Origin of the sequence: Micromonospora sp. NRRL B-16802 (assembly GCF_001279555.1) — a bacterium.
Lineage (GTDB): Bacteria > Actinomycetota > Actinomycetes > Mycobacteriales > Micromonosporaceae > Micromonospora > Micromonospora profundi.
Genome location: NZ_LGEB01000068.1, coordinates 1 through 57,671, shown reverse-complemented (window position 1 = coordinate 57,671; position 57,671 = coordinate 1). Strand labels below are relative to the sequence as shown.

At 70.1% G+C, this 57,671-nt stretch carries 51 protein-coding genes, 1 tRNA gene and 1 other RNA gene (1 of these 53 running past the window's edge); 42 read left to right on the top strand and 11 right to left on the bottom strand.

Annotation, left to right across the window (positions count from 1 at the left end; translation table 11 throughout):
• The 10 genes from ADK66_RS19425 to ahcY form a co-directional block, all read left to right on the top strand.
• Positions 1–3,127, top strand: the 3' portion of a protein-coding gene (locus ADK66_RS19425; RefSeq protein ID WP_053657320.1) for a toxin glutamine deamidase domain-containing protein. The gene continues 1,205 nt to the left of window position 1, outside the view; the window shows 3,127 of its 4,332 coding nt (coding positions 1,206–4,332); its start codon lies off the left edge, out of view; it ends in the stop codon at positions 3,125–3,127.
• Entirely contained in the window at positions 3,124–3,564 is a 441-nt protein-coding gene (locus ADK66_RS19420; RefSeq protein WP_053657318.1) for a hypothetical protein, read from the top strand. Before ADK66_RS19425 ends, ADK66_RS19420 begins: the two co-directional genes overlap by 4 nt.
• 84 nt (positions 3,565–3,648) lie before the next feature.
• Positions 3,649–4,035 (top strand): hypothetical protein, encoded by a 387-nt coding sequence (locus tag ADK66_RS19415; RefSeq protein ID WP_053657316.1) that lies wholly within the window; start codon positions 3,649–3,651, stop codon positions 4,033–4,035.
• 261 nt (positions 4,036–4,296) lie between these two features.
• Positions 4,297–5,427, top strand: a complete 1,131-nt coding sequence (locus ADK66_RS19410) for a hypothetical protein (RefSeq protein ID WP_231640101.1) — start codon at positions 4,297–4,299, stop codon at positions 5,425–5,427.
• 69 nt (positions 5,428–5,496) lie between these two features.
• Complete coding sequence (locus ADK66_RS19405; protein WP_053657313.1) at positions 5,497–6,882, top strand: phosphomannomutase/phosphoglucomutase; 1,386 nt, start codon at positions 5,497–5,499, stop codon at positions 6,880–6,882.
• A gap of 60 nt (positions 6,883–6,942) precedes the next feature.
• Positions 6,943–7,128 (top strand): Trm112 family protein, encoded by a 186-nt coding sequence (locus ADK66_RS19400; RefSeq protein WP_053657311.1) that lies wholly within the window; start codon positions 6,943–6,945, stop codon positions 7,126–7,128.
• Positions 7,125–8,324, top strand: coding sequence for an SIS domain-containing protein (locus ADK66_RS19395; RefSeq protein ID WP_053657309.1), 1,200 nt, complete (start codon positions 7,125–7,127; stop codon positions 8,322–8,324). The genes ADK66_RS19400 and ADK66_RS19395 overlap by 4 nt, the downstream gene beginning before the upstream one ends.
• Positions 8,325–8,373: 49 nt before the next feature.
• On the top strand, positions 8,374–9,381 hold the full coding sequence (locus tag ADK66_RS19390) for a cation diffusion facilitator family transporter (RefSeq protein WP_053657307.1): 1,008 nt from the start codon (positions 8,374–8,376) through the stop codon (positions 9,379–9,381).
• A gap of 3 nt (positions 9,382–9,384) precedes the next feature.
• Positions 9,385–10,548 (top strand): mannose-6-phosphate isomerase, class I, encoded by a 1,164-nt coding sequence (gene manA, locus ADK66_RS19385; protein ID WP_053657305.1) that lies wholly within the window; start codon positions 9,385–9,387, stop codon positions 10,546–10,548.
• 308 nt (positions 10,549–10,856) lie between these two features.
• Positions 10,857–12,356: an adenosylhomocysteinase gene (gene ahcY / locus ADK66_RS19380; RefSeq protein ID WP_053657303.1), complete on the top strand. Its 1,500-nt coding sequence runs from the start codon at positions 10,857–10,859 to the stop codon at positions 12,354–12,356.
• A 62-nt stretch (positions 12,357–12,418) separates the two neighbouring features.
• Here ahcY and ADK66_RS31920 read toward each other — a convergent pair whose 3' ends face one another.
• The gene (locus ADK66_RS31920; protein WP_167945819.1) at positions 12,419–12,577 is read right to left on the bottom strand and encodes a hypothetical protein; all 159 of its coding nucleotides are present in this window, start codon (positions 12,575–12,577) and stop codon (positions 12,419–12,421) included.
• A gap of 284 nt (positions 12,578–12,861) precedes the next feature.
• On the opposite strand from ADK66_RS31920, the gene mtrA reads away from it, so the two are divergent.
• The 5 genes from mtrA to hpf all read left to right on the top strand — a co-directional run bounded on the left by mtrA (position 12,862) and on the right by hpf (position 18,733).
• Positions 12,862–13,551 carry an MtrAB system response regulator MtrA gene (mtrA, locus tag ADK66_RS19375; RefSeq protein ID WP_007455837.1) on the top strand — a complete coding sequence of 230 codons (690 nt, stop codon included), beginning with the start codon at positions 12,862–12,864 and terminating at the stop codon, positions 13,549–13,551.
• A gap of 12 nt (positions 13,552–13,563) precedes the next feature.
• On the top strand, positions 13,564–15,315 hold the full coding sequence (mtrB, locus tag ADK66_RS19370; protein WP_053657301.1) for an MtrAB system histidine kinase MtrB: 1,752 nt from the start codon (positions 13,564–13,566) through the stop codon (positions 15,313–15,315).
• A gap of 38 nt (positions 15,316–15,353) precedes the next feature.
• The gene (locus ADK66_RS19365; RefSeq protein WP_053657367.1) at positions 15,354–17,132 is read left to right on the top strand and encodes an LpqB family beta-propeller domain-containing protein; all 1,779 of its coding nucleotides are present in this window, start codon (positions 15,354–15,356) and stop codon (positions 17,130–17,132) included.
• 4 nt (positions 17,133–17,136) lie between these two features.
• Positions 17,137–17,841, top strand: a complete 705-nt coding sequence (locus ADK66_RS19360; RefSeq protein WP_053657299.1) for a ComF family protein — start codon at positions 17,137–17,139, stop codon at positions 17,839–17,841.
• A 247-nt stretch (positions 17,842–18,088) separates the two neighbouring features.
• Entirely contained in the window at positions 18,089–18,733 is a 645-nt protein-coding gene (hpf, locus tag ADK66_RS19355) for a ribosome hibernation-promoting factor, HPF/YfiA family (RefSeq protein WP_053657297.1), read from the top strand.
• Positions 18,734–18,791: 58 nt separating this feature from the next.
• Here hpf and ADK66_RS19350 read toward each other — a convergent pair whose 3' ends face one another.
• A complete protein-coding gene (locus tag ADK66_RS19350; RefSeq protein WP_053657295.1) occupies positions 18,792–19,904 on the bottom strand; it encodes a GNAT family N-acetyltransferase in 1,113 nt (370 codons plus the stop codon).
• Complete coding sequence (locus ADK66_RS19345) at positions 19,901–21,055, bottom strand: GNAT family N-acetyltransferase (RefSeq protein WP_053657293.1); 1,155 nt, start codon at positions 21,053–21,055, stop codon at positions 19,901–19,903. The genes ADK66_RS19350 and ADK66_RS19345 overlap by 4 nt, the downstream gene beginning before the upstream one ends.
• A 168-nt stretch (positions 21,056–21,223) precedes the next feature.
• On the opposite strand from ADK66_RS19345, the gene secA reads away from it, so the two are divergent.
• Complete coding sequence (gene secA / locus ADK66_RS19340) at positions 21,224–24,151, top strand: preprotein translocase subunit SecA (protein ID WP_053657291.1); 2,928 nt, start codon at positions 21,224–21,226, stop codon at positions 24,149–24,151.
• A 328-nt stretch (positions 24,152–24,479) separates the two neighbouring features.
• Here secA and ADK66_RS19335 read toward each other — a convergent pair whose 3' ends face one another.
• Positions 24,480–25,055, bottom strand: coding sequence for an Rv3235 family protein (locus ADK66_RS19335; protein WP_053657289.1), 576 nt, complete (start codon positions 25,053–25,055; stop codon positions 24,480–24,482).
• A gap of 100 nt (positions 25,056–25,155) precedes the next feature.
• The gene (locus ADK66_RS19330; RefSeq protein WP_053657286.1) at positions 25,156–25,383 is read right to left on the bottom strand and encodes an AlpA family transcriptional regulator; all 228 of its coding nucleotides are present in this window, start codon (positions 25,381–25,383) and stop codon (positions 25,156–25,158) included.
• 217 nt (positions 25,384–25,600) lie between these two features.
• On the opposite strand from ADK66_RS19330, the gene ADK66_RS19325 reads away from it, so the two are divergent.
• The gene (locus ADK66_RS19325; RefSeq protein WP_053657284.1) at positions 25,601–26,110 is read left to right on the top strand and encodes a hypothetical protein; all 510 of its coding nucleotides are present in this window, start codon (positions 25,601–25,603) and stop codon (positions 26,108–26,110) included.
• 103 nt (positions 26,111–26,213) lie between these two features.
• Here the strand turns inward: ADK66_RS19325 and ADK66_RS19320 are convergent, their stop codons facing one another.
• Entirely contained in the window at positions 26,214–27,320 is a 1,107-nt protein-coding gene (locus ADK66_RS19320; RefSeq protein WP_053657365.1) for a hypothetical protein, read from the bottom strand.
• A gap of 355 nt (positions 27,321–27,675) precedes the next feature.
• Between ADK66_RS19320 and pruA the strand changes: the two genes are divergently transcribed.
• From pruA to ADK66_RS19265, 12 genes are all read left to right on the top strand, one after another.
• The gene (gene pruA, locus ADK66_RS19315) at positions 27,676–29,304 is read left to right on the top strand and encodes an L-glutamate gamma-semialdehyde dehydrogenase (RefSeq protein ID WP_053657282.1); all 1,629 of its coding nucleotides are present in this window, start codon (positions 27,676–27,678) and stop codon (positions 29,302–29,304) included.
• Positions 29,305–29,479: 175 nt separating this feature from the next.
• Positions 29,480–29,995, top strand: a complete 516-nt coding sequence (locus ADK66_RS19310; protein WP_053657280.1) for a PadR family transcriptional regulator — start codon at positions 29,480–29,482, stop codon at positions 29,993–29,995.
• Between the two features lie 64 nt (positions 29,996–30,059).
• On the top strand, positions 30,060–31,181 hold the full coding sequence (gene prfB / locus ADK66_RS19305; protein ID WP_053657278.1) for a peptide chain release factor 2: 1,122 nt from the start codon (positions 30,060–30,062) through the stop codon (positions 31,179–31,181).
• A 118-nt stretch (positions 31,182–31,299) separates the two neighbouring features.
• Positions 31,300–31,980, top strand: a complete 681-nt coding sequence (gene ftsE, locus ADK66_RS19300) for a cell division ATP-binding protein FtsE (protein ID WP_007455859.1) — start codon at positions 31,300–31,302, stop codon at positions 31,978–31,980.
• A gap of 67 nt (positions 31,981–32,047) precedes the next feature.
• Positions 32,048–32,923, top strand: a complete 876-nt coding sequence (gene ftsX / locus ADK66_RS19295) for a permease-like cell division protein FtsX (RefSeq protein WP_053657276.1) — start codon at positions 32,048–32,050, stop codon at positions 32,921–32,923.
• A gap of 148 nt (positions 32,924–33,071) precedes the next feature.
• Complete coding sequence (gene smpB, locus ADK66_RS19290) at positions 33,072–33,551, top strand: SsrA-binding protein SmpB (protein ID WP_053657362.1); 480 nt, start codon at positions 33,072–33,074, stop codon at positions 33,549–33,551.
• 104 nt (positions 33,552–33,655) lie between these two features.
• Positions 33,656–34,030: a transfer-messenger RNA gene (gene ssrA, locus ADK66_RS30825) on the top strand.
• A 125-nt stretch (positions 34,031–34,155) separates the two neighbouring features.
• Positions 34,156–35,655, top strand: coding sequence for a hypothetical protein (locus ADK66_RS19285; protein ID WP_197281579.1), 1,500 nt, complete (start codon positions 34,156–34,158; stop codon positions 35,653–35,655).
• A 44-nt stretch (positions 35,656–35,699) separates the two neighbouring features.
• A complete protein-coding gene (locus tag ADK66_RS19280) occupies positions 35,700–37,373 on the top strand; it encodes a hypothetical protein (protein ID WP_157552689.1) in 1,674 nt (557 codons plus the stop codon).
• Positions 37,354–39,405, top strand: coding sequence for a hypothetical protein (locus ADK66_RS19275; protein ID WP_053657272.1), 2,052 nt, complete (start codon positions 37,354–37,356; stop codon positions 39,403–39,405). The genes ADK66_RS19280 and ADK66_RS19275 overlap by 20 nt, the downstream gene beginning before the upstream one ends.
• Complete coding sequence (locus tag ADK66_RS19270; protein ID WP_053657270.1) at positions 39,405–39,830, top strand: hypothetical protein; 426 nt, start codon at positions 39,405–39,407, stop codon at positions 39,828–39,830. Before ADK66_RS19275 ends, ADK66_RS19270 begins: the two co-directional genes overlap by 1 nt.
• 89 nt (positions 39,831–39,919) lie before the next feature.
• The gene (locus ADK66_RS19265; RefSeq protein WP_157552686.1) at positions 39,920–40,615 is read left to right on the top strand and encodes a uridine kinase; all 696 of its coding nucleotides are present in this window, start codon (positions 39,920–39,922) and stop codon (positions 40,613–40,615) included.
• Between the two features lie 127 nt (positions 40,616–40,742).
• Here the strand turns inward: ADK66_RS19265 and ADK66_RS19260 are convergent, their stop codons facing one another.
• Positions 40,743–41,312, bottom strand: coding sequence for a GrpB family protein (locus ADK66_RS19260; RefSeq protein WP_197281578.1), 570 nt, complete (start codon positions 41,310–41,312; stop codon positions 40,743–40,745).
• Between the two features lie 642 nt (positions 41,313–41,954).
• On the opposite strand from ADK66_RS19260, the gene ADK66_RS19255 reads away from it, so the two are divergent.
• From ADK66_RS19255 to ADK66_RS19245, 3 genes are all read left to right on the top strand, one after another.
• Positions 41,955–42,647, top strand: a complete 693-nt coding sequence (locus ADK66_RS19255) for a hypothetical protein (RefSeq protein WP_053657266.1) — start codon at positions 41,955–41,957, stop codon at positions 42,645–42,647.
• 152 nt (positions 42,648–42,799) lie between these two features.
• Complete coding sequence (locus tag ADK66_RS19250) at positions 42,800–43,333, top strand: hypothetical protein (protein WP_231640100.1); 534 nt, start codon at positions 42,800–42,802, stop codon at positions 43,331–43,333.
• A 36-nt stretch (positions 43,334–43,369) separates the two neighbouring features.
• Positions 43,370–44,317: a hypothetical protein gene (locus ADK66_RS19245; protein WP_053657264.1), complete on the top strand. Its 948-nt coding sequence runs from the start codon at positions 43,370–43,372 to the stop codon at positions 44,315–44,317.
• A 12-nt stretch (positions 44,318–44,329) separates the two neighbouring features.
• Here the strand turns inward: ADK66_RS19245 and mdlC are convergent, their stop codons facing one another.
• Positions 44,330–45,925 (bottom strand): benzoylformate decarboxylase, encoded by a 1,596-nt coding sequence (gene mdlC, locus ADK66_RS19240; protein ID WP_053657354.1) that lies wholly within the window; start codon positions 45,923–45,925, stop codon positions 44,330–44,332.
• 270 nt (positions 45,926–46,195) lie between these two features.
• On the opposite strand from mdlC, the gene ADK66_RS19235 reads away from it, so the two are divergent.
• Both ADK66_RS19235 and ADK66_RS19230 read left to right on the top strand, forming a co-directional pair.
• Positions 46,196–46,786 (top strand): YqgE/AlgH family protein, encoded by a 591-nt coding sequence (locus tag ADK66_RS19235; RefSeq protein ID WP_053657262.1) that lies wholly within the window; start codon positions 46,196–46,198, stop codon positions 46,784–46,786.
• A gap of 87 nt (positions 46,787–46,873) precedes the next feature.
• Positions 46,874–46,946, top strand: a tRNA-Ala gene (locus ADK66_RS19230).
• Between the two features lie 106 nt (positions 46,947–47,052).
• On the opposite strand, the gene ADK66_RS19225 is transcribed toward ADK66_RS19230, so the two are convergent.
• Positions 47,053–47,412: a helix-turn-helix domain-containing protein gene (locus ADK66_RS19225; RefSeq protein WP_053657260.1), complete on the bottom strand. Its 360-nt coding sequence runs from the start codon at positions 47,410–47,412 to the stop codon at positions 47,053–47,055.
• 92 nt (positions 47,413–47,504) lie between these two features.
• Here ADK66_RS19225 and ADK66_RS19220 point away from each other — a divergent pair, with 92 nt between their 5' ends.
• From ADK66_RS19220 to ADK66_RS19210, 3 genes are all read left to right on the top strand, one after another.
• Entirely contained in the window at positions 47,505–48,404 is a 900-nt protein-coding gene (locus ADK66_RS19220) for an LLM class flavin-dependent oxidoreductase (protein WP_053657258.1), read from the top strand.
• Entirely contained in the window at positions 48,401–49,711 is a 1,311-nt protein-coding gene (locus ADK66_RS19215; protein WP_053657256.1) for an FAD-binding oxidoreductase, read from the top strand. The genes ADK66_RS19220 and ADK66_RS19215 overlap by 4 nt, the downstream gene beginning before the upstream one ends.
• An 87-nt stretch (positions 49,712–49,798) precedes the next feature.
• Complete coding sequence (locus ADK66_RS19210; RefSeq protein WP_053657254.1) at positions 49,799–50,314, top strand: quercetin 2,3-dioxygenase; 516 nt, start codon at positions 49,799–49,801, stop codon at positions 50,312–50,314.
• An 88-nt stretch (positions 50,315–50,402) separates the two neighbouring features.
• Here the strand turns inward: ADK66_RS19210 and ADK66_RS19205 are convergent, their stop codons facing one another.
• A complete protein-coding gene (locus tag ADK66_RS19205; RefSeq protein ID WP_053657252.1) occupies positions 50,403–50,525 on the bottom strand; it encodes a ribosomal protein bL36 in 123 nt (40 codons plus the stop codon).
• Positions 50,526–50,662: 137 nt separating this feature from the next.
• Between ADK66_RS19205 and ADK66_RS19200 the strand changes: the two genes are divergently transcribed.
• Positions 50,663–51,562 carry a lytic polysaccharide monooxygenase gene (locus tag ADK66_RS19200; protein WP_053657250.1) on the top strand — a complete coding sequence of 300 codons (900 nt, stop codon included), beginning with the start codon at positions 50,663–50,665 and terminating at the stop codon, positions 51,560–51,562.
• 28 nt (positions 51,563–51,590) lie between these two features.
• On the opposite strand, the gene mgrA is transcribed toward ADK66_RS19200, so the two are convergent.
• Positions 51,591–52,586, bottom strand: coding sequence for an L-glyceraldehyde 3-phosphate reductase (mgrA, locus tag ADK66_RS19195; protein ID WP_304438231.1), 996 nt, complete (start codon positions 52,584–52,586; stop codon positions 51,591–51,593).
• A gap of 70 nt (positions 52,587–52,656) precedes the next feature.
• Here mgrA and ADK66_RS19190 point away from each other — a divergent pair, with 70 nt between their 5' ends.
• The 4 genes from ADK66_RS19190 to ADK66_RS19175 form a co-directional block, all read left to right on the top strand.
• A complete protein-coding gene (locus ADK66_RS19190; protein WP_053657248.1) occupies positions 52,657–53,637 on the top strand; it encodes an aldo/keto reductase in 981 nt (326 codons plus the stop codon).
• Positions 53,634–54,140, top strand: a complete 507-nt coding sequence (locus ADK66_RS19185; RefSeq protein WP_157552683.1) for a hemerythrin domain-containing protein — start codon at positions 53,634–53,636, stop codon at positions 54,138–54,140. Before ADK66_RS19190 ends, ADK66_RS19185 begins: the two co-directional genes overlap by 4 nt.
• Positions 54,141–54,224: 84 nt before the next feature.
• Positions 54,225–55,730 carry a sigma 54-interacting transcriptional regulator gene (locus tag ADK66_RS19180; protein WP_053657246.1) on the top strand — a complete coding sequence of 502 codons (1,506 nt, stop codon included), beginning with the start codon at positions 54,225–54,227 and terminating at the stop codon, positions 55,728–55,730.
• A gap of 2 nt (positions 55,731–55,732) precedes the next feature.
• On the top strand, positions 55,733–57,671 hold a 1,939-nt coding region (locus ADK66_RS19175; RefSeq protein WP_053657244.1), incomplete at its 3' end, for a VWA domain-containing protein.

The following is a 57,671-nucleotide window of genomic DNA, read 5'->3' as shown; positions in this document are numbered from 1 at the left end:
GGCCATCTCGTCGGACCCCAGCCGATCGGCAGCGCCCACAATGGGCGTTCCGTCCGTGGTGGAGGACGGGTCAGCCCGAGCGGTGCTGCCGACCGAGGCCGACGTGCCCGCCCAGGGCGGGCCGGTCGCTTCCGAACGGTCGGTCGCGGCCGACAACACGCTCTCCTCGACCGGCTCGGCTGGTCTGGTTGGCTCGGTTGGCTTGGATCCACAGCTTTCGTCGGTGGCCGTGGATGCGACGCTTCAGGGCAGCCCGACCGGCCAGTCGCAGGCGGCTACCCCGGGGGCGCTCGCCCCGGCCGGCAACGCTCCGACAGCATGGTCCTCGTCGGCCGGCCCGCCCGCCGCGACGGGCACCATGGTGCCGCCGTTCACACACGCTGCCGTCACCTCTCAGGCCCCTGCCGCGCCGGTAGTCCCCCCGTCGGTTGCCGCCCCGCAGCCCCTCGGCCCGGTGGCGTCGCCGTCCCCGGTCACCGGCCCGGCGGTTGGGGCGCCGAACGGTGCCTTCGCCCACGGCGCGGTTGCGGCGGGAGGCAACACGGTCATTGGCCCGGCGATCGGCCGCCAGCCTGCGCCAGCGGGTGTCCCGATCCGTAGGGCCCTCCCACCGGCCGTCCATCCGGCCCGTGGCCGGGCGTCGGTCCCCGCCGACGTGGCGGCGTTCGGCGATCCGCCGGTGCCCGCGCGGGAAAGCCACGACTGGTACGCCGCCCGGTGGACAGCCGAGGCGGAAGCCGCCGAACGACGGCGCTACCAGAGTCACTACGAGTCACAGCGGGCCGCGTTCGAGAACACCCGCCGACAGGCCGAGGCCGGCCGGCTGCGCCTCCGGGCCGCCGAACACGACCGCAGGGCCATCGAGTACGCCACCTACGCCCGACAGTTGCACCGGACCGGTCATCGGCAGTGGTCCGACGGCTGGCAGCGGGCCGCCAACGACGAGTCCCGCGCGTACGCCGAATGTCGTGACCTGGCCCAGGCGGTGCTGGCCGGCGCCCGGGCGCCCGAGGTCGTGGACCTCACCGACGGCGCGTTCCACCAGGCCAACAAGGATGTCGGCTCGCTCACCCTCGGCGCGGTGGGGACCACCGGCAGATCCGCGCTCACCGGCGATGACGTGCCCCCGCCGATCGACGACTCCCGGCCGTACGGGCAGCCCGGAGGGCTACGTCCTCCACTGGCCCTGCACCAGGTGGACGTCGAACGGCAGATGCCCCGTGAGCGGGATGGCACCGTCATCCGTACCGCCGACCCCCGCCGGGGCGACTGGTTCCGCCTGCTGAACGACGGCGGACCCCGCGCCGACGCCACACGGGGCATCAACTGCCTGGACTGCACCCTTTCGCTGTTCGAGACGTGGGTGCACGGGCGGCCCCGGGTGTCGGCGCCACGGACCTTCGACGGCTACCTCGACGGCGACATCCAACGCCCGATCCGCGGGGAGGCCGGCGGTCCGGGCCGGGTCGAAGACGTGACCGGTGGACGCTTCCAGCAGGTTCTCGCCCCGCCGCCCGGCGGGCGGTTGAACCCCGTGCAGGCGCGACAGGCCGCCGATCGGGGGTACGTCAATCTGCGTGACCAACTGCTGTTGGGCGGCCACGGCAGCTATGCGTTCCTGGTGACCGAATGGGCCACCGGTGGCTCGCACGCCTGGGTGGCGCTCAACCAGAACGGGACAATCCTCTACCTCGACCCGCAGACAGGTGCCATCCGGGACCGGCCGCTCTATCCCGACGTGATCGGCATCGACGCGCTCGTGCTGAGCGGGGACGGCCAGCCGATGCCGCTCGGCGGCCTGCCCCGGGGCCGGTTCAGCGAACGTCCCGACCTGCCGAACCACCCACCGGCGTACGACAACGGCAGCCACGGCGACCCCTACGTAAACCGCATGTACCTGCTCCTGGACGGTCCCGGCTCAGGCCCGTTCCCGGAGGCCGCCGATGCCAGTTTTGGAAGTGCCGGGGACGGTCCTTCGACCGGCGGCCCGGCCCGGGCCATCGCCACGGCGGGCAGTCTCGAAGACATCTTCGCGGCTGGAGTGAGTCCGCTCGAGTTCGCCACGGAGATCGACCCACCTACGCTCCGTCGGCTGGTACCGGATCTCGACGAGGCGTCGGCCCGGGATGTGGTGCGGCTGTTCGCCGACGCCCGGGTCCGCGACATGCTCGACCGCACCCGGAGACAGCCGCCCGCGAACGAGCCGGATCTGGCCGAACACCTGACCCGACAGTTGGCACGGCATCCGGATCTGGCGCGCATCATCCTGTCCACACCCGAACTCGCGAACTCGTTGACCGCCCGCCCACTGACGCTCTATCACCTGGCCGGTCATCAGCAGGCCATCGACGTGCTCGCCGACGTGCTCGACGACGTCTCCCGGCAGGAGGCGGCAGGTCAGACCGCGTCCCGCCGCGAAGTGCCACAACCAGCGCCAACACCTCTCACAGACGAGCAGCTAAGGATCAGCGCTAGCATCCGAGCATGTCCGGGACCGGCTGCGCAGCCAGGGTTCGACAGACACCGTAGCGGTGACGCCTCCTATCGAAAGCGCTACCTCGATGATCTCTATGTGGCGGCAGCCGGGGCGCAGACCGATTTGAACCAGCTTGCGGTGTCTCTGTCCCTTGTAGACGGTCATCGCGTCGGAGAACCTGGTTGGCGGGCTGAACCAAAGGATCGACGTCGAGCCGAAGACAAGGTGGAAAAGCGGCAGGGCGACGCGTCGAAGCTGTTCGACCTGGCGGCTGCGAAGATTGAATTCGACTCCCTTGATGATCTCTACGCTGCGCTTGAGCGGATTCAGGGGCACCGAGACGTCTTGATAGTGAGCTGCGAAGACCGGTTCGTCTCGCCAATGAGTAGTGGCTACCGGGACGTGCAGCTCGTACTGCGGATGCGTAACGGTCACCTCGCTGAATTCCGGCTGCACCTGGCTGCCATCGACGCTGTGGCCGATTGGGAGCATGTGCTCTACGAGGTGCGGCGCGATATCGAAGCCCTCGCTATAGCCGAGGGTCGCGCCTTGACGTCACGTGAGCGAGCAATTGTGGAAGGTGTCCGGCTCCGCGAGCAGCAGGAGTTCTGGCAGGCGTTGCTGTCAACCTATGAGGAGAAGCCCAGATGACCGAGACGCCTGGCCTCGTGCTTCCCGCCTACTATCTCTACCATCAGTCGCCTGTAAAGATCGTCGAGACTCCCGATGGTGGCGCTCGTGTCTGGCGGGTGTCCATCGACTCCGGAGGGTGGCACGAGAAGAACGACATCTTCGTCGAAATAATGCTGAGCATCGGAGGGGACATCTTCCGCCGTAACGCGGAGGATTTCGTGCAGGAGGTCGAGGCTTTTCGAGCCCACTACCTCAAGGGGGAAGGCCCCATCTTCGCGCTCTACGAGACGGTGCGTTCGATCGAGAGCCTGGCGGACGCCGAGTCGCGTCGAGAGACGCCACGCGAGCAGGCGTTGATCCGGGGAATCCGGCAGCGGACGTTCGTGATGTTCGAGGAGCAGCTCCGCGCGGCCGGTGACCTCGGTGCGGACCCCTCCATAGCAGCCGCGACCTAGCCCTCACACCGTGTGCTGATCGAGGGCGGGGCGGGCGTTGCGCGCGCTCCGGCGAGGTTTTCTCGCGCCCGTTAACATCGGTACATGGCGAAGTTTGACGCGAAGGGCGGCAGGACCGACGCCTGGGCGTGGCCTGCCGGCATCATGATCGGCCTGGCGATCGGCATCCCCCTGTTCTCGTCGACCGGCGGCGTCGCCATCGGTGTCGCCTTCGGCATCGCCATCGGTACTGCCTTCGCGATCGCCTTTGGCGCCACCACGAAGAAGGCCGACAGCCGTAGCGCCACGAAGAAGGCCGACAGCCGTAGCGCCACGAAGAAGGCCGACGGCCGGACCGTCGAGGGCGAGCCGCAGAAATCCGCTGGCCCGGCTGGCTTCGCCACCGATGACGGCCCAGCCGCACCTTCCGACCGGGACAAACTGGACGGCGAAGCTGCCGGCGGCACTGCTGCCGGGCCCCGCCTGCCTTGATCGACTCGGTTTCCTTGAAACCGGGGTATCCGGAACCGCCGGACACCCCGGTTGCGCGCCGCGCACTCTGCGCGAGCCGCGAGGCGGGAGCCGTGCGCGCGCCCGCGCCGCGCCCTGCGCCGGGCGCGTCGGTCAGCTTTGCGCCCGGGCCCACTCGGCGGCGTCGATGTCCGCAGGGCCGGAGTCGGGCCAAACCGGCAGCGTGGCACGTCGTTGCTGCTGGTCGGTAAACCGTAACGCCGCACACATCTGGACCGCTCTATGACCAGGGGTCAGGAGGGCGCGGTAGTAGCCTGGCCGCGAACCCCACCCGGGGAGAACGGTGAGGTGATCATGTCGGTGCGTCGTCGCGCGGCACGGTTCGCGACGGTCTGTGGTCTGGTGGGCGCCCTGGTGATGCTCGGCGCGTCGCCGGCGCTGGCCGCCGACGACTCGGTCCGCGTGGGCTCGGCCAGCAGCTTCGCCGCCGGGGGGTCGGCGCAGGGGGTGAACGTCGCGGTGCGCAAGCGCTCCGAGGGGTGCGTCCTGCTGCGTACCGCCCTGGGTCTGCGCCTTGAGGGTCTTGAACCGGGTCAGGTGACCGTCCAGGTCAACGCGGGCGGGCGTTGGTTCCCGGTGTCTGTCTCCGGCGGTGGCGGCAGTGTGTCGACCGCGCAGACGTCGCCGGCGAAGCCGACCCTGTGCAAGGGCAAGGGCATCACCGTGCGGTACCGGGTGGCGTTCGCCGCCGGTGCTCCGGGCGGCCGGCTCGCTGTGACCGGTGTGGGTGTCAGCGCGGCCGGCCAGGAGTTGGGTCGGGGTTCCGACACGGCGAAGGTGGCCGGCGCGAAGGTTTCCGCGTCGCCCACGCCGTCGAAGAAGCCGTCGCCCATCCCGAGCCCCACCGAGACGACGCCCGCCGATCCGGTGACTCCGGCGGCGCTGGCCGCCGAGTCCGGTACGCCGAGCACTGTGGCGGCCGCTGCGGAGTCATCAGGTGGCGGTTCGCTTGTGATGTTCTTCGGTATCGCGATGGTGGCGGTCGGTTTGCTGCTCATCGGGCTGCTGTTCCGTCGCTCGCGGCAGGACCGGGCGCCTGCCGACGAGCCAGTTCAGCTGCCGGGCAACCCCGGCGGTACCACCTACCGGTCCGGGGGCGGCTCGCCGCCCGCGCCGGGTCGGCCGGGCGCGGTGTACGGGCAGCAGCAGTCCGGCGGCTACGGCGTGGTGCCGTCGCCCCGGCCCGCCACCGGCGGGGTGTACGGCGCCCCGCCTGCCGCTCCGACGCCGGATGCGACGCAGCCGATGCCGGGTGCCGGGGGCACTCCGGGTGTTGGGCCGCGCCCCGGCCACACGCCTCCACCTGACGACGGGGGCGATCACACCATGTTCATGCCTCGGCTCCCCGGCTGAGCGGGGCTGAACCGACCCGCTCCGATACGCTCAGCTTTGTTGGAAACCTGCGGCCAAGGAGCGGAACTCGTGTCGGACCTGTCCCAGATCGTGAAGGCGTACGACGTCCGAGGGACGGTGCCGGACCAGTGGGACGAACGGGTCGCCGAGGCGCTCGGGGCCGCTTTCACCCAGCTGCTCAACACCACCGACGAGCCCGGTGACGCCGTGGTCGTCGGGTACGACATGCGGGCCAGTTCGCCGGGCCTGGCCGCCGCCTTCGCCGCGGGGGTCCGTGCTGAGGGTCGCTCGGTGATCGAGATCGGGTTGGCGTCCACTGATCTTCTCTACTTCGCCTCCGGTTCGCTGGATCTGCCTGGTGCGATGTTCACGGCCAGTCACAACCCGGCGCAGTACAACGGCATCAAGATGTGCCGGTCCGGTGCCCGGCCGATCGGCCAGGACAGCGGATTGGCGCAGATCCGGGAGCGGGCGCAGGCACTGCTGGATTCAGGCTCGTCCCGTCCCGTGGGCGAGTCGACCCGGCCGGCCGAGCGGCGTGATCTGCTCCCGGACTACGCGGCGTACCTGCGTAAGTTGGTCGATCTTTCCGGCATTCGGCCGTTGAAGGTGGTGGTGGACGCCGGCAACGGGATGGGCGGCTTCACAGTTCCCACTGTGTTGGGCGACGCCGCCCTGTCGGCCCTGCCGTTGGAGATCGTGCCGCTCTACTTCGAGTTGGACGGCACCTTCCCCAACCACGAGGCGAACCCGCTGGATCCGGCGAACCTGGTCGATCTCCAGCGGGCTGTGGTCGAGCACCGGGCGGACATCGGGTTGGCCTTCGACGGCGACGCCGACAGGTGTTTCGTGGTGGACGAGCGGGGTGAGCCCGTGTCGCCGTCGGCGATCACCGCCCTGGTCGCCGCCCGCGAGTTGGCCAAGCACCCGGGGTCCACGGTGATCCACGGTCTGATCACGTCCAGCGCCGTCGCGGAGATCATCCGCGAGCACGGCGGTGAGCCGGTGGTCGCCCGGGTGGGGCACTCCTTCATCAAGGCGGAGATGGCTCGGACCAACGCCGTCTTCGGTGGCGAGCACTCGGCGCACTACTACTTCCGGGACTTCTGGTTCGCCGACACCGGGATGCTCGCCGCGATGCACACCCTGGCCGCGCTCGGTGAGCAGCCGTTGCCGCTGTCCGTGCTGGCCGGGGAGTACGAGCGCTACATCGCCTCCGGCGAGATCAACTCGACGGTGGCCGACCAGGCCGCGGCGGTGGCCGAGGTCCGTGCCGCGTACCCGGAGGCGACGTCCGACGAGATGGACGGTCTGACGCTGCGTTTTCCCGACGGCGCCTGGTTCAACCTGCGCGCCTCCAACACCGAGCCGTTGCTGCGGCTCAATGTCGAGGCGCCCACCCGCGAGCGGATGGTCTCGCTCCGGGACGACGTGCTCGACCGCGTTCGCCGATAAGATCGCCTGCGCCGGTCGGCACCGCCGCCGGTGACCCCGCACTCGTGGAAGGAGCCAGCCATGGCCCTGGATCCGCAGTTGCTTGAGATCCTCGCCTGCCCGGATACGCACCACGCCCCGCTCACCTACGACGCCGAGGCGCAGACGTTGACCTGCACGGAGTGCGGCCGGATCTTCGACGTCCGCGACGACGTGCCGGTGCTGCTGCTCGACGAGGCACGTGGCGGTCCGGGGCAGCCCTCATGATCGACGGTACGGCCGGGGTCAGTGGGCGTCGTGACGCCGACGAGGCCCTGCTCGACAACCCGGACGCGCTTGCCGAACACGACCCGGGCGGCATGCTGCGGCACACCGCGTCGGCGGGTGCCCAGGTTCGGGAGAGCGCGGCGTTGGCGGCCGAGGCGAACCTCGCGGTGCTTGCCGACGACGGGCGGCCACGGGCCGTTGTCGTCGCCGGTATCGGCACCGCCGGGCGGACCGGTGACGTGCTGGCGACTGTGGCCGGGCCGCGTTGCCCGGTCCCGATCATCGGGCACCGCAGCGCTGGCGTACCCGGTTGGGTGGGCGCCGCCGACGTGGTGATCGCGGTGAGCGCGTCGGGTCGCAGCCCGGAGGCGCTGGGTGCGGCCGAGGCCGCGCACCGGCGGGGCGCGCGGCTGGTCGCGGTGGGTGCCCCGGATTCGCAGTTGCAGTCGGTGGCCGAGCGGGCCCGTGCGCCGTTCATTCCGGTGCCCCGGCGTGCTCCGGCGCGGGCGAGTCTGTGGGCGCTGACAGTGCCGGTGCTGCTCGCCGCCCGTTCACTCGGGCTGGTGAAGGTCAACGAGGCGGACCTGGCGGAGACCGCGGCCCGGCTCGACGCGGACGCCGACCGCTGCCGCTCGGCCGCGGAGTCGTTCGTCAACCCGGCGAAGTCGCTGGCGTTGGGCCTGGCGGGTTCGATCCCGATCGTCTGGGGTTCGTCTCCGCTGGCCACCGTGGCGGCCCGCCGCTTCGGTGACACCCTGTCGGCGAACGCCCGCTACCCGGTGGTCACCGGGGCGCTCGGCGAGGCCGGTCGGGGACGGGTCGGCCTGCTCGACGGTGTGTTCGGCGGTCTGGCCGAGGGCGAACGGGACATCTTCGCCGACCCGGCGGAGGACGACGACGGCGAGGGCACCCGGCTGCGGCTGGTGCTGCTGCGCGACGGCGGGCTCAACGCCGAGGACGACACCGACGAGCCCCTCGCAGTCGAGGAGCGACGCGCCGACGCGGTGCAGACCCTCGCGGAGCGCCGCGGTGTGCGCTGCGACGTGGTGACGGCCGAGGGCGGATCGGCGCTGGAGCGACTAGCGTCGCTGATCGCCGTACCGGATTTCGCATCGATATATCTTGCTCTGGCACACGGGCTTGACCCGATGGCGGTTCCGGCCATCACCGAGATGAAGGAGCTGTCGAACCAGTGAACGCACGTAGGGCGTCTCAGGTCGCCGCGACGCGAAGCGGAGTGGTGGCGTGAGCGCGACCGGTGGGACGAAGGCAATCGTCGCCGCTCTGCTGGCAAACGTCGGCATCGCTGTCACGAAGTTCATTGCGTTCCTGCTCTCCGGCTCGTCGTCGATGCTCGCCGAGTCGGTTCACTCGGTAGCGGACTCCGGTAACCAGGCCCTGCTGCTGCTCGGCGGTAAGCGTGCGAAGCGGGCAGCCACCCCGGAGCACCCCTTCGGGTACGGCCGGGAGCGCTACATCTACGCGTTCATCGTGTCCATCGTGCTGTTCAGCATCGGTGGCCTGTTCGCCCTCTACGAGGCGTACCACAAGTGGAGCCACGAGGGCGGAATCGAATCCTGGCACTGGCTGCCGGTGGTCGTGCTGGTGGCGGCGATCCTCATGGAGTCGTACTCCTTCCGGACCGCCATCAAGGAGTCCAACCTCGTCCGGGGCAAGCAGTCCTGGGTGAACTTCGTCCGCCGGGCCAAGGCGCCGGAGCTGCCGGTGGTGCTGCTGGAGGACCTCGGCGCGCTTGTCGGTCTGGTGTTCGCGCTCTTCGGCGTGTCGATGACGCTGATCACCGGCAACGGTCGGTGGGATGCGGCAGGCACCGCGATGATCGGCATCCTGCTTGTGGTCATCGCCATCGTGCTCGCCATCGAGACCAAGAGTCTGCTGCTGGGTGAGGGTGCCGAACAGCAGGATCTGGTCGCCATCGAACGGGCTATCACCGCAGGCCCCGAGGTGGAGCGGATCATCCACATGAAGACGCTCTACCTCGGCCCGGAGGAGCTGATGGTGGCCGCGAAGATCGGCGTACCGTCCTGGGAGAGCGCTCCCGAGCTGGCCCGTGGCATCAACGCCGTGGAGGCGCGGATCCGCGTCGCGGTGCCGATCGCCCGGGTGATCTACCTGGAGCCGGACATCTACAGCGTGGCCGCCGCCGAGGCGGGCACCGGCGCCGCCGCGGACACCGCCGTACCGCAGTCGCAGGATGCGTCGGGCGAGGCGGCCGGGCGACCCGGGGTCTGACAGGTGGAACCGCTGTACGGACCGATCCGCGACTACGCCTGGGGTTCCCGCACGGCCATCGCGACGCTTCAGGGGCGGCCGGTGCCGAGCACCGGCCCGGAGGCGGAGCTGTGGCTGGGTGCCCACCCGGGTGCTCCGGCCAGTGTGGAGCGGGCCGGCCTGCGGGCGAGTCTGTGCGACCTGGTACGTGACGAGCCGGACAGGTGGTTGGGCCAGCGGGTGTCGGCCCGGTTCGGCACCCGGCTTCCGTTCCTGCTCAAGGTGCTCGCCGCCGATGCGCCGTTGAGCCTGCAGGCCCACCCGGACGCCGAGCAGGCCCGGGTGGGCTTCGCGGCGGACGCAGGTCGTCCCGAGGGGGAGCGCAACTACTCCGACCCGCACCACAAGCCGGAGTTGCTGGTGGCGCTCACCCCCTTCGAGGCGCTGTGCGGCTTCCGGCCGCCGGAGGAGTCCGCCGAGGCGCTCGCGGCGTTCGGCGTACCGGTGTTGGCGCCTGTGGTCGAGGCGTTGCGTGCCGGGCCGGAGGGCCTGCGCACGGCGGTGCGGACGCTGCTCGGTTGGCCGCTCGCGGAGCGTGACGGGCTGCTGCGTTCGGTGCTGGCGGCTTCGGTCGACGGCCCGGACGCGGACCTGGCCCGCCGGCTGGCGGCGGCCTATCCGGGTGACCCGGGCGTGCTCGTGGCGCTGCTGCTGCACCACGTGCGCCTGGCGCCGGGGGAGGCGATCTGGATGCCCGCCGGCAACCTGCACGCCTACCTGAGCGGCTGCGGGGTGGAGATCATGGCGGCCAGCGACAACGTGCTGCGCGGTGGCCTGACCCCGAAGCGGGTGGACGTCGATGAGCTGCTGCGCGTGCTGCGGTTCGAGGTGCTCCACGACCCGGTGCGCGGTCCCGAGCCGGTCGGCCCCGGGGTGGACTGGTGGCCGGTGCCGGTGGACGACTTCGCGCTGCACCGGGTACGGGTCGGCGCCACGGTGCCGGAGGTGACGCTGCCGCTGCCCGGTCCCCGTGTGGTGCTGTGTGGTGCGGGCTCGGTCACGGTGGACGACGGGGCAGGTGCGTTGACGCTCGTGTCCGGCCAGGCGGCGATCGGCACTGCGGCCGGCGAGGCGCTGCGGGTCAGTGGCGAGGGTGAGGCGTACGTGGCGACGTCGGGGCTGCGCTGAGCGCCACCGTTCGCCACAAGTCCGACTTTTCCGGAATGGCTTGACGCTGCCCACCCGGAGTGTGACTCTATGGGTACGCAGCGTTATCGCGACGACGGTCCGACAACGTGCGGGGAACCAAACCGGGGGGATGCACGGGGCGGGCGGAAGTGGGCGGCAGGTCTGTCCATCACCGACCGCCCCGTGCGCTGTCCGCAGACTGTCCCCGGCGACCGCTCCCGTGCGCTGTCCGCAGACTGTCCCCGGCGACCGCTCCCGGCGCGCGTAAGGTGGGGGGTCGGCGTAGACATCGTTCGACAGGAGCATTCATGACCAGCACCCTCCCGGCGTCCGCCAGCGGCGCGCCGACCGAGGCCCGGCCGAGCACGCTCGCCGAGGGCGACTTCAAGGTGGCGGATCTGTCGCTCGCCGAGTTCGGGCGTAAGGAGATCCAGCTCGCCGAGCACGAGATGCCCGGCCTGATGGCGATCCGTCGGGAGTTCGCCGAGGCGCAGCCGCTCGCCGGCGCACGGATCACCGGCTCGCTGCACATGACCATCCAGACCGCCGTCCTGATCGAGACGCTTGTGGCGCTTGGCGCGCAGGTCCGCTGGGCGTCCTGCAACATCTTCTCCACCCAGGACCACGCCGCCGCGGCGATCGTCGTCGGCCCCGACGGCACCCCCGAGGCCCCGGCCGGCGTTCCGGTGTACGCCTGGAAGGGCGAGACGCTGCCGGAGTACTGGTGGTGCACCGAGCAGGTGCTCGCCTGGCCCGACGGGCAGGGCCCGAACATGATCCTCGACGACGGCGGCGACGCCACACTGCTCGTGCACAAGGGCGCCGAGTTCGAGAAGGCCGGTGCCGTTCCGCCGGTCGAATCCGCCGACTCCGAGGAGTACGCGGTCATCCTCGAACTGCTGCACCGTTCGCTGGGCGAGGACAACCAGCGCTGGACCCGGATCGCGTCCGGCATCAAGGGTGTCACCGAGGAGACCACCACCGGCGTGCACCGGCTCTACGAGATGCACCGCGCCGGCACCCTGCTCTTCCCGGCCATCAACGTCAACGACTCGGTCACCAAGAGCAAGTTCGACAACAAGTACGGCTGCCGGCACTCGCTCATCGACGGCATCAACCGGGCCACCGACGTACTGATCGGCGGCAAGATGGCAGTCGTCATGGGCTATGGCGACGTGGGCAAGGGCTGCGCCGAGTCGCTGCGTGGCCAGGGCGCCCGGGTCGTGGTGACCGAGGTCGACCCGATCTGCGCGCTGCAGGCCGCTATGGACGGCTACCAGGTCGCGACCCTGGACGACGTTGTCGAGCAGGCCGACATCTTCATCACCGCCACCGGCTGCTTCGACGTGATCACCAACGAGCACATGGCCCGGATGAAGCACCAGGCCATCGTCGGCAACATCGGCCACTTCGACAACGAGATCGACATGGCCGGCCTGGCCAAGCGCTCCGACGTCGAGCGGATCAACATCAAGCCGCAGGTCGACCTGTGGCGCTTCGCCGACGGGCACGCCATCATCGTGCTCTCCGAGGGACGCCTGCTCAACCTGGGCAACGCCACCGGCCACCCGAGCTTCGTCATGTCGAACTCGTTCGCCAACCAGACGATCGCCCAGATCGAGCTGTTCACCAAGACCGACGACTACCCGATCGGCGTCTACGTGCTGCCCAAGCACCTGGACGAGAAGGTGGCCCGTCTGCACCTGGGCGCGCTCGGCGCCAAGCTGAGCACGCTGACCAAGGAGCAGGCCGCGTACCTGGGTGTCTCCCAGGAGGGCCCGTTCAAGCCGGACCACTACCGCTACTGATCGACACCTGGACCGGGTCGGCTGCCACAGCAGCCGGCCCGGTTCGTCGTTTCGTACCCGGGTCAGCCGGGCCGGGAGTTGCGGCGGGTGGGGCGGAACCAGGTCCACACGCACCAGGCCAGCCAGCCGAGCGACACGACGGTGGCGAGCGCCCGCTGGCGTAGCGCGCTGAGCAGCAGCACCACGGCGAGAACCGCCAGCCAGGGCAGGAAAGCCTTCACGGCGGGATCCTCCCACAGTCGGCCGGAGGTGACCGTCGTGCGGCTGCCCGACGAGGGGAAGCACCGTCCGGATCGCGACAGCGTCGACCGGGCCGACGACAGCGGTGGCGCTGGACGGTGTCGACGGGGGATCATGGTGGCGGCCGGGCCGGATTCATCCGCGTGCCGGCCCCGAATCCCGTGGCGCCGCCGCCGCGAGGTTGCGGTGTGTACGCGTCGGCGGCACCATCCGTACCGGGTGACGCCGGTCCCACCGATCTGAACGGGGATGCAATATTAATCCCATGAGAGCCCGGGTACTGGTGGTCGACGACGACCCCGCGCTCGCTGAGATGCTCGGCATCGTGCTGCGCAGCGAGGGTTTCCTGCCCTCGTTCGTGGCCGACGGAGAGCGGGCATTGGCGGCGTTTCGCGACAGTCGACCCGACATCGTCCTTCTCGACCTGATGTTGCCCGGAATGAGTGGTATCGACGTGGCACGGTCGATCCGGGCCGAGTCGGGCGTGCCGATCGTCATGCTGACTGCCAAGAGCGACACCGTGGATGTGGTCCTCGGCTTGGAGTCCGGCGCCGACGACTACGTGGTGAAGCCGTTCAAGCCCAAGGAGCTGGTGGCCCGGATGCGGGCCCGGCTGCGCCGGGGCGAGGACGTGGCACCGGAGATGCTGACGATCGGGCCGCCCGGCAACCAGATCACCATCGACGTGCCCGCCCACACGGTCAGCCGCAACGACGAGGAGGTGAAGCTGACTCCGCTGGAGTTCGACCTGCTTGTCGCGCTCGCCCGCAAGCCGCGTCAGGTCTTCACCCGCGAGGTGCTGTTGGAGCAGGTGTGGGGCTACCGGCACGCGGCCGACACCCGGCTGGTCAACGTGCACGTCCAGCGGCTGCGGGCCAAGATCGAGCCGGACCCGGAGCGACCGGAAATCATCCTCACCGTGCGGGGCGTGGGCTACAAGGCGGGGACCGGATAGCCTGGTCACACTGTGTCGACCTCCCCGCCCCCGCAGACCACGGATTCTCCCCGGCCCCACGCTGGCCGGGTCCTGTGGCATGCGTTGAGCGGCCGGATCGGCCGGTTGGCGGGCCGGGTGCACCAGACCTGGCGCCGCTCACTCCAGGTGCGGGTGGTGACGATCACGCTCGTCGCGTCCAGCCTGCTGGTCGGCGGGTTCGCCTACCTGATCGCTGACAAGATCACCACGATCCTGCTCGACAACGCCCGCACCGACGTGCGGCAGCGGGTGAACAGTGGCGCCAGCTATGCCGCCAGGCAGGTCTCCCTCTATGGCCAGCCCCAGGAGGCGCAGCTCCAGGAGACGATCGACAACACCGTCAACTACCTGGCCGGCGGCGACCCCCAGCAGACCAGCGGGGTGGTGGTGGCGATCACCGCCGCCGACTACCCGACCATGATCCAGACCCGTACCGCGCCCGCGGCGAACGTCCAGCCGCTGATCAGCAAGGAGCTGCGGGAAGCTGTCGCCAGCGGCCAGGTGGCCAGCCAGATCCGCACCGGCCGGCTCACCGGCGAACCGACCAAATACCTGGTGTACGGCTCTCCGGTGCCCACCCGCTTCGGCCAGATCGAGCTCTACTACCTCGTACCGCTGACCCGGCAGGACACCACGGCGGCCGATGCCCGGGCCACCGTCGTCGGCACCGGCATCGCCCTCGTGGTGCTGCTCGGGCTGCTCGCCGCGCTCGTCACCCGGCTGGTGGTCAATCCGGTACGGGTCGCCGCGCGTACCGCCCAGCGGCTCTCCGCAGGCCTGCTCGACCAGCGGATGGTGGTCAACGGCGAGGACGACCTCGCCCTGCTCGCCGCCTCGTTCAACCAGATGGCGACAAACCTGCAACGGCAGATCCTGCGCCTTGAGGAGATGTCCCGGTTGCAGCGTCGGTTCACCTCGGACGTGTCGCACGAGCTGCGTACCCCGTTGACCACGGTCCGAATGGCCGCCGACCTGATCTTCGCCGAGCGCGACGAGTTCGACCCGGCGGTGGCCCGCAGCGCCGAGCTGCTCCAGGCCGAGCTGGACCGCTTCGAGGAACTGCTCACCGACCTGTTGGAGATCAGCCGGTTCGACGCGGGTTTCGCCATGCTGGACGCCGAACCCACCGATCTGGTGCCTGTGGTGCATCGGGTGGTCGATCGGCTGGCCGGGCTGGCCGAGCGGGTGGGCGTCCCCATCGAGCTTGACCTGCCGGGCACTCCGGTGATCGCCGAGGTCGACCCGCGCCGCGTCGAGCGGGTGTTGCGCAACCTGGTCGGCAATGCCGTCGAGCACGGTGAGGCCCGGCCGGTGCTGATCACCCTGGGCATCGACGACACCGCAGTGGCGATCACCGTCCGTGATCATGGGGTTGGGCTGAAGCTGGGCGAGGAGAAGTTGGTGTTCAACCGGTTCTGGCGGGCGGACCCGTCCCGGGCCCGGCAGACCGGCGGCACCGGGCTGGGCCTGTCGATCAGCCTGGAGGACGCCCGACTGCACGGTGGTTGGCTGGAGGCGTGGGGCGCACCCGGGCAGGGCGCCCAGTTCCGGCTCACGCTGCCGGCCCGTGCCGGTGACCGGCTGACGACCTCTCCGCTGCGCCTGGTGCCCGCCGACGCGGCATTGCCGTTCGGTGGTCCTCGCGACGGCGGCCCGCTGGCCATCGAGGCCGGTACGGGCGGAGTGCTGACTGTCGGCCCGGTGCCGGCAGGGGACGAGCGGCCGGCGGAGGTGCGGTCGTGAGGGTCCGGCCGCTGCTCGGCGCGTTCAGCGCGGCGCTGATGCTCAGCGCCGGGTGCGGCATCCCGACGGAGTCCGACGTGCGGGTGGACGGCAAGGCCGGCACCGCGACCGAGGCCGGGTCGGTAAACGGTCGGCGCAGCGAGCCGCCCTCGCGTACGGCAAGCGGCAGCGACAACGATGCGTTCGTGCGGAACTTCCTGGCCGCCGCCGCGGGCGAGCCGGACCGCGCCTACGAACGTGTCACGCAGTTCCTCGCCCCCGAGCACAAGTCCCGCCTCCAGGTGAAGAAGGGCAGCGAGGTCGCGCTGACGGTGGTCCGGCTGGGGGAGTCGGTCTTCACCCTCAACAGCGACTCGACGACCACCGTCAAGATCGCCGTGCAGCAGATCGGCGTACTCCGGACCAACGGCACCCTGGCGCCGCCGGTGGCGACCGAGACGGAGTACGAGTTCCGGCTGCGCAGCGCGGCGCTCGGCGGCACCGGCAGCGACGAGCGCGCCGGCCTGTACGTCCTGGATCCGCCGAACGTCCTGCTGCTCAGCGACGTGGCGCTCCAGCAGTACTACCAGGACGAGTCGATCTACTTCTGGAGTTCCGACCGCACCCGACTGGTGCCCGACCAGCGCTACCTGCCGCTGGCGGTGCCCGACGAGCGTCGGGTCAACGAGGTGGTGAAGTGGCTGGTCGGCGGCCCGTCGGAATGGCTGCGCCAGGGCGTCGTGGGGCTGCCCGACGGCACCGAGTTGATCAACAATGCCACTGGCGCGAACGACCGGTGGGAGGTCAACCTGGACATGTCCGGTGACGACCAGAACCGGGTCGACCAACTGATCACCCAGCTCGCCTGGTCGCTTGGCGACCTGCCCGGCGAGTTGGAGTTGAAGATCCGTAACAACTCGCAGCCCGTGCAGAACCTGAACGACCGCCGGATCGCCGAGCCGCTCTACCCGGTGACGGAGGGTCCGCAGCGGTTCGGCGTCTACGAGGGCGCCATCCGTCCGCTCGACTTCGTCGGCGAACTCAGCGGCCAGGTCCCGTTGGCGGGCGGGGTCAATCGCAACGTCGTCTCCGCCGGCCTCGCCCGGGCCGCCAACAACCGGATCCTCGCCGCGATGGTGGTGACCGGCGGCAAGGACCGGTACCGGCTCGCGGTGGGCGCCGGCGCCGTGCCGGTTGAGGTCGTCAACCGCAGCACCACGGAGTACGCCTCGATCAGCCGCCCGGTCTGGCTGCGCACTGTCGACTCCCGATCCGCGCAGGGCCTGGTGGTGGCCGACGGTCGCCTCTACCGCTTCGACGAGGCCGCCCGGATGTTCGAGGTGCCGCTCAACCTGCCCTCGGCCGGGGTGACCGCCGTGGCCGCCGCACTGGACGGGCAGCGGATCGCGTTGATCGCCGACGGTCGGCTCTACGTCGCTGTGGTCAACCTCGAGGGTGCCGGCAGTGGGCTGTCCATCGGCCCGCCCCGGGCGTTGACCACGTCGCTGACCGGCCTGACCGCTGTCGACTGGATCAGGGAGGACCGGCTGGTGGTGGCCGGCTCCGCGGGCCAGCCGGCGATCTACGAGATCAGCGCGGACGGCGCCGTGGAGACACCGCTGCGTACCGACGTCGGCGCCAAGGTCACCCATTTGGCGGCGTACCCCACGAACCGCAATGTGCGCGTGCCCAGCGGGGCGTACATGTACGAGGCGAACAGGGTGGCCTACCGCAGCAGCCCGTTCGAGCGGATCGAGCCCGATCGTGTGCGGGACATCGTCGCGCCGCCGGCCGGCGTCCGCCCGAGCAACCCGTCCGCCCCGTTCTTCCTCTACTGACGCCGTGCGCGGGCTCTGGGCGGACCTCGCCGACCTGGTCCTGCCCGCCGACTGCGCGGGTTGCCGGGAGCGCCACCCGGGAATGCGGCACGGGGTCTGCCCTGCATGCGTGACGGCACTGGCCGCCCTGCGCCCCCGGTCGGTGCGGCCGACTCCCGCCCCGCCCGGCCTGCCGCCCTGCGCAGCCCTCGGCCCGTACGCCGGTCCGCTGCGCGAGGCACTGCTGGCGTACAAGGAACACGGCCGGCACGGGCTGGCCCGTCCGCTCGGCGCGCTGCTCGCCGAGGTGGTCGCGGCGGCGGTCGGTGGGGTCCGACCGATCGCGCTGGTGCCGGTGCCGGACACCGCGGCGGCGGCCCGGGCCCGCTACGGCGACCACCTGGACCGGTTGGCCCGGCACTGCGCGGCGCGGCTGAGCCAGGGTGGTTGGCCGGTACGGGTGCACCGGCCGCTGCGCGCGATGCCCCGGCCCGACTCGGTGACCCTGGACAGCGCGGGCCGGGCGGCGGTGGCCGAGGCGGCGTTCCGTCCCCGGCCCGGGGCAGTGCGCGGCGTTGTGCCGGGCGACGTACCCGTCGTCGTGGTGCTCGACGACATCGTCACCACAGGTGTCACCCTCGCCGCGGCGGCCCGGGTGCTGGCGACGGCCGGGTGGGCGCCCAGCGTCGCCGCGGTGCTCGCCGCGACCGAGAAGAGACACCATTTGTAACCGACAGTGTTTCCGTTTCACCTGTTGGTGTATGAGCTGCGGAAATTCCTTGGCGGTGTTGGCAACATGGGGTGACTGCCGGGCAAACAAGAGTTAGCGTTTCGTTGTCGGGGGTAGGAAGGTCGTTCCATCCCGCTCCCGGCGGTGAGAGGAGGCGTAGCCGTATTGACCGGTCGACGCCAGCGGGTCTCCCCACGGCGTGCGACCGGGAAACCGGATCGAAGACGGCCGAAACAAGGGAGGTCGCATGGACATCGTGGTCAAGGGCCGCAACGTCGAAGTGCCGGACCATTACCGGGTGCACGTAGCCGAGAAACTCGCAAAGGTCGAACGCTACGACCATAAACTTATTCGCATCGATGTCGAGTTGTTCCACGAGCGCAATCCGCGCCAGGCCGACCACTGCCAGCGGGTGGAGATCACCTGCGTGTCGCGAGGCCCGGTGATCCGGGCCGAGGCCTGCACGAACGACTTCTACAGCGCGCTCGACGCCGCCATCGCGAAGCTCGACACCCGCCTGCGCCGGGCGGCCGACCGCCGCCGCGTCCACCGGGGTCGACACGCGCCGATCTCTGTCGCCGCCGCCACCGCAGGCCTGCCGGTCGCGGACCTGGTGACCGCTCCGCTGAGCGCGCCGGGTGACGGTGCCCGTGCCGGCACTGCCGTCGCCGAGCGGGTCGAGGAGGAACACGACGACCAGCAGCCGTGGCACATCGCCCGCGAGAAGGTCCACCCGGCTGAGCCGATGACTATCGACGACGCGCTGTTCGAGATGGAACTGGTCGGCCACGACTTCTACCTGTTCCAGGACAAGGAGTCCGGTCGCCCCAGCGTCGTCTACCGACGGCACGCCTACGACTACGGCATCATCTCCCTCGCCACCGACCAGTAACCAGCATTGATCATGGAGTTGTGGTGGGCGCGTTTCCCCACCACAACTCCATGATCAGTCAGCGCAGATCGTCCGGCAGGAGCGCGAAGGTCAGATCGTCCAGTCGGGTGCCGGCCAGTCCGGGCAGACGACCCCGTTGCAGTGCCTCGCGCTGGAACCCGACCCGCTCCAACACCCGGTGCGAGGCGGTGTTCTCCGGCACCGTTCCGGCGGTCAGCCGGGCCATGCCGGCCGGCCCGAACGCCCAACCGGCGAGCAGTCGCACCGCCCGCGTGGCGTACCCCCGGCCCCGCCAGTCCGGCAGCAGCGCGTAGCCGATCGACCCCTCACCGCTGCCCACGTCCGAAAACGACAGCCCGCAACTGCCCGCCGGCTCCCCGGTGGCCGCGTCGGTGATCAGCAGCCGGGCGATGTCGCCGGTCAACCAGGCGCTCTCCGCCGTCGCGCAGCGCCGCTCGGTCGACTCCCGCGCCGGGGGCACCGGCGGCGCCTGGTTCGCCACCACCTCCGGCCGGCTGTGCAGCCGGTACATCAGCTCCGCGTCCTCCGGCCCGAGCCGGCGCAGCGCCACCACCTGGTCGGTCAGCACGCCGCCGGGCAGGTCGGGCAGCAGGCGGGCGGTCGGGCCGGGCGGGTCCTCGGCGAGGCGTACCCATGCCAGCAGATCGTGCCGACCGCCGTCCCGGAACCGGCCGGCGGACCGACGCAGGCCCTCGTACCGGTAGCCGGCGGCCAGCGCGACCCGCTGGCTGGCCGCGTTCTCCGGATCGGTCAGCAGTTCCAGCCGGCTCGTGCCGGCGGCGAACGCGTGCTCGCTCAACGCGCGCGTGGCGGCAGTGGCCACCCCGCGTCCGCGCGCCGACGGCCGTACCCAGTAGCCGATCTCGACCTGGCCCCGGTCAGGCACCGGACAGTTCAGGCCGACCCCGCCGAGCAGCCGGTCGGTGGCCGGGTCCGCGATGGCGTACGCGGCGCCGCCGCCGGTCCAGGCCGCGGGCGCGCCCGCCTCGATCCACCAACGGGCATCGACCTCGGTGTACGGCGCCGGCAGGCTCGTGACGAACCGCTGGCTGATCGGGTCCGCGCAGCCGTCGACCACGTCCGCGACGTCGCCGGCCCGGAACTGGCGCAGCCGCACCCCGTACGCCTCGACGACCTTCTCTCCTGTCACGCCAGGTCCTCGGCGAGCAGCGCGCCCACCCAGGCGTCGACCCGTTCACCCCGGTGCGACACCCCGCCACGGGCGATCCCCTCGAACCCGAAGCCCGCCTTCTCGGCGGCCCGGCGGGAGGCGTTGTTGCCCACGTTCGCCTTCCACTCGATCCGCGCCAGACCCAGCGTGGTGAACCCCCAGGCGCTGAGCGCGAGCAGCGCCGCCGGCAGGTAACCCCGGCCACGGGCCGCCGGGGCGGTCATGAAGCCCACGTCGGCGAGCAGCGGATCAGCGGGGGAGAGGCGAAGGTCGAGCGAGCCGACGTACCTGTCGTCGGGGTCCGCGATGACGAAGCAGGCGGCGTCCCCCCGAGCCCAGGCGGCCTGGCCGAAGCCCTGATAGCCCTGTGCGTCGACGCGCTCGTACGGGTCCGGGACCGTTGTCCAGCGGATGGTCTCCGGGTCCCGGCAGGTGAGCACCACGGCGTCCAGATCCTGCTCCTCCATCGCCCGCAGCCGCAGCTCACCGGCCCCGGCCGTGGCGAAGAGGGTCGGCTGCGGTCGGCCGAACACGGCGGCCCGGCGGGCGACAAGGGTGCCGGGGCCGGCCGGGCCGGTGGATCCGGGCTCGGGCACCTCGCCGGGCAGCAGCGTGCCGATCCAGCCCTCCGGGCCGCCGCCGGCCGATGCCGGCCCGGCCAGCCGCAGCCGGCCGTCGATCCGGAACCCGGCGCGGAGCGCGACAAGCCGGGAGGCGTGGTTGCCCACCTCGGCCTGCCAGATCAGTCGGCGCAGGCCGAGCGTCCCGAACGACCAGCGGGCCACCGCCCGGGTGGCACGGACCATCACGTTCCGCCCGCGCGCCCAGGGGGCCGTCCAGTAGCCGACCTCGCCGGTGCCGTTGCCGTCGATGGAGATCAGCCCGCAGGAGCCGAGCAGTTCCCCGCTGGTCGGGTCGCAGACCGCGAACGGTGCCCCGGTGCCCTCCGCCCAGTCTCGTCCGCTGAGTTCCGTGACGAAGCTGCGCGCGTGCTCCCGTCGGTACGGCCGAGGCACAGTGGTCCAGCGCTGGATGTCGCGGTCCTGGCATGCGCGGTGCACCGCGTCGGCGTCCGCCTCCTGCCAGGGCCGCAGCAGCAACCCGTCCTCGATGATCTCCCGATGGTCCACCCGTGCATCGTGCCGGAACGTTCGCCGACGGCGTAACCGGATATCGTCCTGGCCGCACCCCGTGCGCGACTTATGTCGGGTTCGGCGGGATGGACCGCCGCCACCAGTGACCATTGCGCCCGGGGAGCGCCTACGATGGTTCGAGACCGTCTAGGGGAGCGTTGATCCGTGTCGATTCTGGAAAAGGTCCTTCGCGCAGGCGAGGGCCGTATGGTGCGCCGGCTCAAGGCCATCGCCGCCGCCGTCAACTCGATCGAGGACGACTACGTCAACCTCACCGACGAGGAACTGGCCGGCATGACCGAACAGTTCCGGGAACGGCTGGCCGACGGCGAGACCCTCGACGACCTCCTGCCGGAGGCGTTCGCGGTGGCCCGCGAGGCGTCTGCCCGCGTGCTCGGCCAGCGACCGTACGACGTCCAGGTCATGGGCGGCGCGGCGCTGCACTTCGGCAACATCGCCGAGATGAAGACCGGTGAGGGCAAGACGCTGACCTCGGTCATGGCCGTCTACCTCAACGCGCTCTCCGGCGACGGCGTTCACGTGGTCACGGTCAACGACTACCTCGCCCAGCGCGACGCCGCCTGGATGGGGCGTGTGCACGAGTTCCTGGGTCTGACCGTCGGCGTGGTGCTTCCCAACCGTCCGGCCAGCGAGCACCGGGCCGCGTACGAGTGCGACATCACGTACGGCACCAACAACGAGTTCGGCTTCGACTACCTGCGCGACAACATGGCCTGGTCGCACGACGAGCTGGTCCAGCGCGGGCACAACTTCGCGGTGGTCGACGAGGTCGACTCGATCCTCATCGACGAGGCGCGTACCCCGCTGATCATCTCCGGCCCGGCCGAGCACTCGGCCCGCTGGTACGGCGAGTTCGCCGGAGTGGTGGCCCGGCTCCAGCCCGGCACCGACGGTGAGGGCGACTACGAGGTCGACCACTCCAAGCGCACGATCGCGGTGACCGAGCGCGGTGTCGCCAAGGTGGAGGACCGCCTCGGCATCGACAACCTGTACGAGTCGGTGAACACCCCCCTGGTCGGCTACCTCAACAACGCCATCAAGGCCAAGGAGCTCTACAAGCGCGACAAGGACTACATCGTCAACGACGGTGAGGTCCTGATCGTCGACGAGTTCACCGGTCGCATCCTGCACGGCCGTCGCTACAACGAGGGCATGCACCAGGCGATCGAGGCCAAGGAGGGGGTGGAGATCAAGCAGGAGAACCAGACCCTCGCCACCATCACCCTCCAGAACTACTTCCGCCTCTACAACAAGCTGTCCGGGATGACCGGTACGGCCCAGACCGAGGCCGGCGAGTTCAACAAGGTCTACAAGGTCGGCGTGGTGAGCATCCCGACCCACCGTCCGATGGTTCGGGAGGACCGGCCGGACGTCATCTACAAGACGGAAAAGGCCAAGTTCAACGCCGTCATCGAGGACATTGCCGAGCGGCACCAGATGGGCCAGCCGGTGCTCGTCGGCACCGTCTCGGTGGAAAACTCCGAGATCCTCTCCCAGCTGCTGCGTCGCCGGGGCATCCCGCACAACGTGTTGAACGCCAAGTTCCACGCCCGGGAGGCCGAGATCGTCGCCCAGGCCGGGCGTAAGGGCGCTGTCACAGTGGCCACCAACATGGCCGGTCGTGGCACCGACATTCTGCTCGGCGGCAACCCTGAGTTCCTCGCGGCCAACGAGCTGCGCCAGCGTGGCCTCGACCCGCTGGAGAACGAGGAGGAGTACGCCAAGGCGCTGGAGGAGGTCCTTCCCACGTGGAAGCAGGCCTGCGACGCCGAGGCGGAGGAGGTCGCCGCCGCCGGTGGCCTCTACGTGCTGGGCACCGAGCGGCACGAGTCGCGACGGATCGACAACCAGCTGCGTGGTCGCGCCGGCCGGCAGGGTGACCCGGGCGAGTCCCGCTTCTACCTGTCCCTCCAGGACGAGCTGATGCGACGCTTCCGGGCCGGCGCCGTCGAGGCGGTGATGGAGCGCTTCAACATCCCCGAGGACGTGCCCATCGAGTCCAAGATGGTCACCCGCCAGATCAAGAGCGCCCAGGCCCAGATCGAGGGTCAGAACGCCGAGATCCGCAAGAACGTTCTCAAGTACGACGAGGTGCTCAACAAGCAGCGCCAGGTCGTCTACGCCGAGCGCCTGCGGGTGCTCAACGGCGAAGACCTGTCCGAGCAGGTCCGCAACATGATCGACGAGACGATCGAGGCGTACGTTCGGGGCGCCACCTCCGAGGGCTACGGCGAGGACTGGGACCTCGAGCAGCTCTGGTCCAGCCTCAAGCAGCTCTACCCGGTCGGTGTGACGATCGATGAGCTGGAGGAGGAGGCCGGCGGCTCCCGAGCCGGCATGGACGCCGACTTCCTGATCGCCCGCCTCAAGGATGACGCGCACGCCGCGTACGACCGCCGTGAGGAGCAGCTCGGTGCCGAGGGGGTGCGCCAGCTCGAGCGGATGGTGCTGCTCCAGGTGATCGACCGGAAGTGGCGTGAGCACCTCTACGAGATGGACTACCTCCAGGAGGGCATCAACCTCCGGGCGTACGCCCAGCGCGACCCGGTGGTCGAATACCAGCGCGAGGGCTTCGACATGTTCGCCACCATGATGGACGGCATCAAGGAGGAGACTGTCGGTTTCCTCTACAACATGGATGTCCAGGTCGCCGAGCCGGAGACCACCGAGGAGTCCGACGAGGTCAAGCTGCTCGACAAGCCGGTGGAGATTCGGGCCAAGGGCCTCAACCGGGCGCCGCAGCGACAGGGGCTGCAATACTCCGCCCCGACCATCGACGGCGACGCCAGCCCCGGTGCGGTCGCCGTCGAGCAGGAAAGCCAGCAGGCACCTGCCCTCGGCGTGGGCCGCCCGGCGCAGGGTGCCCCGGCGGCACCGGGCCGGACAGCCCCGTCCGCCCCGCAGCGGCCGGGCTCCGGGCTGCGTGGCCCTGCGGTCCCGTCTTCCGCCGCCCGTCGGTCCGCCGCGAGCCAGGCCGAGGGAAGCAACGGTCCGTCCCGCAACGCGCCGTGCCCCTGCGGCTCGGGTCGCAAGTACAAGCGCTGCCACGGCGCCCCCAACGGCGGCAACTGACCGAGAGCAAGCCCGACGGGCCCCAGCCACCAAGGCCGGGGCCCGTCGGCGTGCATGGCCTGGCCGCCGCCCCGCGCCCGTCCCCTGCGCTGGGCCGCCGCATCCAAGACCATCAGGGTTTTCATGAAATCGGGGTGTCCTCCCTTGCTGGACAGCCCGATTTCAAGGAAGCCGAGTGGATCACGCAGCGTCCGCACAGCGCGGTGCATACCGACGCGCGTCGATCAACCCCCGGCAACTCGGGCCGGCGAGCTTCGCACACCGGGGGCCCCGCTATGCCGTTCCACCGCCTCGGAGGCCTATCCGGCCGCGCACGTACGAGTCGCTGTCAGAGGACGTGGAGGGCAGTGCAGAGCCAGCGGCCCCGGCGGTGTTCCAGCCGCAGGGCGATAGCCCAGCTCTGACCGCCCGCGCCGATGAGGACGGCGGCCCCCTCCACGGCGCCTTCCCGAGGCTCACAGACCCGCACGCGGAGCAGTCGCACTGCCGGCCGTGCTGCCCGGCGACGGCTCGACCCGGCCCGGTTGGTGGCGCGGGCCAGTTCGGTGAGCAGGTCGCTTGCCTGACTGGGGTCGAGCAGTGGGCGTAGCTGCGCCGGCGACCGGTAGCCGTTGACCACCTCCAGGCAGGTGCCGACGAAGCGGTGCGCGGCCCGGGTCGCCTCGGGGGCGGTTGCCGGTGGCAGTGGGGCACCCGGATGGCTGTCGGGTCGGGTGGGTACCCGGCGCAGGGCAGTGCGGCGCTCCGCCGGCCGGACCGGATCCGGTCGGGCCGCGGCGAACAGATCGAGGGCGAGTTGGCCGTGGGTGGGCCAGTAGGCCTCGTCCGGATAGGGCGGGTCGATGGGCGGGACGGGACGCAGCCGCACCGGTGGTCGGGAGGAACCGGGTCGCCGCTCGCTCATGGCCACTCCCTTGATCTTGCGTTTGCTTACGTTTGCCTCCGACAAGCTCGATTCTGAGCGATGAAACGGCCCCGGTCAATGGCACGTTGAAGCAAGATGACTACTCCGGGTCGCGGTCGACGAGGGGGTTACCGCGTACCCAGTCGGCGGTTTCGGCGTACTTCTGGGCGATGTACTCCTCCAGCCGGGCGCGCTCGACCCGCCACTGGCCGCGTCCGCCGATCTTGATTGCCGGCAGTTCCCCGCTGCGAACCATGTGGTAGACCTGCGAGTCCGACACGTTCAGCTCGGCGGCCACATCGGACAGCAGCAGGAACCTCGGCTCCACAAAATACTCCCGGTCTTGGTGTCGTTTGCCTCAGTTTGCCATCGACAGGCTCTGCCGCCCAGCGCTGACCGGCCAATGAGGTGTGCCATCCTCCGGCGGACACACCGCCGGGAAACTTCCACCGGCCGTGGGCGGGGTGTATGACGATCACGGCGTGCGGCATGATCTGCGCCCGTGCCGGCAGCCGCCGGTGGAGGACTGAGCAGGGAGACGACCGGTGACCGACGACCTTGTCCGGGTGTACGTGCCGGCGACCGTACCGATGTTGACCCGCCTGCGCGAGCAGGGGCTGACCGCCGACCGGGCGCACGCCGTGACGCCGGCGCTGCGCGAGTGGTACGCGGAGGGCGACGAGGAGGAACTGGAGTACGTCGCGTTCACCCGGGCCGCCCAGGACGCGCTGCAGCTGCTCCGGGCCGACCCGGCCGCGCCCCGTCGCCGGGTGGTCGTCTCGGTCGACCTGCCCCCGAGCGCGATCGGCCGGGGCGACGGTGAGCTGGGTTCCAGCACGGTGGCGCTGGCCGACGTCGTGCCGGTGGGCGCTGTCGCGGCGCTCCACGTGGACGGCGCCGACGCCGTCGCGGATGTCGCTGCGGCGGCCGACGTGGTGGCCGAGGCCGCCGCTGGCGACCCGGACGCGCAGTTCACCGTCGACGGGGCCGAGGACCACGAGCTGGAGTGGTACGACGTGACGGAGTTGGATCTGCTGCTCCGCGCCACGGACTGAACCAGGCATCCGACGCCTGAGGCGGGCTGGGCGGGCTGTGTCCGACGGGCCAAGCGAGCTGGCCGGAGGCAGTCAGGGACCGCTTGCGCCGCACCCGTACCGGTCAGCGGGCCGGATCGACCCTTGCCGGGTCGGCGTCGACACTGTCCGCGCCGACCTCGTCCGGATCGGTCGGCTCAGCCCGGTCGGTCGGGTCCGTTCCGGCGCCAGGAGTGGCAGCGGGACCGGCGGGGGCGTCCGGCTCGTCGTCGTCGGGGGTCGGGCCGAGCGTGCGGCCGAACGCGATGAGCGCGGTAAGCGCCCCCACGAACAGCACCCAGATGCCGTTGTCCACCCGCGAGGTGCCCAGCGAGGTCTGCGCCACGGCGTCCGCCTCGCTGAGCGCGCTTGCCAGGTCCAGGAGTGACCGGCCGCCGATCCGGATGATCGCCTCGGCGAGCAGCAGGAGCAGCCCCGGCCCGGCGCCGGCGAGCAGGTACGCGGGCCAGCGCAGCGCCGCCGTGTCCGGGTCGCGGCGCAGGGCTCGCCGTCGCGCCCAGGTGAGGTAGCCGAAGGCGAGCAGCCCGGCGAGCAGCCCGGCCAGTAGCGATTCGGTGCGTGACACCCACTTGGCGGCGTCCACCAGTGACTGCTGGGTGTCGCCCGCGCCGAAGAGGTTGAACAGTGGGTCCCGGGCGCGGCTGAACGCGACCACGAAGATCAGCGTGCCCAGGGCGGCGGTCACCACAGCACCGACAGCCGGGGCCGTACGCGCGCCGGCGACCGCGCCACCGATGATCGCGGCGGCAGCGGTGGTGCCGGCGATCACGTTCGTGGTCGAGGTGTCGAAGTAGGTGAGGTTGATGGCCAGCGCGGCGGCCAGCCCGACCACCATTCCGGCGCCGATCGCGCCGACGAACCGCAGGGTGATCGAGTCGCCGTACCGGCGGGACAGCAGGTTGCCGAAGGCCAGGGCAGTGGCGGCCCCGGCCACCAGCGCGGCGGAGATCACGCCGGGCAGGGCGAACGCGGAGAGGCTGATCGCGGTGATGCCCGCCGCGGACGAGGTGATGGCCTCCCGCGTCGACCAGAGCATCGCGGCGAGCCAGCCGAGCGCCACCAGCGCGAGTACCGCCGCGCCGGGCGCGGGCGCCAGACGGCCGTCGGGGGTGGCGTCGACCGCCGGCTGGTCCGACTCCGCGGTTGGGGCGCGGCCGGGCTGCTTGGTCATCGTCTCCCCTTCGAGGCGGCAGGTCACCGCCATTCAGGGTACGCGGGCCCAGCGCAGTGCCCGTCGACCCCGGGACGGCCCCAGCGGGTCGGACCCTCCGCAGCGCCGTCCGTCGGGCCCGGCGAAACGGGTGTACGGGTCATCGGAGCGAGCCAGGACGGTAAGGAGGGAAGGGGTGCACCGGTCCTTGACACCTGGCGGTGGTGACGGTGAGGTGACCAGGCCCGCATGGAAGAATCGGCGGGAGGTCCCGCCGCTGCCCGGCCACCCCGTGCGGCGTCCGGTGTCCGGCCGTCCGGTCGTCGCCCGTGGGTCCGTTTTCGCCACGCTGTCGAGTTCGCCAACAGGAGCCTTGATGGACGCCGTGTTCTCCGTACCCGAGCCACGCAACGAGCCGGTTCGCAACTACGAGCCGGGCAGCGGAGACCGGGAGCGGCTCCAGCGGAGGCTTACCGAGCTGGCCGCCGAGAAGATCGACCTGCCGATGACCATCGGCGGCGAGCAGCGGATGGCCGGCGGCGACCCGATCAACGTGGTGCAGCCGCACAAGCACGCCCATGTGCTGGGCGTCACCGCGCACGCCACCCACGACGACGCCCGTACCGCGATCAAGGCTGCCAAGGACGCGGCCCCGATGTGGCGGGCGCTGCCGTTCGAGGAGCGGGCCGCGATCTTCCTGCGCGCCGCCGAACTGCTCGCCGGCCCGTGGCGCGACACGCTCAACGCCGCCACCATGCTCGGCCAGTCGAAGACCGCGATCCAGGCGGAGATCGACGCGGCCTGCGAGTTCATCGACTTCCTCCGGTTCAACGTGCACTTCGCCCGCCGCCTGCTCGAGGAGCAGCCGGCCTCCTCGCCCGGGGTCTGGAACCGCTTCGACCACCGCCCGCTGGAGGGCTTCGTCTACGCGGTCACCCCGTTCAACTTCACGGCGATCGCCGGCAACCTGCCCTCGGCACCGGCCCTGCTTGGCAACACGGTGATCTGGAAGCCGGGCCCGACCCAGCAGTTCGCGGCGCACTTCACGATGCGGCTGTTCGAGGCCGCCGGCCTGCCGCCCGGCGTGATCAACATGGTGACCGGCCGCGGCGAGGAGGTCTCCGACGTCGTACTCGCCGACCCGGACCTGGCCGGCATCCACTTCACCGGCTCGACAAAGGTCTTCCAGCAGCTCTGGCGGACCGTCGGCGACAACATCGCCCGGTACCGGGGCTACCCCCGGCTCGTCGGCGAGACCGGCGGCAAGGACTTCGTGGTCGCGCACACAAGCGCCGACGTGGATGCCCTGCACACCGCGCTGATCCGGGGCGCCTACGAGTACCAGGGCCAGAAGTGCTCGGCGGCCTCCCGGGCGTACGTGCCGCGCTCGCTCTGGGAGGGCGGGCTGCGGGACCGCCTGGCCGCCACCACCGACTCGCTGACGTACGGCGACGTGGCCGACTTCGGCAACTTCGGCGGCGCGGTGATCGACGACAAGGCGTTCGCCCGGCACACCGCCGCGCTGGAGCTGATCGCCGGTGACGACTCGTGCCGAGTGCTGGCCGGCGGCACCGCCGACGACTCGGTCGGCTACTTCGTCCGGCCGACGCTCTTCGAGTGCTCCGACGCCGCCCACGAGACCTTCACCACCGAGTACTTCGGGCCGATCCTCGGCGTGCACGTGTTCGACGACGCGCGCTTCGACGAGGTGGTCGCGCAGGCCGAGTCGATCGCCCCGTACGCGCTGACCGGGTCGATCTTCGCCACCGACCGCCGGGTGATCGACGCGGTCGGCGAGCGGATGCGGTACGCGGCCGGCAACTTCTACATCAACGACAAGCCCACCGGGGCTGTCGTCGGGCAGCAGCCGTTCGGTGGCGCCCGGGCCAGCGGCACCAACGACAAGGCGGGCTCCTGGCTCAACCTGGTCCGCTGGCTGTCACCGCGGACGATCAAGGAGACGTTCGTGCCGCCGACCGACCACACGTACCCCCACATGGGGTGACCTGCGGTGACCGCCGGCGGCGTGCGCAGCGCCGCCGGCGGGGCGACCGAGCAGGCCCAATCCATCGATAGTCCTCAACGGACAGTCTGCCACCGACAGTGCACATAGGAAGACGTTCGAGTGGCAAACCGTCAAAACCTGGACGCAGGCAGCGCAAAGTGGCAGCGTAACGGGCATGGCGGAATCTGGAGTCAACCCCACGGCGGCGGCCCTGCTCGGGCTGCTCCACGAGGGTCCCATGACAGGCGGCCAGTTGATGGCCGCCGCAGAGCGCCGGTTGGCGCCGTACTGGTCGATGACCCGCAGTCAGGTCTACCGGGAGTTGCCGGTGCTGGCCGAGCGGGGTTACGTGCGCCTCGGCAAGCCGGGCCCGCGGATGAGTCAGCCGTACGCGCTCACGGCAAGCGGAAAACGGACATTCTCCCGTTGGTTGGCGGAGAACCCGGGGCGGGACACCATCCGCAACCCGGTCGCGCTCCGGATGGCCTTCGGCAACCTGCACTCCGCCAGCCAGCTCAAGAGCCTGTACGCCTCGGCCAACGAATACCACACCGAGGCCCTGGCGCAGGTGCGGGAGCAGGTCAAGAACGCCAAGCGGGACGGCGAGACGTACGACGCCAGCGCGCTGGAGTTCGCCGTCGCCTACCACCGGGCGGCGCTGTCCTGGCTGAAGTCCGCCCCCGCCGGGTGATGATCGGCAGGTTCTCGCATACGGAACGAGCTGCTCCGGCTGCGGCACAGTACGCTTATCTGTCGTGACCGCTGCCGATTACGCCGAACAGCTCAAGGAACTCGACGCGACCCTGCGAAACATCGAGGCCGTCCTCAACCTGGACCGGCTGCACGAGGAAAAGGCCCGCCTGGAGCAGGAGGCGTCCGCCCCTGACCTGTGGGACGACCAGGCCAAGGCGCAGCAGGTGACCTCGCAGCTGTCGTACGTCAACGGCGAGATCAGCAAGCTGGGCAGCCTGCGCTCCCAGCTCGACGACGCCCGCGTACTGCTGGAGCTGGCCGAGGCCGAATCCGACCCGGGCGTGCTGACCGAGGTCGAGGTGGAGATCACCGGGCTCACCAAGGCCATCCAGGAGATGGAGGTCCGCACCCTGCTCTCCGGCGAGTACGACTCGCGGGAGGCGCTGGTCGCCATCCGGGCCGGGGCCGGCGGCGTGGACGCGGCGGACTTCGCCGAGATGCTGCTGCGGATGTACCTGCGCTGGGCGGAGCGGCACGGCTACCCGACCGAGGTCTACGAAACCTCGTACGCCGAGGAGGCGGGCCTGAAGTCGGCCACCTTCGCGGTCAAGGTGCCCTACGCCTACGGCACCCTCAGCGTCGAGTCCGGCACCCACCGGCTGGTCCGGATCAGCCCGTTCGACAACCAGGGCCGCCGGCAGACCAGCTTCGCGGGCGTCGAGGTCCTGCCCGTGACCGAGCAGACCGACCACATCGACATCCCCGAAAACGAGGTACGCGTCGACGTCTACCGCTCCTCCGGGCCCGGTGGGCAGAGCGTCAACACCACCGACTCGGCGGTCCGGCTCACCCACATCCCGACCGGCATCGTGGTGACCTGCCAGAACGAGAAGTCCCAGCTTCAGAACAAGGCATCCGCGCTGCGGGTGCTCCAGGCCCGCCTGTTGGAGCGCAAGCGCCAGGAGGAGCAGGCCAAGCTGGAGGGTCTCAAGGAGAACGCCGCCGGCTCGTGGGGCGACCAGATGCGCTCGTACGTCCTGCACCCGTATCAGATGGTGAAGGATCTCCGAACCGAGCAGGAGACCGGCAATCCGAGCGCGGTCTTCGACGGCGAACTCGACGGTTTCATCGAAGCCGGTATCCGCTGGCGCAAGCAGCGGCAGTTGACCGGCGACGGTGCGTGACGGCGCGCGGGCGGAGCGCGTCATCGATCTCCAGGTAGAGGCCTGAATCGACGACGCGCGCCGCTTCGGCGGGACGTGGGGCTTGGCTAAGTTGTTACACCGCGTAGACTCACCACCCGTGATTCAGCTTGAGCAAGTGACGAAGACGTACCCGAAGGCGTCCCGGCCTTCGCTCGACAACGTGTCCGTCTCGATCGAGAAGGGCGAGTTCGTCTTCTTCATCGGTCCATCCGGCTCCGGCAAGTCCACGATCATCAAAATGCTGCTGCACGAGGTCACCCCGAACAAGGGGCGCGTCATCGTCAACAGCAAGGACGTCACCTCGATGCGTTCCTGGAAGCGACCCCACTTCCGGCGCTCGATCGGCTGCGTCTTCCAGGACTTCCGGCTTCTGCCGAACCGCACCGCGTACGAGAACGTGGCGTTCGCCCTTGAGGTGATCGGCAAGACCAAGGCGGTCGCCCGCCGGGTCGTGCCGGAGGTGCTGGAGCTGGTCGGTCTCGGTGGCAAGGAGCACCGTTACCCGCACGAGCTCTCCGGTGGTGAGCAGCAGCGTGTCGCCGTCGCCCGGGCGTTCGTGAACCGCCCGCTGATCCTCCTGGCGGACGAGCCGACGGGAAACCTGGACCCGGACACCTCGATCGAGATCATGCGCCTTCTTGACCGGATCAACCGCACCGGCACGACCGTCGTGATGGTCACCCACGACTCCAACATCGTGAACCAGATGCGCCGCCGCGTCATCGAGATCGAGAGCGGCCGCATCGTGCGTGACCAGGCCCGCGGCGTCTACGGGTGAGCCCCCGCTCCACCCCTGCGCAGCCTGACGACGAACACTTCATGCCGGAGACCCGGAGGAAATCCCGATGCGCGTGAAATACGTCCTGTCCGAGGTACTGGTTGGACTGTGGCGCAACGTGACCATGACCGTCGCGATGATCATCACGATGGCGGTCTCGCTGACCATGCTCGGCGCCAGCGGTCTCATGTACCGCCAGGTTGACGACATGAAGGACCTCTACTACAAGAACATCGAGGTTTCGATCTTCTTGAACCAGGAGGTGAGCGAGCAGCAGCGCACCGACCTGAACGCCCAGCTCGACGGCGACCCCCTGGTCAAGAACGTCATCTACGTCAACAAGGACGAGGCGTACAAGAAGTTCCAGGAGATGTACCAGGACGCTCCGGACCTGGTGAACGCCGTCAAGCCGGACCAGCTGCCCGAGTCGTTCCGCCTCAAGCTGAACAACCCGGAGCAGTACAAGGACATCTACGACAAGTACAAGGACACCGAGGGCGTCGACGAGATCGTCGACCAGAGTCGACTGCTCGACAAGATCTTCGACGTCCTCACCGCGATCCAGAACATCGCCCTGGCCGCCGCGATCGTGATGGCTGTCGCCGCGCTGCTCCTGGTGGCCAACACCATCCAGGTCGCCGCGTACAGCAAGCGGCGGGAGGTGGCGGTCATGAAGCTGGTCGGCGCGTCCAACTGGTTCATCCAGGCGCCGTTCGTGCTGGAGGCCGTGGTGGCCGGCCTGATCGGTTCACTGCTCGGCCTGGTGGCCCTTGTCGCGGCGAAGTATCTGCTCTTCGACGGGTCGCTCAGCGCGTTGCAGGGCCTGCTCTCGCCGATCGGTTGGGGCGACATCCTGTTCGTCTTCCCGCTGATGGCCGGCGTCGGTGTCCTGGTCAGCGCCGCCACCGCATGGGTCACCCTCCGCTTCTACCTGCGGGTCTAGGCACCGTACGGGTCCTCCCGTCGTCTCCCGAGGGCCCTCCCGCGCCGGAAATAAACGGCGCGGGAGGGTCCTTGTCATTCAGGTAGCATGATCGGTTGTCCGGGCGAGGTGGCTCGCCACGGACATCGGAGGAGAGGGGGTGGCACCGATGCCACGGGAAAAGGGGCGCAAGGTGGTCGCCTCCAACAAGAAGGCGCGTCACGACTACTCGATCCTCGACACGTACGAGGCGGGCATGGCGCTCACCGGCACGGAGGTCAAGTCGCTGCGGGCCGGGCGGGCGTCGCTTGTCGACGCGTTCGCCCAGGAGAGCAGCGGTGAGTTGTACCTGCACGCGATGCACATTCCGGAGTACACCCAGGGCACCTGGACCAACCACGAGCCCCGGCGTACCCGCAAGCTGCTGCTCAACCGGGGTGAGCTCGACAAGCTCATCGGTAAGACCCGCGAGGGCGGTCTGACAATCGTCCCGTTGCAGGTCTACTTCTCCGACGGGTGGGCCAAGGTGGAGATCGCCCTGGCCAAGGGCAAGAAGTCGTACGACAAGCGGCAGGACCTCGCCAAGCGCGACGCGGACCGGGAGATCGCCCGGATTTCAGGCCGCCGCGGCAAGGGGATGGACGATTAGTTCGTCCCGTTTGTCCGGGTCGACGTGTCGGCCCGGGGCTCGGGATGAAACCCGTTGCGGCAGGCGTTAGTCTTGTCAGTGCCGCCACATCGGCGGCCTGTCGAGGGGGTGACTGGTTTCGACTTCGTACGCAGCGACAGGGGAAGCGAGCCGAGGAAGCCGACGTCGTCTCGAGAATCGGTCGTCGGAAACCAATAAGCGCCAAGAACCAACGCGCTGACTTCGCTCTCGCCGCCTGAGGCGAGTAGTGAGTCTGTCGGCCTGGGAACGCCTTCGTCCCAGTAGCCGGCATCAGCTAGAAGGCTGGCCAATCGGACCCGGTCGCGGGGTCCGTGCGGCGAGATAAATCAGCGACTGGGCCCGTCACACCAACTTGCTCGCGTGAGCGGTGGGGCCGAGTAGAGGCATAGCGAGCTGCGCTCGGAGAAGCCCTGACAAACCGGCGAAGGACCCGGGTTCGATTCCCGGCACCTCCACAAATCAGGCATACGGAGTGTCTTCGGACTTTCCGTACCTGTTACATACAGACCGTACGGTAGCGTCTCCCGAGATGCTGCCGTACGGGTTTTCTGGGGGTTCCCTCGGCTGAGCCGAGGGGGCCTTTGTGCGGGTGGTTGAGGTGGACCGGCGGATGCTCGCCCGCGGCGGGTTGAGCGTGCCCGGGGCTGTCGGTGTGAGCGCCGAGTGGGTTACGGCGGTGCTGGACCGGCATCGAATCCCGGACGGTTTTCCGTTCGTGATCGACGACGACGGGACGACGAGCGGCTGCGAGCGGTTGAACCGGTACCTGCTCGATGCGTGGGATCAGAACGCGTTCGATCTGGGCAGCATGCGCCGCTTCCACGTCTACCACCTGGCCCGGCTGCTGCGGTTCGTGCGCCGCTATCGGGCCGGTCAGGCTGCGGCCGATGCTGGCGTGGCGGTGGCGGAGTGGCTGGCTGGGCATGGCGAACCGAAGCTGGATTTGACCGATGCGACGCGCGCGGATCTGAACGCTTACCGGGAAAGCCGAGCGGCGTTGGTGCAGCAGCAGTCCTGGAAGACCGAGGCCGGCTGCCTGAGTGGCTTCTTCCGGTACGCCACCGAGTCGGGCTGGATGGATGCCGATCCGGTGTCGCGGTGGGCTGGGCGCAACACGTTCGCTGGGCGGGCGGTGGAGAACCGGACGATCAGGTTCCTCACCGAGGGGCAACTGCGACTGTTTCTCAACGTCGGGTTGCGTGGTGACGCTCCTGCTGACGCGGCGACAGCGCCAGGCTTGCCGGAACGGGATTACTCGTTCGGGCTGGTGCTGGCCGCTACGGGTCTGCGCCGTGAGGAAGGGGCGCTGCTGCTGGACGCCGAGATTCCGGTGCCGGAGTGCATGCCGGCGGGTGGGGTGTGGCCGTTCACCCGGTACGGCAAGGGTGCGCGTCCGAGGACGGTGTACACGACGGCTGAGTTGTCCGGCGCGATCGACCTGTATCGCAGCACGGAGCGGGAGGCCATCGTCCGGGCCGCACAGCCCCGGCTGCGGGGCCTGCGCCGCGGCGGGGATCTGGTCGTGGTCGACGAGGTGGCCGTGGATGCGCGCGGGGTGCGGCTGGTCGTGGCTGGCCGGGCGATGCTGGCTGAAAGGCTCGACGACGAACGGCGGGCGCGCGCCGTGTGCATCCGTGACGACGGCACCATCGAGCCGCTGGCCCTGTTCCTCGGCCGTGGCGGGTTGCCGTTGTCGATCAAATACTGGAATGCGGTGTTCACCGACGCGGATGCCCGGGCCAGATCGGTCGTGCATGACGATCGGCCTCCCGCGCATTTGAAGGTCACGCCGCATGTCATGCGGCATTCGTTCGCGGTGCGGATGCTCTCGGCGCTGATGCGTGAGGGACGCGACCGGGCTGGCGACCCCTATCATCTGCTGGCCAATCCGGTGCTGACCGTGATGCAGTTACTCGGTCACGCCTCGGTCGAGACGACGCAAAAGTACCTGTTCGCCGCGGAACGCTACAGCGTCGAGTTGCCGGCAGCGCTGCGTTCGCTGCTGGCCGGTTCCATCGGGCACACCTCAGCCGATACCGGCCGGGTAGTTGAGCCGGTTGGCGATGAGGTCGAGGATCTGTGAGCCGCGGCCGGTTTCACGAGGCTCCTGTCGGTGCCGTCGGCCCAGTGCCCGCGGCGAGCACGGACCCTGATGAATACGGTCCGCGGGTCTGGCAGGACACCGTCTATGGCCGGGCGCGGCGTTTCTACCTGCGGCCGGACGAGCATACGATGCCGTTGCTCGCCAGGCGGATCGCCGACAAGTGGTTGGAGATCTGTCCCGAGATCCACGGAAGCGTCGGCGAGGTGCACGGCGCCGTCCGGGGTTTCCTTCGCGACCTGGACGCGCAGTTGCGAGACACGGGCCGCGACAACGACTTTGACCTTCCCGATCTGCGACGCCGGCACCTCGATTCTTGGGAAGCCGGCCTGCTCGCGGCTCAGCGTGAAAGCAGAACCGATACCAGCTACCGGCGGGCAGTCTTCCTGTTCGCGCTGCTACGCCGGATCAACGATGACTGTCCGGGGCTGCTGCACGGCGAAGTCGTCGCCCGTCTGGAACGTGAGACCCGCCTGAGCCATGTCCGACGCGACGGCGAGGTGGAACTTCCGGCTGGCGAAGCCGACCGGATCCACGCGATCGCCCGCGGGGTTGTCAGGCAAGCACTGGCCGAGCGCCGGGGCTCGGACGCGCGGTCGGCGCCGGCGGCAGACGTCGTCATCGCGTTGCACGTGCTGCTGTCGCTGGGCACGGGCGAACCGCCGGAGGTGCTGCGACGGTTGACTATCGGCGACATCATCGCCACCGCGGTGCCGGGCCGCGACGACGGGCTGCAGTGCCTGGCGCCCACCGGACGACTCGCAGCGCTCGTGCAGCGCCGCGCCGTGCGTTCGTACTGTGTCCGCTACCTCAAGACCCGCTCGAGCGAGCGCTACCAACAGGTCTACACCCGTGCCGATGGCCGGGTGTTCGCCGCGCTGTCAGCGTTGATCACGCTGACCGCTGGGGCACGAGAGACGTCGGACTCGTCCAGTCTGTGGTTGACGGACGACGGCGGCGTGGCTGTCGAGATGTTCTGGGCCACCAAGTCCCGGACGCTGCGGGCGTGGCTGAACCGCCACCGCGCCGAGGGCGACGCGTTCAGTGAACCCGTCAGCTTCAGGCGGTTGCGCAAGACAGCCACCACGCGGGAAGCCCTCGCCGCGCCGGGGACCTACCTGCGCTCCCGGCGTCGGCACACCGCCCGGACCTTTTTCGAGCACTACAGCAACTCGACCGTGCTGCGAGCCGAGGCCGGTCGGATCCTCATGCAGGCCGTCGGGGAACGTTTCGACACCGCGGTGGCCGGCCCGACGATCGTCACGCCCGCCGCGGAGGAGCTGCTTGCGGCCGGGCATGACGCGCCGACGCTCGACCGGGACACCGCCGGGCGGCTACTCACCGGGCGTCTCGACACGGGCGTCGCAGCCTGCCGCGACCCACACGACTCGCCGCACGTCGCCGGCGGCGGGCTTTGCCCGGTCTCCACCACCGGCGCGTGCTACACCTGCCCCAATGCGTTGATCACACGTCAGCACCTTCCCGCAGTGCTGCGGCTGAAGCAGTTGACCGCTCCCGAGCGGACCGGCAACATCACGTTCTGGCAGGAGCACCACAAACCGGTCCACGAGTTCGTCACTCAGGTGATCCTGCCCAGCTTCCCGGCCGCGGACGTTGCCGCTGCCCAGGAGCACACCGGCGAGGTCCTGCTTGATGTGGGCCTGGTCAACGGTCTTGGCGGTGCCGATGTTCCAGCCTGACCTCGCGGCACCGCCGCCCGCAGCGAGCGCGACGTTCAGCAACGACGAACTCGTCTTCGCGCACGTCCCCGACGGGCCCCGTTTCGGCGACGCGGTGTGGGACTTAACACCGCTGATCAGGCGCACGAACTTTCCCGATCGCCGGATGAACTTCGCGAAGATCCCAGGCCGTTGGTCGCTCACCATCCGTGAGCTTCTGATGGTTCTGGCTCAGCCCGATCATCCCCTCGTGGTCGAGGCCGGCATCGTCCGCCGCGGCAGGCCTGCGCCGGTGGACACCCTCGTCAACACCTTCGTGCGGCTACGCACGGTCGCTCACTGGTCTGCCAGCCGAGGACTACCCGGACCAGCGTCGTGGGCCCAGCTCGACGCCGATCTGCTGCTGGCGGCGCTCCGGGACGGCAGTTACCGCCCTGATGGGGAGCCGGTGTCGCCGGACACGGTCCGCAACTATGTCCTTGCCATCAAGTTGCTGCGTCACTTCGCACCGGTACTTTCTGGCGATGGTCTCGGGTTCCAACCGTGGGGAGCACGTTCGGCAACCAACGTGGCTGAAGTGGTCGCGCCGGTGGAGAACAAAACCCCGCCACTGAGCTGGGACACCTGGGCGCCCGCTGTCGCAGCAGCGTGGACGATCGTCGACCGATTCTCCGCCGACATCCTCGCTGCGGCCAAAGCCGCAGAATCACGCCCCGCCCGCGCTCAGGGTGGCACAAGTTCCTGGGCAGTGCTGTGCTCCTGGGCCGCGGAGGGCGGCCGAGTCCCGCTGCAAACCGGCTATGGCCGTGGCCAGCCGAAGCGGGGGGAACCTAATCGTCGGCTGCTCTGCCGGCAGCTGGGCATCAGCAACAACATCTTCAAACGCAGCCACAAGACCTGCCGGCCCGAGGCCGAGGCGTTGATCACTGACATGGCTCGGGATCCTGAGCGGTCCGAATTCGGAGGTCTCTGGTCGCCGAGGGTCACCGTGAGGCTCGACGGCCAGACCGAGCGGCCCTGGATCGACGAGATCGGCTTCGGCGAACTTGAGTTCTTCGTCAGTGTCCTTCGTGCTGCCGGGTACATCCTGCTGGCGTCGCTGACCGGCATGCGTGACAGCGAACTGCAGGAACTGCACCGCGACACCGCGACCATCAGCGATGGACTGCCCGCGCTGCGCAGCGTCCAGTTCAAGGGCGCCACCAGTCCGGATGGCCATCGCCGGTCCTGGTTCGCGCCGCCGCCGGTATTCAGAACCATCGAAGTGCTCGCCGCGTTGTCGCCCCATCCCACACAGCTGTTCGCCAGGTCCGCGATCAACGCAGGCGCCTACGCACCCCAGCGCGACATCCCACGGCTGATCGATTTCGTCAACGCCAGTCCGGCTGCCAGGCCAGGTCGCGGACACGGGCTCGGGCTCCAACCCATCCGACCGACCCCGGCAGCCAACATCAACCAGGTCACCCTGCGCCGGTCGTTCTGCGTCTACGCCGCCCAATACCCCGGCGCCGAGCTCGGCCTCGGTATACAACTCGGCCACGCCGCGCTGCGGACCACCACCGGCTACGCCACCGACAGCCAGCAACAGGTCGCCCGCCTGTTCAGCAAGAACCGGCAGATCATCGCCCGGGAACAGACCGCCGCGATCATCCTCGACGCCGCGCCCACCGCCGGAGCCCCTACCAGCGAACTCGACACGATCCGAGCCCAAGTCGTCGCCGACCCGCAGCGCGCCGCCCGGACCATCGACAACCTCGCCGACCGATACCATCTCGGATTCTTCAACGACTGCATGTGGAACGAAGCACGCGCCGCATGCGGGCCCGGCGGCCCGAAACTCGCCGAAGGCGTCTGCCGCGGAGCCTGCTGCGGCAACGCCGTCTTCCGACAACCACACCTTCCCGCAGTCCAGGCCCACATCAAGCGCATCGACGACTTCCTCGACTCCGGCCGCGGACACCCCGCGCTCCTGGACGACCTCGGCGCTCAGCGCACCCTCTACAGCCGCATCATCACCGACATCCGCTCCGGCAGCCAGCAGGAGGGCGCCTGATGCCCAGCCCGGCCCGCAAGCGACTCACCGACGAGGTCATGCAACGCGTCGCCGACGCCATCACCCAACTCAGCCACGACCCGCAGGCCCGGCGAACCAAACGCGAACTCGAACGGATCACCGGCCTCAGCCACGACGCCGTCGCCCGCGCTTTCCGCCGCGACGTCGAGGAGAACTCCCCGTGGAACCTGACTGCACGCTTCGCCCAACTGTCCGACCCCGAGGCCGGCCGCCGCAGCCCCCAGGAGCAGCAGCTGCACGAGTTACGCCACACCCTGCGCGAGAAGAACCAGAAAATCACCGAACTCGAAGCCGCCCTCGACCGCTTCGCCATAGCAGTCCTCGCCCACCACCTCGAACTCGCCGAAGCACCCGCTTCCGGCGCCGACGTGATCAGCCTCGGCCGCAACAGGACTCGCCGATGAACACCTGAACGTCCGCGATCCGGTTGTGGGCCTGCCCGTTGACGCGGCACTCTGCGCCGGCGCGCTCAGCCTCTGGCATCATTCCCTCGATGACCACGACACGGCAGCAGATGCTTAGCGGATTGGCCGATCGGATTCTCGCGCTGCCGCTGGATCATCCGACCCGCGTGGGGATCGACGGCCACTCCGCGGCAGGCAAAACCACCTTGGCCGACGAACTGGCTACCACCCTGCGTGAGAAGACGACACGACCCGTGCTGCGGGTCATGATCGACCACTTCAAGCGACATGTCGATCTGCGAACGCGATACCCGTCCGGCTCACCGGAGAACTACTACTTCGAGATGTTCGACGTCGACGCCATCCGCGACGAGCTGCTGGCCCCGCTCGGTCCGGGCGGCAACCGTCGCTACCGCACCCAGATCATGGATTTCAGCGGTCGTACGCCCATCGACTCCGGCGTCCACGTGGCTACGGACGACGCGATCCTCGTGGCGGACGGCGGGTTCCTGCAGAAGCCGGACCTATCACCACACTGGGATCTACGCATCTACCTCCACATCGAGGTGGCGGACGTGCTGCACCGCGGCACGATCCGCGATCAAGCGTGGATGGACTCGGCGGAGGCGGCGGCTGACCGGTACCGCTCGTACTACATACCCGGCGAGGAGCTTTACCTGGCCGAAATTCACCCGGCCGAACGAGCCGACATCCTCATCGACAACCGCGACTTCAAGGCGCCCTGCATCCTGCGTGATCTTCCTATCCAAGGTGGTGAGTACTGACGGAGGCTGCCCGGCCGCGGATCATCGGCTACCGCGCGAGCGTCGCTCGGCGGCTACGTGATCAGCCTCAGCCCAACCCGGATCGGCAGCGGAGCACCTGAACGAATCCAGGACGACTTCCGAGTCGTCAGACGACACTCCAACCGGTGTCGGCCGCCCACCGCTCTGCCGCCGCCATGAGGACGTCCGTGGCCGGGGCTTTGATCTGTCCGTAGTCCATCAGGTCCGGCACACTCTTCGCCAGCCGTTGCTTGAACGCACCCCACGCCCGCCGGGCGTCCCTGTCGGCACGCAAGAAGTCGCGGAACAGCAGGGCGTATCGGGCGTTGCCGCCACCACTTTCCCGGACGTGAACGTTGCATCGGCGGGCTCCAACCGCAGGCGCGAAGACTAACTTTCGGTACTCGCGCCCAGCCGACTTTTCCGAGCGGTTCCACGGTTCCGGCCGGCAGCGGAAACCGATCGCGCTGAACAGCACGACCATCGTCGGTTCATCGATCGCGGCCACCCTTACCTGGACATCGATGCAATCTTTCGCCGGCAGCCCCGGCACCGAGGTCGACCCGACGTGGTCGATCCCGACCACACCGTCGCCCAGCGCGTCACAGAGCTTGGTGGCCAGCGCGTTGAAATCCGCCGCCCAGCTGGGCCGATAGTCAACCACCGCGACTTGCAGACGTTCGTCAGGAAACGGCACGGCAGCAGACGCTACCGGCAGCACGCAGAAATGATCTGCCGCCCCACCCCCAGCCGGACGACGAGCCCGCGCGGGTCGTAACCCATCACGTTGACGGAGCGCCGTTCCTTCTCCCGGACATTGATCAAAAACCCGGCCGTCGGACCAGGAAGACACCGCACTTCCTGACATTCGGCTCCACCACCTCGAACGATGCGCCCCGGCCCACCAGCCGGGGCGCATCGCCGTTTCTGCGCCACCCGGGGCCGAACGCTTCACCGCCACTCCCACGGCGGGCGCCAGTCCCAGGGTGGCAACGCGTGACCGCGAGTTCCCGAGGTCGCAACTCGTCGCCGGCGTCGACCGTGTTCGTCGGCGAGCTGGGTCGGACCGGCGTCCCGAAGCGATGATCGACTCGGCTTCCTTGAAACCGGGGCATCCGGAACGTTGGGATACCGCGATTTCCTTGAAAGCGAGTCAATCACGCCCGGCCAGCCGCGCGGCAGCCCTGGCAGCGCCGGTAATGCGGCGGCCCGGCGGCGCCGGCCCGGCGGCGCCGGCCCGGCGGCGCCGGCCCGGTGGCGCCGGCCCGGGGGCGCAGCCCAGGGGTGCCGGAGGGCGGGGCGGGTGCCTGGCGCGGGAGGGTTCGCCTACGCTGCCGCTGTGACGAACCAGGAGCTGCGCCTGTCCGTTGGCGCGTCACCCGGCCAGCGCACCCTCTCGGTGGTGGTCGGCGTTTTCGTCACCGCCGTCGGTGCCGCGTTCGTGCTGCTGCCACTGATCGCCGACGGGCTGCTGCGGCGTCTGACCGGCCCGGGGGACGGGTTCGCCTCCTATGAGGAGGCACGCGATCTGCCGCCGGGGATGCTGCCGCCCTCCCTGCAGGACTCCGGCGGTGAGGACCAGCCGACTCTCGGCCCGCTGGCCGGGCTGTGTGGGCTGCCCTGTGCAGTGCTCGGGGTTTACCTGGTGCTGCGGGTGCTCCGTACGGCCGCCTGGCTGGATGGCAGCCGGCTACGGGTCCGGGGAGCGCTGCGCAGCCGTACCGTCGACCTCGCCACAGCGGTCATCGACTCGCGAGGGATGTCGGAACGCGAGACAGGGGACGACATGCGGGCCCGTGGACACCGCCTGCCGGTCGTCATGGCCACCGATCGGGACAGCGGGCACCGGATCATGCTGCCGCTGCGGGGGATGGGGCTGGCCACGCTACCGCCGCCCGAACTGCTGGCACTTGCCGACGCGATCACATCGGGTCGACCCGACGAGGGGCGGGACAGCGAGAGGCGGGACAGCGAGGCGTACGCCGTCGCCGGCGACCTGCGTCGCCTGGCAGAGCACCGGCGCAGGACCTGATCGACCCACCCGGTGGCGCTCACTGAGCCGTCACGGGGTTGGAGTGAACGCTGTGACCAATGGTGCAGATGAGGCCGTCAGGGCATCTGGACAGCGCACGTGAGCGGGTTCACCATCGCGGTATGGGGTAGCAGCGCCGCGCGGGAGGTGCCATGGTCACCGGTCCGGTCCAGCAGCCGTCAGTCACCACCCGGTCAGCCACCGCCCATCCGTGGGCGACCGGGCTCACCCCCGAATCGCACAACGGCAGAGCGGCGTCCCCCGTCGGGTTGCCCGGTCAGCCGCGTTCCGCCGGGCTCGCCGGTGACGTGCACGCCCTCGCCCGGGCCGTCGCCGACGCGACGGTCGAGTCGTGCTGGCGCGAGAACGTGCTGCGCCGGCTGCGTCCGGTCGGCCAGGGTTTCGCCGAGCACGTCCGGGTCACCGAGGGCCCTGCCGGCCTCTACCGGGAGTTGCTCACGCATTCGCCTCGCCTGGACCACAGGGTTCGGCTGCTGACCCTGGAGCATGCCGCGATCGTCGCCACGATGCTCGCCGTGCAGCGGCTCGCAGAGCGGCCCGAGGCAAGCCTCGACGAGTTGCGGCACCGGGCGGGCCACCTGCTGCGGGCGTTGACCCGGCACCGGCGGCGGGGCGCCGAGCTGCTCTGGCAGGCGTACCAGACGGATCTCGGGGGTGAGACCTGAGGGAACCGGGGTGCTGGCGGGTGCGTCGAACCCGGCATGCGTCGAGAGGCCGTTCTGCTCGTACTCCCGCTGCTCTTCGGGGTTGGTTGCGCCGCGACCGGCGGCGAGCCCGCCGGTGGTCCCGGTGGCCGCGCGGAGGCGTTCGACAAGCGGGCCGCCGAGGTCGCCGACGCGTGGCGACCTGGCCCGGCCTGGCGCACCGGGTACGTCCCGTTGCAGGGGCCGACGGTGCTGCCCGGCGACCCGCGCTTCACCGCGGATACGGAGGCGGCCTTCCGTGCCGGCTGGTACCGGGCGCAGATCCCCATCCCGTCGGCTGGCGTGGGCGACGGGGAGATCCGTTTCCCGGACGGCCGCTCGGTCGTGCCGTTGGTCAGCGCGGCCGAGGCGTACCGGCAGCTCGACCAGGGTGACCCGCTGCCGTGCCCGGGTCGGCCCAAGCGGCCCGGCCTTCCCAGCCCGGGCGGCCCCACTGTGGAGCCGGGGCCGGACGGTTGGTCCACCAGTTCGTCGCCTACCGCCTGCCTCTCGCTGACAGTCACCGGTGTCACGCTCGGCGCGGTGCCGGTGCGTACCAGTCGGGGGGAGGCTCAGATCCCGGCCTGGCTGTTCGCGGTCGAGGAGTTGGCCACCCCGGTGGCCCGGCTCGCGGTCGCGCCCACGGCGGTCGCCCCGGTCCCCGAGCCCACCGCGCCGGCGGTGCCGCTGGCCGACGGGCTGGTGGCCGCCCAGGACCTGGTGGCGGTCGACGGGGTACGGCTGACCGTGCGGCTCGGTGTCGGCGCGTGCGACACCGGGATCACACCGCTGGTGCGGGAACGCCCGGACGTGGTGGTGGTCGGCGGCGCGGTCACCCGGGCCGCCGGTGAGTGCATCGACATGCTCAAGGTCGAGCCGGTAACCGTAACCCTGGCGGCCCCGCTGGGGGCGCGGCCCGTGCTCGACGTGTTCAGTGGGGCTCCACTGTCGATCGCTCCCCGCTGACCGGGCGCCACTTCAAAGGATCTTGGGTACGTCGGTGCTGATCGGCACCGGCAGCACTGTCGGACGGTCGGCACGCAGGCCGGTGGCGAGCGCCGCGCCGAGCTGGTCGGGGGTTTCCACCACAGCGGTGGCGCAGCCGTAGCCGGCCGCTATCGCCGTGACGTCCAGCCCCGGCAGGTCCAGTCCCGGCACCCCTGGGGTGTCCTTCAGCTCGGCGAACGACTTCAGGATCGCGTACTGCTTGTTGACCGGGACGATGACCACCACAGGCAGCGACAGGCGTGCGGCGGTCCACAGCGCCTGCACCGAGTAGTGGAACGAACCGTCGCCGATCACCGCCACCACCGGGCGTGCACGTCCGGTGTCCCGCTGCGCCAGCGCCACGCCGACCGCCGCCGGCAGGCCGTAGCCGAGGCCGCCGCTGGCCATCGTGAAGTACGACGCCGGACGGGTGATCCGCAGCCGGCGGCGCAGCGCGGACAGGTTCGACGGGGACTCCTGGACCAGGATGCCGTCCTCGGGCCAGTGCGTCGCCAACGCGGCGAACAGGGCGTCGGCGCTCAGCGGCGTGGTGATCTCCGGCGGCGCGGGGGCGCTCCGGGGTGCCGGGGGCGGCCGGTCGGTGCGCGGGACGAGGTCGAGCAGCGCGGTGAGGGTCAGCCCGGGGTCGCCGAGCAGGCTGTCCCCGACCGGGGCGCGGGCGGCCTCGTCCGGGTCGTCCGTGACGTGCAGCAGTCGGGTGCCGGCGGGCAGGTGATCACCGGGCACGTGCGGGTAGTAGCGGAACACCGGGGCGCCGATGACCAGCACCGTGTCGTGCCCGTCCAGTGCCTCGGCCAGGGGTTCGATCGCGAACGGCAGCACGCCACGGAAGTTCGGGTGGTCCTCCGGGAAGACGGCCCGTTCCGGTGCCGGGGCGGACCAGACCGGTGCGGCCAGCCGCTCCGCAAGCGTGACCGCCGTCGACCAACTGTCGGAGCGGTCCACCCCCGGCCCGAACACCAGCACCGGGTTGCGGCTGCCGGCCAGCACCCGGGCGAACTCGGCCAACCGGTGCGGATCCGGCCCGAACCGGGTGGCCACCGACCGCGGGACGGGCGCCGCCTCGGCCTCCTTGGCCCAGTCGTCCATCGGCAGGGAGAGGAAGACCGGCCCGGCCGGTGGCTGAACGGCCGTCGCGTACGCCCGCAGCAGCGCCGCCGGGATGTCCTGCGCGCGGACCGGCTCGTAGCTCCACTTGACGTACGGCTCGGGCAGTTCGACGGCCCGACGGCTTGTCAGCCGGGGTTCGAGCAGCAGCATCTCCCGGGTCTGCTGGCCGGCGGTGACGATCAGCGGTGTCTTGTTGTGCCAGGCGGTGACCAGGTTGCCCATGCCGTTGCCGGTGCCGGGGGCTGTGTGCAGGTTGACGTGCGCGGGCATGCCGGTGACCTGGGCGTACCCGTCGGCCATCGCGACCGCCGTGGCCTCGTGCAGGGCATGGACGTAGTGGAAGTCGGCCGGGAAGTCCCGCAGAAACGGCTCCTCGGTGGAACCGGGATTGCCGAACACGGTGGTCATGCCGAGGCTGCGGAGCACGTCGTACGTCGCGTCCCGGACCGTTGCCATCGCCACCTGCCTCCGTGTCGAATACGCGCAGGGACGATCGTGGTCGCCCTCCCGACCAGCCGAATCTATCGGGATGTGACGGACCTTTCGGGCGTTTCTCCAGCGTCGGTGATGCTGCTCCGATCACCCGCCGGTCAGACCTTATCCAGCACCCGGGACGCAGGCTAAGGTGCCAGGCATGGCGTTGACGGCGCGGCTGATCCCGACACACTGTCCGGATCCGACGGGTGGCGGATCCCGGACCGGGGTCTCGACTGACGGGTAGGTGGGATGCAGGGAGAGGGCCAGGCGATCGGCGGACGGGCAGTGGAGTCGATGACCGGGCGGCTGCTGGTCGCGACTCCGGCCCTCAAGGACCCAAACTTCGACCGTACGGTGGTGCTGCTGGTCGCCCACGAGCCGGGCGGCGCGCTCGGCGTGGTGCTGAACCGTGCCACCGAGGTTCCGGTCGCCGAGGTGTTGGGCGACTGGAGCGACCTGGCCCGCGAACCGGCAGTGCTCTTCGAAGGCGGGCCGGTGCAGCCCGACTCGGCCATCTGCCTGGCCCGGATGCGGCAACCGCTGCGCCGACTCAAGGGCTTCCACCAGGTGTCCGGGGCGGTCGGCACGATCGACCTCTCAGTCGACCCGGAGAAGCTGCGGGAGAGCGTCGGCGGCATCCGGGTCTTCGCCGGCTACTCCGGCTGGGGCAGCGGGCAGTTGGAGCAGGAGATCGCCGACGGGTCCTGGTTCCTGCTGGACGCCCTGCCCGGTGATGCCTTCGTCGACCGCCCCGACGACCTGTGGCCGATGGTGCTGCGCCGGCAGGGCGGCATGATGGCCGCCGTGGCGCACTTCCCGCCGGACGTGGCGCTCAACTGATCCCGGACGGCGGGACCCCCGCGAGATGACCATGCGGGCCGGTCTGTGTATAGTTTCCCAGTGCCCGGGCGACCGGGACGACAGCAAGGGGCCGTGGCGCAGCTGGTAGCGCACCACACTGGCAGTGTGGGGGTCAGGGGTTCGAGTCCCCTCGGCTCCACCCTTGCAAAAGCCCTGGTGGGGGAGCGAATCCCTCGCCAGGGCTTTTCTCGTTCCTGGCCTCTGTGGGCGTCGGTCAGTGCCAGGGCATCCGACCGGCCGCAGGGCTACCGTGCGCGCCGGGCGGAACGCTGGATGCTCCATTTCGTCAGCGGCTGCAGGGCTTGCACCAATGCCCTGCCGTCCGCACTGAGGTCGTACCGGATCTGCACCGGCGTGCTGGGGATCACGGTCCGCTCGATGAGCCCGTTTGCCTCGAGTTCTTTCAGACGCTGCGTCAGCAACCGGTCGGAGATGCCATCGATGGTGGCGCGGTACTCGCCGAAGCGGCGAGCACCTTGGGCGGCGGCGGCCAAGATCGAGCCTGTCCAGCGGCGCCCGACCAGCTCGAGCGCCTCCTCGAAGCTCGGGCAAGTGTCATCGTGGATCGAGCTGCGTTGCGGGCGCAGCGGCTGGGTGTTGGTCATTTCTGCGACCTCCGAGCCTCTTGGCTACTTACTAAAAACAAGTATCTTACCGGTCGTTTGGCGGGACGTGCCGTCCGCCGCATCGTGGACCCATGACCGACTACGGACGCCCACTCTCCTTCGGGCTGAGCCTGGATCCCTCGGCCGCGTCACTGGACCAGACCCGGCGCCTCGCGCGTTTGGCCGAGGACGTCGGCCTGGACCTCCTCGCGGTGCAGGACCATCCCTACCAGCCGGGGCACCTAGACAGCTGGACTCTGATCAGCAGCCTCTCTGTCGCCACGGAGCGCATCTCCTTCTTCACCGACGTGGCGGACCTGCAACTGCGTCCGCCAACGATGCTCGCCAAGGCCGCCGCCTCGCTGAGCGTGCTCACCGACGGTCGCATCCACCTCGGCGTCGGCGGTGGCGCTTTTGCCGACGCGATCGCCTCAATGGGCGGTGTGCCCCGACGCGGCGGACAGATGGTCACTTTCACGGAGGAGTCACTCATGCTCCTGCGCGCGGCCCTGGCCGCGGACACCGTGCGACTGCAAACCCCCCATCACTCGGTGACCGGCTATCGCGCCGGCCCCCGGCCGCCCAAGCCCGTCGGACTCTGGCTCGGCGCCCAGGGGCCCAAGATGCTGGCGGTCACGGGCAGGTCGGCGGACGGGTGGGTTTCGCCGCTGAACATCTACGTGCCGCCGCAGCAAGTGCTCGCCCGCCAGCAGATCATCGATGAGGCGGCTACGGCTGCCGGACGCGCCCCGGAATCGGTTCGCCGAATCTACAACGTGATCGGTGCCATCGGGCATTTCCGGGGCGCCCAGGGGCTTGTGGGTGACGTGCGCCAATGGGTGGACACGCTCAGCGAGTGGGTGGTCGTCCTCGGCTTCGACACCTTCGTGTTCTGGCCCGTGGCCGACCACGAAAACCAGCTCTCGATCTTTGCCTCCGAGGTTGTCCCGGCGGTCCGCGATCGCGTCGAAGCCCTCAGGAGTACACGATGACCACGCGCCTTGGCACCGTCCCGGCCGGCCTGACCGGCAAAATCGTCACCGAGGGCGATCCTCGCTACAGTCTGCTCCGCTCCACGTACACCACCGTCGGCCGGCCCGCAGCAGTCGTCCTCGCCAAGTCGGCCGATGACGTCGCTGTGGCGCTGCGGCTCGCCCGCGAGCGGAATCTCCCTCTCGCGGTCCGCAGTGGCGGGCACGGCCTGTCCGGAAGCGCCACGAACGACGACGGACTCGTCATCGATCTGAGCGCGATGCGCCGCGTCAACGTCCTCGATCGCCGTACGCGCCTGGTACGGGTGGAGGCGGGCGCCCGCTGGGCGCAGGTCGCGCAGGCACTCGCCCCGCACGGACTGGCTATCAGCTCCGGCGACCACGGCAACGTCGGTGTCGGAGGCCTGGCAACGGCCGGCGGCATCGGATGGCTCGTCCGGCACTACGGACTCACCATCGACCACGTCCGCGCAGTGGAGGTGGTGCTGCCCGACGGCACCCAGGTCCGCGCCGATGCCGCCACCGAGCCCGATCTGTTGTGGGTGATGCGCGGTGCGGGAGCCGGTGCGGGGATCGCGGTGGCCTTCGAGATCGAGGCCATCGAACTGCGCGACGTCGGGTTCGCCCAGCTCGTCATGCGAGTGGACTCTGCGGGCGGCAACCTGCAGCGCTGGGGTGCCGTCATGGCGGCCGCGCCACGTGAACTGACGACGGCGGTGACACTGGCCTCCCAAGGCATCACGCCGGTCGCCTCCATCACCGCCGTCGTGGCCTCGAACAAGCCGGCCACGATCCAACGAGCCCTTCAGCCTCTCCTCGATATCAGGGGAATCACGGTCCAACAGGCTCATATCGTCCCGTACTCGAATATGGTCCCGCCCGCGCATCTGCACCCGAATACCGGCCAGATGCCCACCAACACCACCAACGGACTGTTCGCGGACATCAACCGCGACGCCGCCCGCGCCCTGGTGAAGGCGGTGACGGGCCGCGACCCGGTCCTGATCCAGATGCGCTCACTCGGCGGCGCCGCCAACGACCTTGACCCGGCCGCCACCGCCTACCCACATCGTCACCACAAAGCGCTTGTCATCGCCTCGACGTTCCCACCGTACGGCCGGAAGGCCCTTTCGACCGCTTGGGGCGCCTTCGCACCGCACGTGGACGGCGGATACGTGAACTTCGAGAGCCATCCCGATAGGAGGACATTCGCTCGCGCCTACCCAGGGCCGACCGGTGCCCGGGTCCGCGAGCTGTGGAAGCGCTACGACCCCGATGGCGTCCTGCACCGATCTGCAAAGGCCTGACGAGCTTCCTCCCTGAACCTCCAAGAAAGCCCACGCAACAGGGCGGCACCGGCCGCCCTCCCATGCAAAAAATCCAAGGAGTAGCAGATGAGTTTCCCGTTCCCCGTGCCCGACAAGAACGACCCGCGGTGGACCGCTCGCGGCGGTGTCTTCGTCCGGCGCTCCGAGGGCACCCACAGGTGGCTCGCAGGCGACACCTACACCATCAAGGTCACCGTAGACGACACCAACGGCTCTCTCGGGCTCATCGAAGCCACCGTGCCACCCGGGGCCGGACCGGTCGCACACAGCCACGGCAACGAGGACGAAGCGTTCTACGTGCTGTCGGGCCACCTGGAGTTCCTCAACGGCGATGAACTCCAGGTGGCCGAGGCCGGTGACTTCGTCTTCATCCCCCGCGGCACCCGGCACAGGTTCAAGAACGTGGGCGACACCGACGCCAGAATGCTGGTCATCTTCACCCCGGGCGGACACGAGAAGTTCTTCGTAGATAACGGAGACGAGCCCCAGCCCGGAGAACAGCCACCCCAGTGGGGCCCGGAACGCTACGCCAGGCTCGTGGACGAGTTGCTTGAGCAGAACGTCACCATTCTCCCTGAGTGAGCCTCCGGGTGTGCTCACACATGGCGACGCCCCGACCGGAAACCTCCCGGTCGGGGCGTCTGCGACTCGATGTCCGTTGCGGGGCTGATCAGCCCTGACGGCTCTTCCACTGCGGGTTCGCGCGGTTCACCACGATCACCCGACCGTGCCGGCGGACCACCACCGAACCGGGCTTCTGCTTCAGCGCGCGCAACGAGGTGCGTACCTTCATGTCTGCCTCCTCGGCCTGGGGTCTGGCCTCGATCCGTACCGTCTATCGGAACGCCCTGGCCCATGCCGCGATTCCCGCGCCCCCGGCGTCGAACCTTTGCCTCCCCGCGCCCGTACCACTGGCGGGAGGTCAACGTCATGACCGTACGCCGGCTGCTCGTCACGGTGCTGGTCGCCGCCGCGACCGTGCCGCTGGCCGGCACGCCTGCGGCCGCGCACGGCGCTCCGACGGACCCGATCAGCAGGGCGGCGGCGTGCGGACCGCAGGGCCGGTACGCGGCCAGCAGCGCCTGCCGGGCAGCCGTCGCGGCGGGCGCGGCGGTCCGGGAGTGGGACAACGTGCGGGTGGCCGCGATCAACGGCCGGGACCGGGAGCGGATCCCCGACGGCGAGCTGTGCAGCGGTGGGCTGTCCGCCTACCGAGGGCTGGACCTGCCCCGCACCGACTGGCCGAGCACCGAGCTGACCGCCGGCGCGAAGTTCACGTTCCGGTACCGGACCACAATCGAGCACCGGGGCAGCTTCCGGCTCTACGTCACCAGGCCGGGCTATAACCCGCGAGCGCCGCTGACCTGGGCGGATCTGGAGTCGCGCCCGTTTCTGACGGTGACCGACCCGCCGGTGCGGGCAGGTGCGTACCAGATGGCGGGCCGGTTGCCGGCGGGCCGGAGCGGCCGGCACCTCATCTACACGATCTGGCAGAACTCCAACACCCCGGACACCTACTACTCCTGCTCCGACGTGGTGTTCCGGGCGGCGCGCAGCGGCACGGCGAAGAGCGCGCCGGCTGTCCCGCGTACCACGGCGAGTAGGCCGGCCGCCGCCCAGTCGGCGGTGGCGGCGGCGGCCGACCCGGGCGTGCCTGTGGCATCGGTACGCGACCTCGACGCGCGGTGGCCGGTGCTGGTCGGCGCGGCCACCGTGCTGGTCCTGGCGGTGCTGGTCGGCGTGGGCCGCCGGCGACGCGGAGCCGTCGCCCCGGTCGGGCGGCAGTGCGAGGTACGCAACCACCGTGCCGGGCGGCGCCGGATCTGGTGATCCGGCTCCGCCGCGAACCCCGCGGCGCTCAGCCCAGCAGCCGGTCGACCTCGGCCAACTCGTCGGCGGTGAAGTCGAGATTGCCCACTGCGGCGACGTTGGTCTCCAACTGCTCGACGCTGCTTGCCCCGATGATCAGGCTGGTCATCCGCGGGTCACGCAGTGCCCAGGCCAGCGCCAACTGGGCCAGCGACTGGCCGCGCCGCTCGGCGACCTCGCCCAACCCCCGGATGGTGGCCATCTTCTCGTCGCTGAGGTCGCTCTCGTTGAGGAACACGCTGGTGCGCACCCGCGAGTCGGCGGGGATGCCACCCAGGTAGCGGTCCGTGAGCAGACCCTGGGCCAGCGGGCTGTACGCGATACAGCCGGCGCCGACCTCCTCCAGGGTGTCGAGCAGGCCGTCGGACTCGGTCCAGCGGTTGAGCATCGAGTACGACGGCTGGTTGATCAGCAGCGGCGTACCCAGCTCACGCAGGATCGCGGCGGCACGCGCGGTCTGCTCGGAGTTGTAGTTCGAGATGCCGACGTAGAGCGCCTTACCGGCGCGGACGACGGCGTCAAGCGCGCCCATCGTCTCCTCCAGCGGAGTGTCCGGGTCGAACCGGTGCGAGTAGAAGATGTCGACGTAGTCCAGGCCCATCCGGCTCAACGACTGGTCCAGTGATGAGATCAGGTACTTGCGCGAGCCCCAGTCGCCGTACGGGCCGGGCCACATGAGATAGCCGGCCTTGCTGGAGATGACCAGTTCGTCCCGGTACGGCTTCAGGTCGGTGGCGAGCATCCGACCGAAGTTCTCCTCCGCCGAACCGGCCGGCGGGCCGTAGTTGTTGGCAAGGTCGAAGTGGGTGACACCCAGGTCGAAGGCGCGCCGGACGATGTCGCGCTGCCGCTGATGCGGGCGGTCCGGACCGAAGTTGTGCCACAGCCCGAGGGAGACGACGGGCAGCCGCAGGCCACTGCGTCCGCTGCGCCGGTAGGTCATGGTGTCGTAGCGGTCATCCGCGGCGAGGTAGGTCACGATCACGAGCGTAGACCCGCCCCCGGGTACGCGAGATGAGGCGTTGGAACCCGGACAAGGGGGTAGTTTCGACACCATGCGGTTCATCCCCCTCGACACCCCCAAGCCGCTCTCCAAGATCGGGTTGGGCACCTGGCAGTTCGGCTCCCGGGAGTGGGGCTACGGCCCCGACTTCGAACAACGGGCCGCGCAGATCGTCAGGCGCGCCATCGAACTGGGCGTGACAGTCTTCGACTCCGCCGAGGTCTACGGGTTCGGGCGCAGCGAGCGGATCCTCGGCGCGGCACTCGGTGACGACCGGCCGAAGGTCACGATCGCCACCAAGATCTTCCCGGTGCTGCCGGTGGCCGCCGTGGTGCAGCAGCGGGCCGTCGCCTCGGCCGCCCGGCTCGGCGTCAGCACCCTCGACCTCTACCAGGTGCACCAACCCAACCCGGTTGTCGCCGACCACACCACGATGCGCGGCATGCGGACGTTGCAGGACGTCGGGCTGGTCTCCGAAGTCGGCGTCAGCAACTACGGGCTGCGCCGCTGGCAGGCCGCCGAGGCCGCACTCGGCCGGCGGGTGCTCAGCAACCAGGTCCGCTACAGCATGCTGGACCGCGCACCCGAGCAGGACCTGCTGCCGTACGCCCGGCAGGCCGGCCGGGTCGTCATCGCGTACAGCCCGCTGGCCCAGGGCTTCCTGTCCGGCCGGTACGACGCCAAGAACCCGCCTACCGGCGCGATCCGGCGGGCCAACCCGTACTTCCTGCCCGAAAACCTGGAACGCGGCGGCGTTCTGATCGACACACTGCGCCAGGTCGCCGAGGCCCACGACGCCACCCCCAGCCAGATCGCCCTCGCGTACCTGCTGCGCCACCCCAACGTGCTGGCTATCCCCGGCGCGTCCGGCGTGGAGCAGATGGAACGCAACGCCGCAGCAGCCGACATCGACCTCGCCGACGACGAGTACGCGGCGCTTGTCGACGCCGCCAAACGGTTCCGCCCGGTCACCGGGCTCGCCGCGATGCCCCGGATGCTGCGTGCCCGGTTCGCCGGCCCATCGGGAAAGTGAGCACAGTGGACGACATCACCGCACTGATCCTTGACGACCACGCCTCCTTCCGGCGTGGCTTCGCCCGCCTCGACGACGCCCGCGACGAGCAGGAACTGCTCGCCATCTGGGACGCCCTCGCCCTGCACCTGGACATCCACGCCGAGGCAGAGGAGGCGATCCTCTATCCGCACCTGGTCAAGCACGGCGACGACGGGGAAGACGAGACCACCGACGCCATCGGCGACCACAACAAGATCCGGGACGCCATCGCCGAGGCCAAACTGCACCCGGTCGGCTCGAAGCCCTGGTGGGATGCCGTCGGCACGGCCCGCCGGGAGAACAGCGAGCACCTGGCCGAGGAGGAGGACGAGGCGTTGCCCGACTTCCGCAGACACGCCAGCACCGAACTGCGCGCCGAGCTGGGCCAGCGGTGGTTGACCTTCTACGGCGAGCACAAGGCCGGCCGCAATCTGTCGTTCCACGACAAGGACCCGCAGCAGTACGTCGCTGACCACCGCTGAACGTCATGGCGGCGCTACTGTCGGTTCTGCGATCCTTCTTGTCGTTTGCGGTTATTTCAGGGCCTTGAATGAACGTGAGCTAGCGTGGATCGGGTGACTGCGCCTACCCCGGTAATCCCGGTTCCACCGGCCGACCTGCCCGGCACGCTCGGCGCGCTACGGGCGGCCGGTCACCAGTACCGCACCGTCAAGCAGGAACTCCGCGACAACCTCCTCGCCCGGATGCGCTCCGGCGAGACCCGCTTTCCCGGCATCGTCGGATACGACGACACAGTGCTGCCCGAGGTCGAGCGGGCACTGCTCGCCGGCCACGACATGGTCCTGCTCGGCGAACGGGGCCAGGGCAAGACCCGACTGATCCGCGCACTGGGCGCGCTGCTCGACGAGTGGACCCCGGTGATCCCCGGCTCGGTGCTCAACGAGCACCCGATGCGTCCGCTCACCCCCGCGTCCCGCGCCCGGGTCGCCGAGGCCGGCGACGACCAGCCGGTCGGCTGGCTGCACCGCTCGATGCGGTACGGCGAGAAACTCGCCACCCCGGACACCAGCGTCGGCGACCTGATCGGCGACGTCGACCCGATCCGGATCGCCCAGGGGCGCACCCTCGGCGACCCGGAAACCATCCACTTCGGGCTGGTACCCCGTACCAACAGGGGCATCTTCGCCGTCAACGAGCTGCCCGATCTGGCCGAGCGCATCCAGGTGGCCCTGCTCAACGTGCTGGAGGAGCGGGACATCCAGGTCCGCGGCTACCAGCTGCGGCTGCCACTCGACCTGCTCCTGGTGGCCAGCGCCAACCCGGAGGACTACACCAACCGGGGCCGGATCATCACGCCTCTCAAGGACCGGTTCGGCGCGGAGATCCGTACCCACTACCCGGTCGACCTGGAGTTGGAGCTGGCACTGATCCGGCAGGAGGCCGACCTGGTCGCCGAGGTGCCGGAGCACGTGCTGGAGGTGTTGGCCCGTTTCGCCCGCGCGGTGCGGGAGTCGCCGTCGGTCGACCCCCGCTCGGGCGTCTCCGCCCGGTTCGCGATCGCCGCAGCGGAGACCGTCGCCGGTGCCGCGCTGCGCCGCGCCGGTCTGCTGGCCGCCGCCGGCAAGGTGTTAGGAGGGGCCCCCTCTACAACAGAAAGCGATAACAAGGGGCCCTTCCTTGCATCGGAGGCGGCGGTGGCGCGCGTTGGTGACGCGGTGTCGGTGACCAGCACCCTGCGCGGCAAGGTCGAGTTCGAGAGCGGCGAGGAGGGGCGGGAGATCGAGATCCTCGCCCACCTGCTGCGCACCGCGACCGCCGAGACGTTCCGGGGCCGCCTGGCCGGGCTGGACCTGTCCGGGTTCACCGCCCTCGTCGAGGAGGGCGCGGCCATCGAGACCGGTGAACTGGTCGGCTCCGCCGAGGTGCTGCGCCAGGTGGGCACCGTACCCGGGCTGGCCAAGGTCATGGACCGGCTCGGCCTGGGCGACGCGCCCACCCCGGAGGAGGCTGCCGCCGCCGTCGAGTTCGTGCTGGAAGGGCTGCACCTGACCCGCCGGCTCGGCAAGGACGTCACCGACTCGGGGCGCACCGTCTACGGCGGCCGGGACTGACGGTGGCCGGCAACCGGTTCCGGTACGGGCAGTGGCGCGGCGGACCCGACCCGCTCGCGCCCCCGTACGACGTGCAAGAGGCGGTGGACGCGGTCGGCGCCGAGGTGCTGGCCGGCGGCAGCCTGCGCGAGGCGCTGCGCAACCTCCTGCGTCGTGGCCAGCAGGGGCGTGGTGGCCTCGACGACCTGGCGGCCAGGGCGCGACGGTTGCGCCGGGAGGCGCTGCGCCGGGGCGACCTGGACGGCGCCGTGACCCGGGCTCGTGCCCTGCTCGACCAGGCGCTCGCCGCCGAGCGGGACGAGCTGCGGGGCCGCGACGACGACAACGCGCGGTTCGCCGAGGCGGTGCTCGACAACCTGCCCCGGTCCACCGCGCGGGCGGTGGAGGAACTGGCCGGCTACCAGTGGGCCAGCGAGGACGCCCGCCGGTCGTACCAGCAGATCCTCGACCAGCTCCGCGACGACGTCCTCGGTCAGCGGTTCGCGGGGCTGCGTGACGCGGTACGCGCGTCCGCCGATCCGGCCGCGCAGCAGCGGCTGGCCGAGATGATGCGCGACCTCAACGACCTGCTGGCCCGGCACGGTCGCGCGGAGGACACCACCGACGCGTTCGCCGAGTTCATGCGCCGGCACGGCGAGTTCTTCCCGGAGCGACCGGGAACGGTCGACGAGTTGATCGACGTGCTGGCCCGCCGTTCGGCGGCCGGTGAGCGGCTGATGAACTCGCTCTCCGAGCGGCAGCGCGCCGAGCTGGCCGGTCTGATGCAGCAGTCGCTGGGGGACCGGCTGGCCGGGGAGTTGTCAGCGCTGGACGCGAACCTGCGGGCGCTTCGGCCGGATCTGCGGTGGGGGCGCGGCGAGCGGGTCCGGGGTGAGCAACCACTGGACTACGCCGACGCGGCCGGGGCGCTCGGCGAGATCGGTGAGCTGGACGACCTGCTGGACCAGCTCGACCAGGAGCACCCCGGGGCCACCCTGGACGACGTGGACGTCGACGCGGTCGCCCGTACCCTGGGCCGGGACGCCGCCGACGACGTGCGCCGGCTGCGCGAGCTGGAACGGGAGTTGCGGCGGCAGGGCTGGGTGAGCCGGGACGCGGACGGGCTCACGTTGAGCCCGAAGGCGCTGCGCCGGCTCGGCGGGACCGCACTGCGGCGGGTCTTCGCCGAGCTGACCGCCGGGCCGCGAGGCCAGCACGACCTGCGTTCGGCGGGCGCCGCCGGCGAGGTCAGTGGTGCGTCAAGACCCTGGGAGTACGGCGACGAGCAGCCAATCGACGTCGTACGCACCCTCACGCGGGCGGTCACCCGGGCCGGGCCGAGCGTGCCGGTGCAGCTCGTGGTGGACGACTTCGAGGTGCTGGAGACCGAGAAGCGGGCATCTGCGGCGGTGGTTCTGTGCGTCGACCTGTCGTACTCGATGATCTCGCAGGGTCGTTGGGGGCCGATGAAGCAGACGGCGCTGGCGCTGGCCCACCTCATGGAGACGCGCTTCCCGCAGGACGCGCTGCAGATCGTCGGCTTCGGCCGGGAGGCGATGACGCTCACCCAGCAGGAGTTGGCAGCGGTGGAGCCGGACATGCAGCAGGGCACCAACCTCCAGCACGCGCTGCGGCTGGCCGCCCGGCACCTGCGCCGGCACCCGGACGCCGAGCCGGTGGTGCTTGTGGTCACCGACGGTGAGCCGACAGCGCATCTGGATCCGGACGACGGGGAGGCGCTGTTCCACTGGCCGTCGCTGCCGGAGACGATCGAGGCGACCGTCCGGGAGGTCGACCGGCTCAGCCGCTACGGTGCCACGCTCAACCTGTTCATGCTTGGCGACGACCCGGGTCTGCGCCGCTTCGTCGACGCGGTGGCCCGCCGCAGCCGAGGCCGCATGTTCACCCCAGACACCGACGACCTGGGCGAGTACGTAGTAAGCGACTACCTCCGCTCCCGCC

Coding starts and splice junctions, on each gene's coding strand:
- ADK66_RS19220 (WP_053657258.1), top strand. CDS start 47,505: ATGACCGACTACGGACGCCCACTCTCCTTCGGGCTGAGCCTGGATCCC.
- ADK66_RS19215 (WP_053657256.1), top strand. CDS start 48,401: ATGACCACGCGCCTTGGCACCGTCCCGGCCGGCCTGACCGGCAAAATC.
- mdlC (WP_053657354.1), bottom strand. CDS start 45,925: ATGGCAACGGTCCGGGACGCGACGTACGACGTGCTCCGCAGCCTCGGC.
- ADK66_RS19420 (WP_053657318.1), top strand. CDS start 3,124: ATGACCGAGACGCCTGGCCTCGTGCTTCCCGCCTACTATCTCTACCAT.
- ADK66_RS19310 (WP_053657280.1), top strand. CDS start 29,480: ATGGCGGAATCTGGAGTCAACCCCACGGCGGCGGCCCTGCTCGGGCTG.
- ADK66_RS19410 (WP_231640101.1), top strand. CDS start 4,297: ATGACCAGGGGTCAGGAGGGCGCGGTAGTAGCCTGGCCGCGAACCCCA.
- ahcY (WP_053657303.1), top strand. CDS start 10,857: ATGACCAGCACCCTCCCGGCGTCCGCCAGCGGCGCGCCGACCGAGGCC.
- ADK66_RS19245 (WP_053657264.1), top strand. CDS start 43,370: ATGCGTCGAGAGGCCGTTCTGCTCGTACTCCCGCTGCTCTTCGGGGTT.
- ADK66_RS19210 (WP_053657254.1), top strand. CDS start 49,799: ATGAGTTTCCCGTTCCCCGTGCCCGACAAGAACGACCCGCGGTGGACC.
- ADK66_RS19225 (WP_053657260.1), bottom strand. CDS start 47,412: ATGACCAACACCCAGCCGCTGCGCCCGCAACGCAGCTCGATCCACGAT.
- ADK66_RS19395 (WP_053657309.1), top strand. CDS start 7,125: ATGATCGACGGTACGGCCGGGGTCAGTGGGCGTCGTGACGCCGACGAG.
- ADK66_RS19365 (WP_053657367.1), top strand. CDS start 15,354: ATGCTCAGCGCCGGGTGCGGCATCCCGACGGAGTCCGACGTGCGGGTG.
- ADK66_RS19205 (WP_053657252.1), bottom strand. CDS start 50,525: ATGAAGGTACGCACCTCGTTGCGCGCGCTGAAGCAGAAGCCCGGTTCG.
- mtrA (WP_007455837.1), top strand. CDS start 12,862: ATGAGAGCCCGGGTACTGGTGGTCGACGACGACCCCGCGCTCGCTGAG.
- ftsX (WP_053657276.1), top strand. CDS start 32,048: ATGCGCGTGAAATACGTCCTGTCCGAGGTACTGGTTGGACTGTGGCGC.
- ADK66_RS19415 (WP_053657316.1), top strand. CDS start 3,649: ATGGCGAAGTTTGACGCGAAGGGCGGCAGGACCGACGCCTGGGCGTGG.
- ADK66_RS19400 (WP_053657311.1), top strand. CDS start 6,943: ATGGCCCTGGATCCGCAGTTGCTTGAGATCCTCGCCTGCCCGGATACG.
- hpf (WP_053657297.1), top strand. CDS start 18,089: ATGGACATCGTGGTCAAGGGCCGCAACGTCGAAGTGCCGGACCATTAC.
- smpB (WP_053657362.1), top strand. CDS start 33,072: ATGCCACGGGAAAAGGGGCGCAAGGTGGTCGCCTCCAACAAGAAGGCG.
- ADK66_RS19250 (WP_231640100.1), top strand. CDS start 42,800: ATGGTCACCGGTCCGGTCCAGCAGCCGTCAGTCACCACCCGGTCAGCC.
- ADK66_RS19265 (WP_157552686.1), top strand. CDS start 39,920: ATGACCACGACACGGCAGCAGATGCTTAGCGGATTGGCCGATCGGATT.
- ADK66_RS19235 (WP_053657262.1), top strand. CDS start 46,196: ATGCAGGGAGAGGGCCAGGCGATCGGCGGACGGGCAGTGGAGTCGATG.
- ADK66_RS19270 (WP_053657270.1), top strand. CDS start 39,405: ATGCCCAGCCCGGCCCGCAAGCGACTCACCGACGAGGTCATGCAACGC.
- ADK66_RS19320 (WP_053657365.1), bottom strand. CDS start 27,320: ATGACCAAGCAGCCCGGCCGCGCCCCAACCGCGGAGTCGGACCAGCCG.
- ADK66_RS19190 (WP_053657248.1), top strand. CDS start 52,657: ATGCGGTTCATCCCCCTCGACACCCCCAAGCCGCTCTCCAAGATCGGG.
- ADK66_RS19200 (WP_053657250.1), top strand. CDS start 50,663: ATGACCGTACGCCGGCTGCTCGTCACGGTGCTGGTCGCCGCCGCGACC.
- pruA (WP_053657282.1), top strand. CDS start 27,676: ATGGACGCCGTGTTCTCCGTACCCGAGCCACGCAACGAGCCGGTTCGC.
- ADK66_RS19335 (WP_053657289.1), bottom strand. CDS start 25,055: ATGAGCGAGCGGCGACCCGGTTCCTCCCGACCACCGGTGCGGCTGCGT.